This is a genomic window from Mesorhizobium sp. CO1-1-11 (assembly GCF_020164995.1).
Classification (GTDB): domain Bacteria; phylum Pseudomonadota; class Alphaproteobacteria; order Rhizobiales; family Rhizobiaceae; genus Mesorhizobium; species Mesorhizobium australicum.
In genome coordinates this window covers 1-56,583 of sequence record NZ_JAIUHE010000010.1, presented here as the reverse complement: position 1 = coordinate 56,583, position 56,583 = coordinate 1, and the positions used below count along the sequence as shown (strand labels likewise).

Genomic DNA, 56,583 nt, shown 5'->3' with positions numbered 1-56,583 from the left:
CCTCTATCCGGTTTTCTCCGACGGCACGCATGACGAGGTCACGGTCGGCAATCGAACCGACGATCCGCGTTTCGGCCGATGGAACGGGATCGAGGCCGGTCACGTCATGTCCAAGCTCACGCAGGAGTGGCGCCAGCGCGCTGCCCAGCCAACCCGACGATCCCGTAAGCAAGATTCGCATGCGTCACACCATGAGTTTTGACCGAGACGCTGTTAAGCACGGATGACAGGCGCCAGCGACCCGGTAAGTTATGCGCCAGGCGGCGGCAGCGCCGTTCCAGACAAAACAGGGAATTCTTTGATGATCCTTCGCTCATTGATCGCCGCCCTTGGTCTCCTCTGCTGTACTTTGCCCGCCCTTGCCGACGGACTAGTGCAAAAACTGATCACGCCTGCCGATAAGGCGCGGCTCGACAAATATGGCGACACCCGCAAGGCGGCGCTCGCCGAAGCAAAGGCGGCCAACCCCGCCGAGCTCAAGCAGCTCGACACGCTGTTGGCCAAGCCGCTGGTCGCCTTCTCCGACAAGGATCTCACCGGCAACTGGCGGTGCCGCACGATCAAGGTCGGCGGACTGAGCCCGCTCGTTGTCTATGGCTGGTTCAAATGCAGGGTCACCGATGATGGCTCCGGCTGGCGGCTGGAAAAGATCAGCGGTTCTCAGCGCACCCAGGGCCGCTTCTTCGACGACGGCGACAAGCGCTCGATCTATCTTGGCTCCGGCTCCGTCAACGACGATCGGGCAAAGCCCTATGGCAGCGGCCCGCAGACCGACCAGGTTGGTTACGCCTTCCGAAACAGCGCCAAGGAATGGCGCATCGAGTTCCCCGCGCCCTACTATGAATCGAAGCTCGACATCATGGAGTTCAAGCGCTGACCAAGTCTTCATGCGCTGACCGGGGTCTTCATGGGTTGGTAAGGCTTCCGGCATACCAAGGATTAACCCGCCCGCCCTAAGGTCCGGCCACATCAGCCGGTCCTTGGAGCACGGAAAGATCAATGGCAGCGTCGCAACCAAATCCGCGACCTATTGTGGTCGTCACCGGTGGCGGCGCGCATGTCTGGGCCATGATCAACGACCTCGCCGACCGCGTCGGCCCTGTCAGCGTCGTCCTCGAAATCCCTGAATCTAAAAAGCAATTGCTGCGCGGCCGCGCCCGACGCCAGGGCTGGATCTCTGCCATCGGCCAGCTCGGCACGATGGTGCTGAGCAGGCTCGGCAAACGGCTTAATGTCAAACACGCCGCCCGGTTGATTGCCGAGGAGAAGCTTGAAACGGAACCGCGGCAAGGCCAGGTCATCATCCATGTGGCATCCGCCAACGGGCCGGAATGTCTGCAGGCAATCGAGACGATCAAGCCCGGCGTCGTGCTGCTGAACGGCTGCCGGCTGATTTCCAGGGAGATGCTGGCCAAAATGCCGTGTCCGGTGCTCAACTATCATGCCGGCATCACCCCGAAATATCGCGGCATGAATGGCGGCTATTGGGCGTTGACCTCAGGCGATCCGCAGAATTTCGGCACCACCGTCCATCTGGTCGATGCGGGCGTCGACACTGGTGGCGTGCTGAAGCAGGTGCGCGGCAAGCCGAAACAAGGTGACACCATCTCAAGCTATGCGCTGCGCCAGGCGGCGTTTTCGCGCGACATCTGCGTCGAGGCGGTCAGCGACGCGCTGGCCGGAAAACTTGCAACGTTCGATCCAGGGCTGCCATCGAAGCAGTGGTACCACCCGACGATCTGGTTCTACGTCTGGACAGGGCTGAGAACCGGCATTTGGTAACGCATCCAGTGTCCGGAACAGCGCAAATTCCGCCGCCATTACCGCTGCAGTGACCCCGTCGCGGAATGGGTCGCAAACGAATAAACGCACCTTTCATTTTACGACATCCAAATGCGTCGCTTTTGAATGCGCGCGCGTCGTCCCATAACAAGCGGGCCCACTGCGCTTGCGGCAATGCTCGGGGATCGAGGAGCGAGAATTCATGGCCGATCTTATCGTCGTCTACTGGCGCGACATTCCTGCCCAGGTCATCGTCAAGAAGGGCCGGCAGAACGCCAAGCGCGAACTGCCGTTGCGCTTCACCGAGGCGATCGACATGTGCGCCATGCGCACCGGCGCCGGCGGCACGGACGACTATCTGGCCGAATGGCGCAAGGCTGATCCAGTTCCGGTCGGTGACGATCTCGAAGCCGAGGTCGAAAAGGCCTTCAACGAGATCGACGCGAAATATGACCGCGAGCGGCTGGTCGCTCTGGTCAAGGCCGGCGGCAAAGAAAATGTCTGAAACCACTCCCGTCAGCAAGGAAGGCGTGGCCATTACGCAGGCCACTCAGGTCAAGAAGGCGGCGCCGAAGTCCGACTACAAGCCGGCCGATGTCTCGCCGCAGCGGCGCGTACAGCGCTCCTTCGCGATACGGCTGTGGTCGATCAGGCATTCGCGCTTGCTCGAATGGTTCTACGCCCGCTTCGCCGACACTTTCTTGCTGCTGCACCCCTTGTGGAAGGGTATCGGCTATGGCCGTGTCGAGGCTCCAATCAAGTTCGTCGAAAAGCGCGTAAAAGGCTTCATGTTCGACTGCCGCATGTGCGGTCAGTGCATCCTGTCCTCGACCGGCATGTCTTGCCCGATGAACTGCCCCAAGCAGTTGCGCAACGGCCCTTGCGGCGGCGTGCGCGCCAACGGCAATTGCGAGGTCGAACCCGATATGCCCTGCGTCTGGGTCAAGGCCTGGGAAGGTTCGCAGAACATGGTCAACTCCGACAGGATCCTCACCGTGCAGAAGCCGGTCGACCAGTCGTTGCGCGAAACCTCTGCCTGGCTGCGGGTGACCGCGCAGGCTGCGGCAGCCCGTGAAGCCGCCGCTGCCGCGAAGACCGGAGCCTCCGCGTGACCGGCCGCCAGCTCGACGAAAATCCGGCCGGCATCCATTTGCCGCTCGATCCCCTGCCCGGCCACACCTCGCGCGGCCGGCTGGAGCGCGTGCTCAGGCGCGGCGAGTTTGCGGTGACGACCGAACTGAACCCGCCCGACAGCGCCGATCCGGAGGATGTCTACAACCGTGCGAAGATCTTCGACGGCTGGGTCGACGCCATCAACGCCGTCGATGCGTCCGGCGCCAATTGCCATATGTCGTCGGTCGGCATCTGTGCGCTTCTGACCCGCATGGGCTACGCCCCGATCATGCAGATCGCCTGCCGCGACAAGAACCGCATCGCCATCCAGGGCGACGTGCTGGGCGGCGCCGCGATGGGCGTCGCCAACATGCTGTGCCTGACCGGCGACGGCGTGCAGGCCGGCGACCAGCCGGGCGCCAAGCCGGTGTTCGACCTCGATTCCATGTCTCTGTTGGAGACCTGCCGCATCATGCGAGACAACGGCAAGTTTCTGTCCGGCCGCAAGCTGACGACGCCGCCGCAGCTGTTCCTGGGCGCTGCCGTCAATCCGTTCGCGCCGCCTTTCGACTTTCGCCCGATCCATCTCGGCAAGAAGATCGCCGCCGGCGCGCAGTTCGTGCAGACGCAGTATTGCTTCGACGTGCCGATGTTCAAGACCTTCATGCAGAAGGCACGTGATCTCGGCCACACCGAGAAAGTGTTCATCCTGTGTGGCGTCGGCCCTCTCGCTTCCGCCAAGACGGCAAAATGGATCCGCTCCAACGTGCCGGGCATCCATATCCCTGACGCTATCATCAAGCGGCTGGAAGGCGCCCAGGACCAGAAGAAGGAAGGCAAGCAGCTCTGCACCGACATCATCAACGAGGTGAAGGAAATTCCCGGTGTCTCCGGCATCCATGTGATGGCCTATCGCCAGGAGGAATATGTCGCCGAGATCGTCGATGAATCGGGCGTGCTGAAGGGCCGCCAGCCGTGGAAACGCGAGATCCGCCGCGACGACCAGATGGTTGCCGACCGGCTGGACCGCATCCTGCACGACGACATTACCGAAACCCAGGTGGACATGGTGAAGACCGCGCATTGACTTCCGCGGAGAGCGACCATTCGCTTGATCGACAAGAGATAACGATATAAAGAACTCTTTATATCACGACGGAGAGATTTCATGACCCGGACCATCGTCGCCTCGGCGACACGAGAAATCATCATCGGCTTCGACCAGCCTTTCTGCGTGATTGGCGAACGCATCAACCCGACCGGCCGCAAGAAGCTCGCCGCCGAGATGGTGGTTGGCAATTTCGAGACCGTCATCAAGGACGCGCTGGAGCAGGCCGCCTGCGGCGCCACCATGCTCGACGTCAATGCCGGCGTCACCTCGGTCAACCCGAACGAAACCGAACCTGGCCTTCTGGTGCAGACGCTGGAGATCGTCCAGGGCCTGGTCGATCTGCCGCTGTCGATCGACAGTTCCGTCACCGCCGCGATCGAAGCCGCGCTGAAAGTCGCCAAGGGCCGCCCGTTGGTCAATTCCGTCACCGGCGAGGAGGAAAAGCTCGAGGCCATCCTGCCGCTGATCAAGAAATACAATGTGCCGGTCGTCGCCATCTCCAACGACGAGACCGGCATTTCGATGGATCCGGACGTGCGCTTTGCCGTCGCCAAGAAGATCGTGCAGCGCTGCGCCGATTTCGGCATCCCGGCGCATGACGTCGTAGTCGATCCGCTGGTGATGCCGATCGGCGCGCTGGGCGATGCCGGCCGCCAGGTGTTCGCCCTGCTGCGTCGGCTCCGCGAAGAGCTCAAGGTCAACACCACCTGCGGCCTCTCCAACATCTCCTTCGGCCTGCCGCACCGCCATGGCATCAACGCCGCCTTCATCCCGATGGTGATCGGCGCCGGCATGACCTCGGCGATCATGAACCCGGTGCGCCCGCAGGAAATGGAAGCGGTGCGCGGCGCCAACGTGCTGAACGGCACCGACGAGAACTGTACCAAATGGATCAAGACCTACAAGGATTATAAGCCGGCCGAAGGCGGCCAGGCGGTGGCGGCGCCGACAGCGGTCAACGCGCCGGGCGAAGGCGGCGGCAATGGCGGCCGCCGACGCGGTGGCCGTGAAGCCCGCATGGGCCGGGGATAAGCGCGCAATCGTGAACTCGCCTGCAAACATAACCGATCCGCTCGTGCTGTTCATGCCGTCAGGCAAGCGCGGGCGGTTCCCTGTCGGCACGCCCGTGCTCGACGCCGCGCGCCAGCTCGGCGTCTATGTCGAGAGCGTGTGCGGCGGACGCGCCACTTGCGGACGCTGCCAGATCGAGGTGCAGGAAGGCAATTTCGCCAAGCACAAGATCACCTCCTCAAACGACCACATATCACCCAAAGGCCCTAAGGAAGAGCGCTATGAACGTGTGCGCGGCCTGCCCGAACGGCGCCGCCTCTCCTGCTCCGCCCAGATTCTCGGCGATCTCGTCATTGACGTGCCGCAGGACACGGTCATCAACGCCCAGACCATCCGCAAGGATGCCGACACCAGGGTCATCGCCCGCGATTCCGCGATCCGCATGTGCTACGTCGAGATCGAAGAACCAGACATGCACAAGCCGCTTGGCGATCTCGACCGCCTGAAGATCGCCCTGATGAAGGACTGGAACCTCAAAAGCCTGGACTTCGATTTTTATCTGCTGCCGCAGGTGCAAGGTATTTTGCGCAAGGGCAACTGGACGGCGACCGCCGCCATCTACAAGGATACGGACACCGAGACAGCGCGCGTCATCGCGCTGTGGCCGGGCCTCAAGAACGAGGCCTATGGCCTGGCCTGCGACATCGGCTCGACCACCATCGCCATGCATCTGGTGTCGCTGCTGTCGGGCCGCGTCGCCGCCTCGTCCGGAACGTCGAACCCGCAGATCCGCTTCGGCGAGGATCTGATGAGCCGCGTCTCCTATGTGATGATGAACCCGGATGGCCGCGAAGGCATGACGGTTGCTGTCCGCGAGGCAATCTCCGGCCTCGTCGATAAGGTTTGCGCGGAAGGCAATGTCCAGCGCAACGACATCCTGGATTCCGTCTTCGTCGGCAATCCGATCATGCATCACCTGTTCCTCGGCATCGATCCGACCGAACTCGGTGGCGCGCCCTTCGCGCTTGCCGTCTCGGGCGCCGTTCGCATCAAGGCCTCCGACATCGGGCTGAAGCTCAACCAGGGCGCACGGCTCTATATGTTGCCTTGCATCGCCGGTCATGTCGGCGCCGACGCGGCGGCCGTGACCCTGTCCGAAGGCCCGCACCGCCAGGACGAGATGATGCTGATCGTGGACGTCGGCACCAATGCCGAGATCGTACTCGGAAACCGTACACGGGTAGTCGCTGCTTCCTCGCCTACCGGTCCGGCTTTCGAAGGCGCCGAAATCTCCGGTGGCCAGCGGGCTGCGCCCGGCGCCATCGAGCGCGTGCGCATCGATCCAGACACGCTGGAGCCGAAATACCGCGTCATCGGCTCGGAACTGTGGTCCGACGAGCCCGGCTTCCTCGACAGCGTGCAGGCGACCGGCGTCACCGGCATTTGCGGCTCTGGCATCATCGAGATCGTCGCCGAAATGTATCTCGCCGGCATCATCTCCGAGGATGGTGTCGTCGACGGATCGCTTGCCGCGCGCTCGCCGCGCGTCGTCGCCAACGGCCGCACCTTCTCCTACGTGCTGAAGGAAGGCGAACCCAAGATCACCATCACCCAGACAGACGTGCGTGCCATTCAGTTGGCCAAGGCGGCGCTCTATGCCGGCACCAAGCTGCTGATGGAAAAACAGAACACCGAGCATGTCGACCGCATCCACTTCGCCGGTGCCTTCGGCTCCTTCATCGATCCGAAATACGCCATGGTGCTAGGTCTCATCCCCGATTGCGACCTCGACAAGGTCTCGGCCGTGGGCAACGCCGCCGGCGCGGGTGCTCGCATGGCGCTGCTCAATCGCGGCTATCGCCGCGAGATCGAGGAGACGGTGAGCCAGATCGAAAAGATCGAGACGGCGCTCGAGCCGAAATTCCAGGAGCACTTCGTCTACGCCATGGCGCTGCCCAACAAGGTCGACCCATTCCCGAAACTGGCGGCGGCGGTGAAGCTGCCGCCGCGCAAGACGGTGAGCGAGGATGGCATCGCCGGAGATGCAGCACCGCGCCGGCGCTCCCGCGAAGGCCATGCTGCTCGGCGCAGCCGCGAATAGACGCGCCGGCCACTCCCTCGATTTATTTGTATGCAAACGTTTCCGGATCGTCCGATCCGGAAACCGAAACACTGTTTTCGCGAAATCCAGCAGATACATGCACAGCGCATTTACCCGCACATCGAACGGCGGCTGAGGACAGTCCTTGGCCATCGCCGTTCTTCAAGGGAGATGACAATGACGATGTTCGAAAATTTCGGCCGCTTGGGTGTGGCCATCAGGCAAGCCCACGCCAGGAACAAATCGATCCGCGCGCTGAACAGCTTGCCGGCGCATGTCCAGAAGGACATCGGCTGGCCGGCATCGCCGCCGAACGATCCGCAGGCCACACTCGCCTCGCTGCTGCTAGGCTCCACGCGGTGACGACGTTCGCCGACAAATACAAATTGCTCGGCGTCCACCGGGGATCCCACACATCCCCGATGGCCACTAGCAACCGATTGCGCACGGCACTTTTGCCGCGGCGCCGACGACGCGCGGATCACACCAGCGTGTGGGCACGCCGTAAATCTTGACATTCTCGGCCAAGGCACGATCTTCGTTACAAGGGGGAGTTCTCTTAGTCGGCTGCAGCCGAAGTTCGTGTATTCGCATGCCAAGTTTGAAAAGCCACGTTGTGTCCTTCGTGCTCAGGCACAGCCGCAAGCAAGCCTTTTCCAGCCCGGAAAACCTGCAGCGCTGGATCGCCGCCGCGCGCAAGACGGAGGATCATCATCCGCCGGCCGCGCTGCATCAGCGTTTCGAAATCCAGACGCGCAGCGTGGACGGTTTTCCGGTCTACGAAATCGCCCCCAAGGCCGGAGAGCACAAGCGGATACTCTACCTGCATGGCGGCGCTTATGTCTTTGAGATCACGCCCTATCACTGGTATCTGATCGCCGACATGGCCGACCGGCTGGGCTACGGCATCACCGTGCCGATCTACCCTATCGCCCCGGAACACGATTTCCACGCCATGTTCGGCATGGTCGGCGCTGTCTACCGCCAGATGCTCGATGAGACAGAGGCGGAAGATATCGTCTTCATGGGCGATTCCGCCGGCGGCAACATGGCCGTGGTGCTGACCATGATGGCGGCGGACGAGGGTTTGCCGGTGCCGTCGCGCCATGTGCTGATTTCACCCGGCCTCGACGTCTCGCTCGCGAACCCCGAAGTGTTTGAGGCGGAGCGGAATGATCCATGGTTGGGCATCGCCGGCGGGCGTGAGGCAATCCGGCTCTATAGTGCCGGATTGGATCCGACAGACTGGCGTATCAGCCCGGTCTATGGCGATCTGTCGGTATTGCCGAAGACACTGCTCCTGACGGGCTCCCGCGATCTTCTCACGCCCGACAATCTCATCTTTGCACAAAAAGCCAGCGCCGCCGGTGTCGAGGTGGATCTGATCTACGAGGAAGGCATGTTCCACGTCTGGCCGCTGATTGACATGCCGGAAGCGCGGCGCGCGCGTCAGCACATCGTCGCGTTTCTCACGGACGACACCTACACTCGGGCTGAAAGGGAAACGGTCAAGTCGTCGACCAAAGCTTCATCCCAGCACACCAACCATTTCGGCCAGACGATCAATCGGCTCGGCGAACGTGACGAGATCGCCGAGCATTGAAACTCGGCCCCACGACATCGATCAGAACTTGCCGGTTTCCCTGAACACTTCGAAGGTCGCGCGGATGTGGTCGGCGACGGCCTTGACCGGCGCGCTGGCGTCCGGCGCCACCACCATGGCAAGATTGTAAGTGCCGATATCGGGCATTCCGTCCTTAGGGCAGAGTTCGACCATGTCGTTGCCCAGGAACGATCTCGGCAGCGGCGCGACCGCGAGGTCGGCCATGATCGCGGCGCGCTGGCCTGCGGTATGGGCACTCATATAAGCGACGCGATAGTTGCGGCCCTCGCGGCCCAATGCCTCGAGCGCGCCGGCCCGCCAGGCACAGCCCTCTTCCCAAAGCGAAACCGGCAGCGGTTCGCGCAGATGCGCGCAGCCGCCCTTGGCGCCGGCCCACACGATCGGCTCGGTCAACAGCACCTCGGCACCGAGCGCGCTGGTCTTGTACGAATTGGTCAACAGCGTGATGTCGAGCGCCCGGTCATCCATGCGCCGGCGCAGATTGCTGCTCTGGTCGATGGTGACGTCGACGGCGATCGAGGGATGCGACTGCGCGAAACGCTTCAACACATGCGGCAGCACGCGCTCGCCATAGTCGTCAGGTGAGCCGAGCCGCACCACCCCGACAATATCGGGGATGATGAACTTCGACACCACCTCGCGGTTGATCGACAAAAGCCGCCGGGCATAGCCGAGCAGCATTTCGCCGTCCGTGGTCAGCGTCACCGAACGCGCGTCGCGCGCGAACACCGAGCGGCCGAGAATATCCTCCAGCTTCTTGATCTGCATGGAGACGGCCGACGGCGTCCGAAACACCGCATTGGCCGCGGTGGTGAAGCTGCCGGTCTCGGCAATCGCCACGAAGGTGCGCAAAACGTCGAGGTCGAGCAGCGGCAGCGGGTGATTGAGTGGGGCGTTCATGACGATCGACCTTCAATTTTTCTGATACAAAACATCATTCCATTTCGTTTGATTGAACATCAGACCGGGAGCATAGTCAACTCCATCGAAGCAGCATGCTGCCAAAAGCGGCCACGAAACGACCACGGCGCAGACCTGCATTCGACGTGAAATGAAGCTGAAACAGACCTGACGTAACGCATTGCCGGCGCCTGCCGTGCCGTAGCAAAGGAGATCGAAATGTCTATCCTATCGTCCCTCGGCCGCATCGCGACCGAATTCAACGCGGCCCGCGCCCGCTACCAGACCGAACGCGCCATCCGTTCACTGCCGATCGAGCTGCAGAAGGATATCGGCTGGCCGGAAGCTTCCGACGCCAAGACCGGCATTCGCAGCGGCGTCGGATCCTGGGCTGGAGCAAAGTAAATCGTGTGTACCCCGTGCTGAAGGCCTGCCGCGCAGCCCGCCCGGCAGGCCTTCTCTATTTTATTTGTATTCAAACGAATTCATGAGCCATGCCGCCGCTGCATGGCGCATATGAGCAAGCCGCATAGCAGCTCGATTTTTTGATTAACTCTTTGTAAATATTCATAAATCCTAGGCATATTGCTCGTAGCTTGCCAAAATATGTCGCATCCGGTGTCGCTTTTCATATCAAGCGCTTCGCTTTTGCGATTTAGTTCCTGCTCACACAAGCCTATATCACCGTCAGCAAACGAGCTGCCCCACTCCATCAAGCGAAGGCGACCCGTTTAGAGCGACGTGCGTCCTATTGGACGCACAAAGTACGCTCTAACACTTTGAGTCTGCGCATCGTGCTTTCCGAAAATCAATTCGATTTTCGGGCCAATGCGCGAGCAACCGATTGGAGATGATCATGAAGCTTTTTGCCCGCCTCTTCGCCCGCCGCGAAATGAACCTGACCACCGCTCTCGAGCGTCAGCGTCTTGCCAACACCATGCCCGGCCAGACCGGCGCCATGGCCGCGGCACGTCTCGGCTTCGTCGCCTGAACGAGCGCGGTTCCAGGAAAACCGTATTTTCCCGGCCGGAACTGCATAGAAATCGAAAAATACAAGACACCTCCAGGGCCGCGCCCCTGCCGCGGCTTCAGGGTTGACTGCCGCCGCCTCGGTCCGCCGAGGCGGCGTTTATTTTGTTGCGCTTCCATCGCCTTTCACAACCTGACGGTGGCCTGGTTCGAGCAGCACCGCGCGGCGATTGCCCATTTGCGACCCATGTCGCAAATTTAATCTTGCCAAAGCCATCTAGACGATTGACAGGAATGGTTTTTCCTGATGACGCTATGCTATTCGCGACATCCTGTTCGCGTCATGGCTGCGTGAGGTTCCCGTGAACGCCGTAAAGCATCCGGTCAAGCGATCGTTTGTATTCTTCCTTGTTCCCGATTTCACCATGATCGCTTTTGCGACAGCACTCGACCCGCTACGCTCCGCCAATCGGATGCTCGGCTACGAGGCCTATCGCTGGCGCCTCGCCAGCATCGACGGCAAGCCGGTGCGCGCCTCGAACGGCGTCGAGTGTGCGGTCAACACCTCGCTCGAGGAGGAACGCAAGAAGATGGCGGGGCCGGATCGCCCCAACATGGCCATCGTCTGCAGTGGCACCAATGTCGAGCGCTACCAGAACAAGTCGGCCTTTGCCTGGTTGCGCGAGGAATACAATCGCGGCGTTGCCGTCGGCGGCTTGTGCACCGGTGCACATATCCTCGCCGCCGCCGGGCTCCTGTCCAACAAGCGCTGTGCCATCCATTGGGAAAACCTGCCCGGTTTTTCCGAAGCGTTCCCGAAGGCCAATGTCTTTGCCGACCTGTTCGAGATCGACCAGAACATCTACACCTGCGCCGGCGGCACCGCCGCGCTCGACATGATGCTGAAGCTGATCGGCGACGATTTCGACGAGAACCTCGTCAACCGCGTGTGCGAGCAGGTGCTGACCGATCGTGTGCGCAGTCCGACCGACCGCCAGCGCCTGCCGCTGCGCGCCCGCCTCGGCGTGCAGAACTCGAAAGTACTGACCATCATCGAGCTGATGGAGGCCAATCTGTCCGAGCCGCTGTCGCTGATCGAGATCGCCGACCATGTCGACCTGTCGCGCCGCCAGATCGAGCGCCTGTTCCGCACCGAGATGGGACGGTCGCCTGCCCGTTACTACCTCGAAATCCGCCTCGACCGCGCCCGGCATCTCTTGATCCAATCGTCGCTGCCGGTGGTCGAGGTGGCGGTCGCCTGCGGCTTCGTCTCGGCCTCGCATTTCTCGAAATGCTACCGCGAGCTCTACGCCCGCTCGCCGCAGCAGGAACGCGTCGACCGCAAGCAATTGCTGGCAGCCTGATCCCGATCAGGTCTCGGCCGACCGCACTTGCACCGTCCGCATCGCCTCGACGCGGATGTCCTCGGTCAGCCGCGCCTTCAACGCCGAGAATTCGGGACTGGTCTTCAGCGTGTAGTGCCTGGGATGCGGCAGGTCGATGGCGACATCCGACTTGATGCGGCCGGGCCGCGCCGTCATCACGATCACGCGCGAGGCCATGAAGATCGCCTCCTCAATGTCGTGGGTGACGAACAGCACCGTTTTCTTGCGCCGTTCCCATATGCCGAGCAGCAATTCCTGCATCAGCCCGCGTGTCTGGTTGTCCAGCGCCCCGAACGGCTCGTCCAGCAACAGGATTTCGGGATCGTTGGCCAGCGCCCGGGCAATCGCCGTGCGCTGCTGCATGCCCCCTGAAAGCTGTTTCGGCCAATGGTTCTCGAACCCCTTCAGCCCGACGAGGTCGACATAGGAAGCGACGATGTCGTCCAGCTCCTTTTCGGCCATCCCCCGTTCGCGCAGGCCGAAGCCGATGTTTTCGGTGACCGTCAGCCATGGAAACAGCGTGTAGGACTGGAAGACCATGCCGCGGTCCGGCCCGGGCCGCGTCACCGTCTTGCCGTCTAGCAGAACTCGGCCTTCGCTTGGCGCCTCCAAGCCGGCGACGATCCTCAACAGTGTCGACTTTCCGCAACCTGACGGTCCCAAAACGGTGATGAAGTCGTTGGCCGCCACCGCCAGGTCGATTGGCATCAGCGCCTTGACGGGTTCTCCACCCCGCACGCCGGCAAAGGTTCGCGAGACACCCTCGATAAGAAGCTTGCTCACGCCAGGCTCCATGGAAAGAGCCAGCGGTTGAACGCCTTGAACGCAAAATCGGACAACAGCCCGATCAGGCCGATGACGATGATGCCGAAGATGATCTGCCCGGTCGCCAGCCGCGACTGGCTGTTGATGATCATGTAACCGATGCCCGACGATGAGCCGATCAATTCGGCCACGATGACATAGGTCCATGCCCAGCCGAGCACCAGCCGTAGCGTCTCGGCGATCTCGGGCGCATTGGCCGGCATGATGACCCGCCTGACGATGCCATTGTTGGTCGAGCCCAGCGTATAAGCGGCCTCGACCAGATCGCGCCGCGTGGCCCCAACCTTGACGGCAATGATCAGGATGATCTGGAACACCGAGCCGACGAAGATGACGAGCAGTTTTTCCAGCTCGCCAATGCCGGCCCAAAGGATGAGCAGCGGAATGAAGGCCGACGCCGGCAGATAGCGGGCGAAGGAGACGAAGGGCTCCAGAAACGCTTCCACCGGCTTCCAGGCGCCCATGGCGATGCCGAGCGGCACCGCGACGACCGAGGCCAGTACAAAGCCGCCGAAGACCCGCCAGATGGTGATCAGTATGTCGAGCCAGAAACGATCCTCGACCAGCAGCCGCCAGCCATCCCGCAGCATCGACAGCGGATCGGCGAGGAAGATGCGGTTGACGTGGCCGCCAAGCGTGATCCAAGCCCAGAAGGCCACGAACAGCACGAAGAAGGAGATACCGAGCACTGTTCGCAGGCTCGGAGAGACAGGATGCAAGGGGCGCATCTTCGTCCTTTGTCAGCGGCAAGGCGGCGGCGCTCTGCGCCACCGCACGGTGCCCAGGGGTTGAACCGTCAATTCGCCACGGCGCTGGTGTCGGCCAGAGTGGCGACGTCGGGTGCCTCCTTGATCAGCCCCATCTGCAGCAGCAGATCGCCGGCGGTCTTGGAAAAGTCCTGGAATTCCTTGGTGAAGAACTGTTTGTTCTCGGCCTTGTCGGCCCATTTCAGGTACTTTGCCGAATCCTCGAATTCCTTAGCCGACTGTTTCACGTCGGCGCCCATGATCTCGTAGGATTTCTGCGGCTCCTTCTTGATCATGTCGAGGGCGTCGAAATAGCTGTCGGCAAGCGCCTTGGCGGCGTCGGGATTGGCCTTGAGGAATTCGGGCGTGCAGCCGACCGTGTCGAGGACCATCGGATAGTCGAGCGTGGTCGCCAGGATATGCCCCTGGTCGGCCTTGTCGCGCACGGCCGAGATGAAGGGCTCGTAGGTGACGGCCGCGTCGTTCTGGCCGGCGAGGAAGGCTTGCGCCGCCGCGTCGGGTTCGAGATTGACGACCGTGACATCCTTGGTCGACATGCCGTTCTTGTTCAGCACCCAGGCCAGCAGGAAGTAGGGCGACGTTCCAGGCGCCGAGGAAGCGACGGTCTTGCCCTTGAGATCGGCGACCGTCTTGATGTCGTTGCGCACCACAATGCCGTCGGCGCCATAGGATTTGTCGAGCTGAAAAATCTGCTTGGTGGTCACCCCGCTGGCGTTCCAGACCAGCCAGGTCTCGACCGTGGTGGCGGCGCATTGCAGGTCGCCGCTGGCGATGGCGAGCGGACGGCTGGCCTGCGGCACCTTCTTCAAGGTCACGTCGAGCCCATGCTTCTCGAACAGCCCTGCCTGCTTGGCAAGTGTCAGCGGCGCGAATCCGGTCCATCCGCTGATGCCGATGGTGAGCGATGTGGCGGCCATCGCCGGCGCGGACAAGCCCGCGGCAAGTGTCAATGTCGCGGCAAGGACGATTATTCTGTTCATATCGGTTCCCCTTTTGTTTTTCTGCGGGAAATTGTTCACAGAGGCCGATGGGCTTGTCAATCAACAGGACTGTGTTTGCGCGCAAAGCAGCCGGCAATCCGGTTTTGGAATTGCGCTATCTGGCGTCGGGCATCCAGTTGCGGTTGCGCCACATTTTCTCGCCGACCTGGCAGTCGGCGATGGGCTTGTCCTGCGCCAGCACCACTGGCGGATGATCCGCCTCCGCCGCCGCCCATTGCCGTGACGCCGGGCCGGCAAGCTCCAGCACCAGCTTGCGGCGGATGGCTTCGGGAAATTGCGTCCAGTCGTTGACCGGGATCATGAAGGCGCCGGGACCGCCGATGACGCAGTCGCTGTAGTAGCGATCGAGATCGTTGACGTCATAGACGCCGGAAAAGCCGCCTCGGGTCATCAGCGGCAGGCCGTTGATGACTATGCCTTGCCTGACCACCCCGTCGCGGGCGAGATTGACCGGCGCGCCCTGGTTGTTTGGCCCGTCGCCCGAAATGTCAATGACGCGCTTGGTTCCCTGGTAGCCGCTTTCGGCGAAAAGGTCGCTGCCGAACTCCAGCGCGCCGGAGATCGAGGTGCGCCGCGCGCTGTTGGGCGGCTGAGCCGACAATTGCGCCACCACCCGCTCCGCATCGGCCCGGGTCGCGATCGCTGTCCACGGCACGATGACGCGTTGCCAGTTGGTGCCGGCCCATTCGACATAGGTGACGGCGATCTTGCCATAGGCGCCATCGGTAATCGCCTGCAGCACATTGTCGTGCGTCAGCGCCGCCGCGTAGCCATGACGCTGGATCTCGAGCTCGTCGGCCGACATCGACAGCGACACGTCCACCGCCAGCACCAGTTCGACATCGACCGGCTCGTCTGCGCGAGACATTGTCGTCGGCCAGAGCGTCAGCGCCAGCGCGACGACGCTCGAAAGCAGATGTCTTGCAGTGCCAAAACCAGACATGCCGCGAGGGTAAGCCAGAATCGACAGCTGAAAAAGAGAAAAGCCCGACCTGGGCCGGGCTCATCCGAACACGCGCGAAATTCTTGGCGAAGGCTCAGCTCCGCGGCTTGAGATTCTCAGGGTCGTAAAGCGGCTTGTAGCCGACACTGGCGACCTCGACCGGATAGGTCTCGCCGAAATACTCGACCTTGAGCCTGCGGCCCTCCTGGGCATAGGCCCAGGGCAGATAGGCGAGCGCGATGTTCTTGCCGATGGTCGGACCATAGGCCACCGAGGTGGTGAACGACCGGCGGCCGAGTTCGTCGACCAGCGTCTCGCCGGTTGCCGGGTCCATAACCGGCATGGTGCCGACCGGATAGCGGGCGACACCTCTGGAATCCTTGTTCTCGGTCATCACCAGCGTGCATAGCATCGCCGGCTGGTGCGCGCGCTCACGATACTCCAAGTGCTTGGCCTTGCCGCAGAAATCGTTCTCCTTGACCTTCGGGCGGGCGAGATCGGCTTCCAGCAGATTATACTCGGTCAAGAGGTCGGCGTTCTGCAGCCGCAGGCTCTTCTCCATGCGGCGCGTATTGGCGTAGGTCTCGACGCCGAATGGCATGACACCGGTCGAGCGCAGCGCGTCCCAGACGGCGAGACCATCCTCGTAGCGCATATGCAGTTCCCAGCCCTGCTCGCCGACATAGGAAATACGGAACGCCGTAACGTCCTTGCCGCCGATCCGGACCGGCTTGATCGCCGCGAACGGAAAATTCTCCGGCGAAAGCCCATCCGGGTTCTCGACCACCTTTTGCAACGTCGTGCGGGCATTCGGCCCCCAGATGCCGATGGTGACGTACTTCTCGGTCACGTCGGTGATGGTGACGTCGAACCCTTTGTCCTGGGCCGTGCGGCGCATGTACTGGTAGTCGCGCGGCCCGGCGTCGGCGCCGTCGATCAGCCGACAGCGGTCGGCCATGCGGATCACCGTGAAGTCGGCGCGCACCATGCCTTGCTCATCGAGGAAGTGGGTGTAGATGCCCTTGCCGATGTTGTTGTCACCGCCGATCTTGGCCGCGCACAGCCATTCCAGCAGCGCGACATGGTCGGGTCCTTCGATGTCATACATCGAGAAATGCGAGAGGTTGACGATACCGCAATCCTCGCTCATCGCCAGATGCTCGGCGTTGGAGACGCGCCAGAAATGGCGGTTGTCCCATTCGTTCTCGCGCACCGGCACGCGGTTTCCATACTTCTCAAGCAGATGCTCGTTGGCGGCATAGCCGTGCGCACGCTCCCAGCCGCCCAGCTCCATGAAATAACCGCCGAGTTCCTTTTCACGCTCCCAGAACGGCGAGCGCCTGATGTTGCGGGCCTTGGAGAAGGGTTCGCGCGGATGCACCGCCGGGTTGTAGACCTTCATCGCCGTCTCGGTGCAGCGATCCCAGATGAATTGTTCCTTGGTCTGGTGCGGATAGAAGCGCGCATAGTCGATGGCGTGGTGGTCGATCGCGGTGCGGCCATCCGTCATCCAGTCGGCGATCAGCTTGCCCATGCCAGGGCCGTCCTTGACCCAGATGGCGACGGCGTACCACAGGCCCCTCACCTTCTGGCTCTCGCCCATGGACGGGCCGCCATCGGCCGTCACCTGCAGCAGGCCGTTGAAGGAATGGCTTTCGTTATAGCCGAGTTCGCCCAGGATCGGCGTCAGTTCCATGGCGCGTTCGAGCGGCGCCAGGATCTGCTCCATGTCGAGATCGCGCTGCGACGGCGACAGTCGTGCCTGGTCCTTCTCCAGCAGGTCGCGCGGATGGCAGAGGCGCGGATTGGTCTCTTCGTAGTAACCCCATTCGATCTGGCCGCCCTCGGCGGTCTTGGGGTCGCCGGTGTCGCGCATATAGGCCGAGTTGCCCTGATCGCGCAGCAGAGGCCAACCGATCTCCTTGCCGGTGCCGGCGAACTCGGTATAGGGGCCGAAGAAGGTCAGCGGATGGTCGATCGGCATGACCGGCAGGTCTTCGCCGACCATCTCGGCGATCAGCCGGCCCCAGATGCCGGCGCAGACGATGACATAGTCGGCCTCGATCGTGCCGCGGTCGGTCACCACGGCACTGATGCGGCCGTCCTTGACCACGAGCGACTTCGCCGGCGTGTTGGCGAAGGATTTGAGCTTGCCGGACGCTTCCGCCTGGTCGACCAGCTTGCCGGCAACGGTCTGCGAGCGCGGAATAACGAGGCCGGCATCCGGATCCCACAGGCCGCCCTGCACCAGATCCTGTTCGATCAACGGGAATTTTTTCTTGATCTCGACGGGGTCGATCAGGCGAGCGCGTGTGCCGAACGCCTTGGCCGAGGCGATCTTTCGCTTGATCTCATCCATGCGGCCGTCGTCGCCGACACGGGCGACCTCGAGGCCGCCGACGCGCGCGTAGTGACCCATCTTCTCGTAGAAATCGATGGAATAGAGCGTCGTCCAGCACGACAGGAAATCGTGGCTGGTGGTGTAGCAAAAGTCGGAAGCGTGCGCGGTCGAGCCGATATCGGTCGGGATGCCTGATTTGTCGATGCCGACAATGTCGTTCCAGCCGCGCTCGATCAGATGATGGGCGATCGATGCGCCGACAATGCCGCCGAGGCCAATGATGACGACCTTCGCCTTTTTCGGAAACTCTGCCATTGCCCGCGACTCCAGAATGCTGTTGCGGGCGGCGTCGGCGCCCGTCTGATCGGCGCACAATATGCAGGCGACGGGGACGGCGCTACCGCCTGTTTGCGACACGCCTCGGATGCCGCGCGACCCCTCCCCAAATCAGGAAAAACATCTAGCCGTCAGGCGAAAGCCCAGACGTCCTCGGCCTGGAAGCCGACCTGATAGCCCGCCGTCTTCAGCTTGACCACGACCTGTCCGATCTCCGGCGCGGGCAGCGCACCAACCTCGACCTTGATCATGCCGGGACGATAGCGCTTGAGGTCGAGCTGCTCGAACACGATCCAGTCGGCGCCTTCACAATCGACGAGGAAGGCGTCGATATGGGTAATGCCGTTGCGGTCGAGCAATGTCTGCAAGGTCTCCGACGGCACCTCGATGTCTTTCAGATGCGGCGCGAACTTGTTGAAATTGGCGTCGGCCTCGCCCCAGGCATTCTTGCCCGACATCAGGTTGGTGTCGGTCACCGACGAGCAGCCGATGAACTCGATCGGCAGCGTGCCGGCTTCGAGTGCGGCAGCGTCAAAGGTGTGGACGGTGATCGTGCCTTTTGTTCTCGTCACCGCGACGGGTTCGATGACGAAGCGGTCCGTGTCGGGGTAATTGGCGCGCAGCCGTTTCTGGTTGTACGGGATCGGCTCGACCAGCATGGCGCGGGCCTTTGGAATGCGGTGCAGCCAAGGCGTCACGTCATCGAACAGCGCGCCATCGCAGGCGCCGACATTGACCATCTGGAATGGCCGGCCGCTATCACTGAAGCGTGCCTTCAGCGCCGCCTTGGCGAGGAACTTGGTGCCGCGCAGCGACGGCCCGCGATCGAGCAGGCCGGCGGGAAGCCCGAGCGACAGGGCAATGCGCGCCAGGTTGGAAACTGAACTCATGATTTGTCTCCTGGTATGACGTGCAGGGCGGCGCGGTGCTGGCCGGTGACCGCCGCCCACAACGCCATGAAGGGCGGTGCCAGCAGCAGGAATGGCGGGATCAGATGCGGGAAATAAATGCGCGTGTCGTGGATCGGGAAGACGCTGAATTTGGCGAGCGCACCGAGCACCAGCGCAGCAAACAGAATGCCCGCGCGGCGGCCGAGCCTGAAGCCGGCGCGGTTGGCCGCAAACCACCCGGCCAGCGCCAGAACCGAGACCCCGACCCAGCTGTTCAGATTGACGGCGCGCAGCAGCGAGGCGGCAAACGCCCGGAGATAGGCGATGACGGAAAAAGCCGGCTCAAACCCGTCCATATTGTAGTGCTGCCCGATGCTGGAAAACCACAGATGCGGCCACCAGCCGGGATGATGGGCCCAGTGCGAAATGGCAAAATACGCGGCGAGCGAAGCGGCAAACCCGACCAGCACGCCCCAGGCCTTCTGCCGGAACAGGACCAGCAGCACAGCGAAAACGGCGAGGAAAACTATGTTGTCCGGCCGCACCATGAAGGCGAGGAAGAGGAGGATCGCCGTCGCCACCTCGCGGCCTCGGACATAAGCGAAGAGACCGCCTAGCAGCAGTGCCGAGGTAAGCAGGTCCGGTGTCGAAGCGCGCGCAGCGTCGCCGAAATCGGCCATGATCAGCACCGCGCCGACCACCGGTGCCAACGCCAGTGCCTTTTCCCCGCGCAGCCAGAGCAGCGTGATCGCGCCGAACAGCAGGACCGAAAACACCTGCACCAGCCGCATCGCCTCGACCGGCGACATGACGGAACTCAGCGTCGACAGGATTTCGGCATAGAGGAACTTGATCCGGTACATGCCGAGCAACGAATGGAAGTCGGCGGCGTTCTGCGTCATGTGGCTGCGGAAGCCACCGCCATCGTCGGTCAGCGCCTTGTAGTCGCCCGCCGAGACACCCGATTTGACGGTGCTGTAGGCATAATCATGCAGTGCCTGCGCATCGGGGTAGGTGCCCTCCTCCGACATGGCGAGATAGGGCAGCATGTCCCAGTTGGCGTCGGGCATCACCCAGGCCGTGAACGCCGTCAAAAGCATATAGAGGGCGAAGGCAGCCGCACCGATCGGAGCCGCCAGCCGCGCATAGGTCCCCTCGCCCCACGCCAGACCGGCCTCGGCGAGCCGGTCGAGTGGACTTTGCGGAGCGGGCGACTTGGTCAGCATGTCTTCTCGGCGAACGTTCGTTTCAACGGACTTGGCTTTTGACGAAATCCTTCACGATCGCCACGATGCCGCGCGACAAGAGACTGTCGAAGGCATCGACGAAGCGATCGACATGCTCGCGCTGGCAGATCAGCGGCGGCTCGAGCCGGATGACGTTGCGGTTGTATTCGGTGAAGGCGACGAGCACGTCGTAGTCGCGCAGCAGCAGCGCGCCGACGAAACCGGACAGCGAACCCTTCAGCTTGTCGTCGAGCACGCTGACGATGGGGCGCAGCACCATCGGCAAGGTCCGCGAGAAGTCGTGAAACTCCAGCCCGACCATAAAACCCTTGCCGCGCACGTCCTTGATGATCTTCGGGTATTTTTCCCTGAGTGCCTGCAGCCGCTGCAGCAGGTACTCGCCGGTGACGGCGGCGTTGTCGATCAGCCCCTCGTCGTAAAGCACGTTAATGCCCTCGATCGCCGTGGCACACGCCTCGCCCATGCCGCCGAAAGTGGCCATTGCATGGATCATCGCCGTCTTCGGCGTGCCGTAGGCCTTCATGTAGATTTCGCGGCGCGCAATCATCGCGCCGACAGCGGCCTTGCCGGCACCCAGCGATTTGGCCAGTGCCGTCACATCGGGCACGACGCCATGATGCTCGAAGGCATAGAAGCGCCCCGAGCGGCCATAGCCGCACTGCACCTCGTCGGCGACCCAAAGCACACCATACTGGTCGCACAGCGCCCGCAGCTTCTGCCAGTATTCAGTCGGCGCCTGGATGATGCCACCGCCGCCCTGGATGGTTTCCAGCACGATGACGCCGATCTCCGGATCGGAGCGGAACAGGCGCTCGACGGCCTCGATATCGGCAAAGGGAATGCGGACGGTATTGTCGGCCATCCTGAAGTCGGCGCGGTAGAGCTGGCCGTCGGTGATGCCCAGCACACCCTTGGTCTTGCCGTGGAATGAATTCTCGGCATAGACGATTTTCGACCGCTTCGGGCCGGCGGCACGCTCGGCAAGCTTCACCGCCGCCTCCATCGCTTCCGAGCCCGACGAGCCCAAAAACACCATGTCGAGATCGCCAGGCGAACATTTGGCGATGTTGTGCGCCAACGCGGCTGCATATTGCGACATGAACGCGATGGCGATTTCCTGCCGCTTTTCCTCCTGGAATTTCTTGCGCACTTCCAGAATGCGCGGATGATTGTGGCCGAAGGCCAGCGACCCGAAGCCGCCGAAGAAATCGAGGATCTTGCGGCCGTTCTGGTCGATGTAGAACATGCCCTCTGCACGTTCGATCTTGATCTTGTGGAAGCCGAGCAGCTTCATGAAATGCAGCTGGCCGGGATTGAGATGCGCCTTGAACAGGTCGGTCATCCCTGCGACGTCCATCGCCTTGGCCTGCTCGACACTGATCAGGTCGGGCTTGGCGGTGGTGGCGGGCGACAGTGTCGGCGCGCTGACCAGGGTGCGCGTATTCGTCTGTTCCGGCTTGGCCATGACGGTCATTTCAATCTCCTGTTCGCGCCCGCGGCTGGCGTCGAGCGCAATAAACTGTTCGGCGCGCCCCTATTCGGCGGGCACATGCTTGGTGGCGATGGCTTGCCCGGCCTTCTTGGCGCGGTATTCGCTGTAGGCGGCGATCAGCATGTCCTCGTCGCGGTATTGCGGCACCCAGCCGAGCTGCCGCCCGGCCTTGGACACGTCGAGCACACAGTCCTCGTCGGCGATCAGATATTGCTCCGGATCCATGATCGGCATGTTGAAGAGGTCGAGCAGGTCGAGCGTGCGCTTGACCGCCCAGCCAGGGGTAGGCAGCAGGATCGACTTCGAGCCGGCATGCCGGATCAGGTCGCCAAGCAATTTCTTCACCGGCGGCGGATTGAGCGACCCGAGATTATAGGCCTCGTTGGGCACACCGGCCTTCCACGCGGCGCGCGCCGCCTCCGCGCAGTCGAACACCGAGATGAACTGATAAGGGTTGCGGCCCGAACCGATCATCGGCACGGGAAAGTTCCAGTCGATCAGCTTGAACAGCTTTTCGAGGATGCCGAGCCGGCCGGGGCCGATGATCAGGCGGGGGCGAAACAGCGAGATCGACATGCCGCGCTTGCGCCATTCGCCGGCCAGTTCCTCGGTCTTCTGCTTCGACCAGCCATATTCGCCGAGCGGCGCGACCGGGTGCTCCTCGGTCATCGGCTGGGTGACGGTGTGACCATAGATCATGTCGGTCGTATAGTGGACGAGCCTGGGGGCACCAGCCTTGTCCATGGCCTCCAGGATGTGCTCGGTGCCGTGGAAATTGACCGGAAAGAAGAAGTCGTGCCGCTTCGCCCGCACCTGGATCGGCGACAGCATCTTGGCCGACAAATTGTAGACCATGTCGTCGGCCTTCAGCCCGACCGCGGCAACCGAGCCTTGGTCGGTGACGTCGCACTTGATGAAGCGGACAGTGCGGTAATGCGCAAGGTCGCTCCTGACGATGTCGGCGACGACAACCTCTTCACCGTCGGCCACAAGCTTCGGCGCCAGGTGACGGCCAACAAAGCCGTCACCCCCGAAAATCACATGTCTCATCGAACGATCTCGTTTGCTTGTATCTTGTCGGGCGTGATGGAAGCGCTCTGATCTTCATGCCCTCGCCCACTTTGCGCGATCAGCACCGTGCCGACGCAGATGCAGGCAATGCCGGCGATGCGCCAGCCATTCAGGTCTTCTCGGAAGACGAAATAGGCAAAGATCGCGACCGCGACGTAAGCCAGGCTCAGAAACGGATAGGCGAAGGAAAGCTCGACCTTGGAAAGCACGTAGAGGTGCGAGGCCATCGAAATGACGAAGGTGCACAGGCCAAGGAAGACCCAGGGGCTGAAGACGATCTGCAACAGCTTGATCAGCGGATTGGTGCCCTCGAATGAAATCGGTCCGAGCGACATCATGCCTTGCTTCAGCATCAGCTGCGCAGCAGCATTTGTCATGACCGTAAACAAAATGAAGAAGATATATTTCATGCAGACCGCCACCCTCTGATATCAGCTAATACAAATCTGAAAAGATTTCGTGAACCCACAAGACATTTCTAGGTAAATCTGGAAATTAAACATTCGTAAACCACGATTCATTCTAAGTTTACCTATTCGGCTGCCTCTGCATCGCGCCGCCGTAGGTCGACAATCCCGGCCGTGCGCGCCCAGAAGTCGGACATGAAGGCGGGATCGCGCAACGCTTCCAGCCTTGGCCACTCCGGGAACGAAGCAACGAAGGTTGCAGCACTCATGCGCGCATCCTTGTAAGGGTTGACCGCCCCACCAGCCGCGATCGTCATGCGGTCGAGTTCGTCGAGCAGGGCAAGTGTCGCCGCTCCCCTGTTGGGGAAGTCCAGCGTCAGCGTGTAACCCGGACGAGGGAACGACAGCAGCGCCGGCGAGCGGACCCCACCGAAGCGCTTCAAGACGGTGAGGAACGACCCCTGCCCGGCCTGCCTGGCCGCCGCGAGCAGTGCCGGCACGATTGCGCGCGCGGCCTCTTCCGGGACCACGCTCTGATGCTGGAACAGCCCCTTCGGTCCATAGAGCCTGTTCCAGTCGCGCGCACCGTCGAGAGGGAAGAAGAAGCCCTGGTATTCGACCTGGCGCGGCACCTTGGCCTGCCCCTTTTTCCACCTGTAGGCGGCGTTGAAAGCGGTCAGGAACGGCCGGCTGAGCACGTTGAAAGGCGGCTGGAGCGGAACGGAGAATTTCGCGCTCGCACGCGCGGCCGCGTGCGAGCCGTGCTCGGCGTGGTTGCCCGTAAACAGCAGCCCCCGTCCGCTGTTGCGGCCACCGGCGAGCTGGTCGATCCAGGCGACGGCATATTCATTGGCCTGGTCCGCCGCTTCGGCAAGGTCGAAATATTCGCGGAGGTCGCGAAACCGCGTCGTCTTTTCCACGATATCGAGCGACGGAACCCGCATCAGCCGGATCGAAGCCGAGAGGATCAGGCCGGTGAGCCCCATGCCGCCGATGGTCGCCCGAAACAGGCGCGGATTGTCGGTCGCAGAGCAGCGATAGCTGTGTCCATCCGACCGAAGCAGCGTGAAACTTTCCACATGGCAACCGAACGTACCGCGCCGGTGATGGTTCTTGCCATGGACATCGTTGGCAATGGCGCCGCCGAGCGTGACGAATTGTGTGCCGGGCACCACCGCCGGGAAGAAGCCGTGAGGCGCGGCATATGCAATGACATCCGCGAGCAGCACCCCGGCATCCGCTTCGAGCAGACCGCTCTCGGCGTTGAAGCCGCGAATGCGGTTCAGGGGCCGCATGTCGATGACGGTGCCGAGTTGGTTCTGGCAGGAATCGCCGTAGGATCGGCCGTTGCCATAGGCAAGCAGCGACGCTTGCCTGGCCTGGCCGCCCTTCAGCAGCGCAATGGCGTCATCGGCGTGGATCGCCCTCGCCGCTGGCGGCGTGGCAAGGCCAAAGCTCTGGAAGCGTTCCGCCATGCCTACCAGCCTCCGATGACCAGCAGCACCGCGCCGATCGCCACCACAATCTGGCTGCGCCAGTCGCGAATGATGAAGACGACCGGGTCGTCGTGCATTTCGTCGCGGCGCGCCAGGATCCAGACACGCATGGTGAGATAAAGCACGATCGGCGCCAGCGGCCAGATCAGCCAGGGATGCGGATAGAGTTCGCGCACCGCGACGCTGTCCATGTAGAGCGCCAGCACCAGCGCCGAGGAGAACGCCGAAGCCATGCCGGCCTGGGCGACAATCTCCTGGTCTTCGGTGCGATAGCCGCGGCCGGCAATGCGTTCGCCGGGCGGAATGGCTGTGGTGCGCAATTCGACAAAGCGCTTCACCAGTGCCAGCGACAGGAAGAAGAAGATCGAGAAGGCGAGCAGCCAGAACGAGACGTCGACGCCCGTGGCGGCCGCGCCGGCCAGCACACGAATGGTGTAGAGGCCGGCAAGCGTCAGCACGTCGACCAGAAGCATGCGCTTGAACGACAGCGAATAGGCCGTGGTAACGACCATGTAGCCGCCGAGCACAGCCAGGAATTCAAGCGACAGGAACAGCCCGGTGCCGACGCCGATCGCCAGCAGCACCGCGATTGCGCCAAGGCCGAACGGAATAGACAGCGCACCGCTGGCGAACGGCCGGTTGCGCTTGGTCAGATGCTTGCGGTCGAGCGCAAGGTCGAAGAAATCATTGAGGATATAGATCGCCGACGCCACCGCACTGAACGAGATGAACGCCAGCAGGCATTCCCAGATCATGTTGGAATTGAAATATTCGTGCGACAGCATCATCGGCACGGCGATCAGCGAATTCTTCAGCCACTGGTGCACGCGCAGCATCTTGACGACGGTCCGCAACGTCGGCTTGGGCGCCGGCATCGTTTCGGCGCCATGCGCCGCCTGCCAGCGCGCGGCATGACGGTCCGGCGCCACCACGATCGCGCTGCGTGCCGCGTCGAAGACCTGGAGGTCGTGGCGGCTGTTGCCGGCATAGTCGAAACCGGCATCGCCATAGGCCGCAAGGAGCGAGGCTCGCTTCTTTCCCGAAGTGAGATTGTCGAGACCCTCGGTGGCCAGTACCCGGTCGAAAATGCCGAGATGGACAGCAATGGCGTCGGCGAACTTGCGCGGCGTGCCGGTGGCCAGCACGAGTTTGCGGCCCTCGGCGTGCTCGGTGCGGAGCCGGTCGAGCAGGGGCGCCCGATAGGGCAGTGTGGCGGGGTCGATGTCGATGCGTTGGGCGATCGCCTGCTTCAGCCGCGCCGGTCCGCCGGCCGCCCAGAAAGGCACCAGGAAGAAATAGAGCGGATTCTTCTTGAGGAGGATGAACAATCCTTCCCACAAAAGGTCCGTCGCGATCAGCGTGCCGTCGAGATCGACCGCAAGCGGTATTGCGTTCCTGTCCGACCGCGCGTCCATGCCCGTCCTGCCTGCCAGCATCTGATCCGGAAACCCGAACCCGTTGAGCGCCGTATTTCGGCGTCTTGATGCTGGTATAGCGGGGATCGCCTAGCGAACATTAAAACGTACGGTTGCAAAGGGCTGCCGCCGCGGTATTTCCATCGTCATTGTTAAACAACAGCTACCGGAAACAATAAAAGGCCGAGCAAACGCCCGGCCTTTCCAATCATCACACCGAGATTACTTGATGCGCGCGACGCCGCCTGAAATCTCGACGGTTTCCGAACCGGTCAGGGCTTCAAGGTCGCCATTGGGCAAGGTGACAAAACAGCCGCTCTGGCAGAACTCGACGGTTTCACCGCCAGCCAGCGCAAGCTCGGTCTTGCTGCCGCCCTCGGTCACGACCAGCGTGCGCGTCTCGGCGTCCTTGTTGACCGCGCTAGCGGCATGGGCCGAGCCGCTCACGGCGAGCAAGGCCACGGCAGCGACGAGAGACTTCCACATTTGCAATATCGGTGTTCCCACCGCCTCTGTTGCATTTCCACAAGGCATTCTCGCCTTTGCATGGGAGCTTATATGAGATGGAAGCTGAACCGCAACTGAATGCCGCATTCATGCCGCAATTGGCATGCCGACATGCAATCTCCAATCTAATCCGGATCTGGCTTGCGTGTCTTGCGGCTTGATTTGGCCTGACGCTTTGCGTCCGCCTCGGCTTGTGCCTTGGCCTCTTCCCGTTCGGCGAAATCGGCCTCGATCTTGTCGTCGTCGGTCGGCCATGCCACGTGCCTCTTGGCTTCGACGACCGCGCGCGGCGTGGACGGGATTTCGATATGCTGGTCGTCGAATCTTTCCAGCACGGTGAAGCGGACGTCGTTCTGCACGATGTTGCCGTTCATCACATCGGCCAGGAACACGCGGATCTCGAATTCGAGCGCGGCGGGTCCAAAATTGGAAAACAAGACGAAAGGCTCGGGGTTCTTCAGCACCAGCGGATGGCTGCGCGCGATATCCAGCAGCACCGCGTGGACCTGCTTGACGTCGCTGCCATAGGCGACGCCCACCTTGATGTCGATGCGGCCGAGCTTGTTGCGGTGCGTCCAGTTGCCGACGGCGTTGTTGATCAGGTTCGAATTGGGCAGGATCACCGACTGCCGCTGAAAAGTCTCGATCTCCGTGGCACGCACGCTGATCTTCTTGACCGTGCCGCTGACGTCGCCGGCCACAATCCAGTCGCCGACCTTGAACGGCCGCTCGGCCAGAAGGATCAGGCCGGAGACGAAATTCGACACCACATTCTGCAGGCCAAAGCCGATACCGAGGGAAAGCGCACCCGCGACCAGCGCCAGGCTGGAGAGGTCGATGCCGGCCGCAGAGATGCCGACCAGCGCGGCGAGCGCAACGCCGGCATAGCCGACCGCCAGCCGGATCGAGTTGCGCACTCCGGTGTCGACCTTGCCGCGCGCCATGACCGAGCCGTCGAGCCAGCCCTGGAACCAGCGCGTCAGGAAATAGCCGATAACGAAGACGACGATGCCCGACAGGATGCCAGTGACCGAAATGGTCACCGAACCGATATTGATTCCGGTTGCGAGCTTGTACGCCCACGCCTCGATATCGCCGAGCTGGAAGCCCCACATCAAAAGGATCAACGGCAGAAACACCAGCACGATCATCACGTTGATGGCGATGCTGACGACAAGACCGAGCTGGTCGAGTGCGGTATCTTCATAGCTGGAATTGGCCGACAGCCAACGCCCGACCGAGGTGTTGGCGAAAGCGCCCTCCTCGCCGATCGCCTGCGCCGACAGGAAGCCGATATAGGCCGTTATCAGCGCGGTGCCGGTGACCACGACCTGCAGCGAGACGAACAGGGCAAGGCCGATATAACCGAGCAGCGCCGCTATGATGGTGAAAAGCCCCAGCCCGAGCGAGGTGTAGCGCAGCCAGGCCGGCCACGGGCGCCAGCTTCCGTCACGCGCCCTGAACGGCCTCAGCATCGCCATGAGGATCAGGATGACGCCGACGATGATGGTGGCCACGAAACTGCGCGCGATGGTCAGCGACAGCGGCGACCCCATCTTGTCGTTGACGACCGACAGGAAGGTGTTGAAGCTGATGACCACGGCCATGGCGGTGGTCAGGCGGACCAGCCAGCGCGCCGGCCCGGTTTCGACGGGGATGAGCCGCCAGTTGGGCAAACGCGGCTCGAGTGCAGCGTTGGTCAGCCGATTGACACAGAACACCACGCCGATGACCGTGGCCAACGCATTGAGGAAGAGGCCAATATCGCCGCGCAGCACGTTGTAATAATTGAAAAAGAAGATCGTCGAGCCGAGAAAGGCGGCGACAGCCAGCGTCGGCAGCAAGGTCGACCAGAAGGCCACGGACAGGCGGCTGAGATAGGATGGGTCCTCATTGGCCGGATCGGCCTCGAACACCCGCCCGAACAGGCGCCTCCCGCCGACCAGCAGCACCAGCGCCAGGCCGAGCGCCACGAAGGTGGCGGCCAGGATAGCCTGAAACTTGAACTTGATGGCGAAGCTCAGCCAGGACGACACCGCCTTGTAGAAATTGCCGAACTCGTCGCGCGCGTCGGAAAACACCTGCGGGCTCAGCGCGTCCGAGAGCACGTAGCGCTTGGTCAAAAGATTGCGGAACAGCGCGCTGCGCATGTTGCCGATCTTGTCGATCAGCCCGCTGATGCGGATCGACAAGGATTGAGCTTGCGCAATGACCGCGTTGATCTCGGCCTTTTCGGACGTCAGCCCCTCGCGTTCGGCGCTGACGATGTCGGGCTCAGCCGGTTGGCCGGCGGCGGGTGGCGGCCCGAGTTGTTCGAGCCTGCTGTTGATTTCGCCCAGGCGTGTGCGGAACGCCAGCGCGCTGGCCAGCGATTGCCGTGACAATTCCTCAAGTTGCAGGCGGATGTCCACAAGGTTGCTGTCGTCCTCGCCATCCTGCTGTATCTGCTTCTCGAAATTGTCGGCCTTGGTCGTCAGGCCTTGAATGATCTTTTGCTGATCGGCGACCAATCCGGCGGGCGCCTGGCCAACGCCTTGCGCCGCCGCCTCGAACGACAGCGGCGCCGAAACGACAAGCGCCAGGACAAGGATAAGGCGAAGCAATCGAAAAAACATGATGGATTGGCGACTCGCGGACGGCAAAGGCATTCAAAAAGCCTGTCCTTGATAAAGACGGCCATATCATGGGGCAAGTCACCGCGACGATCGCGCTCATCGAGCGTCGGCCAGTCGAAAGGCGATGGCGCAATATTGGCTTTGCATCAGCCCCCTGCTCTATAGTCTGTCGCATCGCCCGCAACGGACATCATACACATGGCAGAGTACTCGGCCCTTTCGCTGCTCGCGAACGCGCTCAAGGGAAACAAGGACTGGAAGCCGGCCTGGCGCAAGCCGGATCCGAAGGCATCCTATGACGTCATCATCATCGGCGGCGGCGGGCATGGGCTGGCGACCGCCTACTATCTAGCCAAGGAACACGGCATCACCAATGTCGCGGTGCTGGAGAAAGGCTGGCTGGGCTCCGGCAATGTCGGCCGCAACACCACGGCCGTTCGCTCAAATTACCTGCTGCCCGCCAACACCCGCTTCTACGAACATTCGATGAAGCTGTGGGAAAACCTGTCGCACGAGCTCAATTACAACGTCATGTTCTCGCAGCGCGGCTGCCTGAACCTGGCGCATACGCCGGCTCAGTTCGACGACTACGCAAGACGCGGCAATGCGATGCGCCATCTCGGCGTCGATGCGGAATTGATGACACCAGCCGAGATCAAGCGCCTGATCCCGGCGCTCGACGTCTCCGACGGTGCACGCTTTCCCGTGGTCGGCGGCCTGATGCAGCGGCGGGCCGGCACCGCCCGGCACGACGCCGTCGCCTGGGGCTATGCGCGCGGCGCCGACCGGCGCGGCGTCGACATCATTGAGAATTGCGAGGTCACCGGCTTCCTGCGCGACGGCGACCGGGTTACCGGCGTTGCCACCTCGCGCGGCGATATCAGGGCCAAGAAGGTCGCGGTCGCGGTGGCTGGCAGCACCGGACGGGTCATGCAACTGGCCGGCGTCGAGACGATGCCGATCGAAAGCCATGTGCTGCAGGCCTTCGTCACCGAATCGCTGAAACCCTTCATCGACACGGTCGTGACCTTCGGCATGGGCCATTTCTATATGTCGCAGTCCGACAAGGGCGGCCTTGTCTATGGCGGCGACATCGACGGTTACAACAGCTACGCCCAGCGCGGAAACCTGCCCATCGTCGACGAGGTGATGAGCGAGATGCTGGCCCTTTTCCCGGGCCTTGCACGTGTGCGCATGCTGCGCTCCTGGGGCGGCGTCTGCGACATGTCGATGGACGGCTCGCCGATCATCACCATGGGCCCCCTGCCCGGCATGTATCTCAATTGCGGCTGGTGCTATGGCGGCTTCAAGGCAACGCCCGCTTCCGGCTGGTGCTTTGCCTGGACCATCGCCAAGGATCAGCCTCACGATTTCAATGCCCCGTTCACGCTGGACCGCTTTCATCGCGGGCTGGTGATCGACGACAAGGGCCAGGGTGCAAACCCGAGGCTCCACTAGACAAGGCTTCATTAGGATCATTCCGTGCTGATCACTTGCCCCTATTGCGGCCCGCGCGATGTCATTGAGTTCACCTATCAGGGTGACGGCAACCGCGAACGTCCCGACCCCGCCTCGCAGAATTTCGAGGCCTGGAATGCCTATGTCTACGACCGGCTGAACCCGGCCGGCGACCACAACGAGATCTGGCAGCATTCCGGCGGCTGCCGCGCGCATCTCAGGGTCGTGCGCAACACGCTGACGCACGAGATTTCCAGCGTCGCCTTCGCGCGCGGCGACCACGGCTCGGCCGCGCGCCGCAAGGCGGAGGACAAGCCATGAGCCCGCGCCGCACCGATACCGGCGGCCGCATAGACCGGCTGAAGACGATCCGCTTCACCTTCGACGGCGTTGCCTATACCGGGCATGGCGGCGACACGCTGGCGTCCGCGCTGCTGGCCAATGGCGTCACCCTGTTCGGGCGTTCTTTCAAATACCATCGGCCGCGCGGCCTGCTGAGCGCGGGCGTCGAGGAGCCCAACGCGCTGGTCACGGTGCTGAAGGGCGAAGTGCGCGAACCCAACATCCCGGCGACCATGGTCGAGATCCATGACGGGCTGGTCGCCGTCAGCCAGAACCGTTTCCCCTCGCTTGCCTTCGACATCCATGCCGTCAACCAGCTCGGCGGAAAACTGCTGTCGGCCGGGTTTTACTACAAGACCTTCATGGGACCGGTTGTCGGCCCGCTGAAAGGCACGCGCTTCTGGATGTTCTGCGAGCATTTCATCCGCCGCGCCGCCGGCCTCGGCAGCGCCGGATCGGCGAAGGACCCGGCCCGCTACGAGCGCATGAACGCCTTTTGCGACGTGCTTGTGGTCGGCTCCGGACCGGCCGGCCTGATGGCCGCCAAGGCAGCCGCCGATCAGGGCGCCCGCGTCATCCTGGCCGATCTCGAGCCGCGCTTCGGCGGTTCGGCCAACTGGTCCGGCGAAACCATCGATGGCGCGCCCGCCGCTGATTGGGTGCGACGCACCGTGGCCCAGCTTGAGGCGCGAGACAATGTCCGGCTTCTGACGCGCGCCACCGTCTGGGGCTACTACGACAACAATACGCTTGCCGCGCTCGAGCGGGTCAGCGACCACAAGGCGCAGCCCGCCAAGGGGGAGCCGCGCCATCGCTACTGGGCGATCCGCACCGGATCCGTCGTGCTGGCCACCGGCGCCTTCGAAAGGCCGCTGGTGTTTCCCGGCAATGACCGGCCCGGCGTGATGCTGGCGCATGCGGCGGAGCGCTACGCCAACGAATTCGGCGTGCTGCCGGGGCAGCGGATCGTGCTGTTCACCAACAATGACAGCGCCTACCGCTCGGCGCTGGCGCTGAAGCAGGCCGGTGCGGCGGTCGTTGCCATCGTCGACGTGCGCCCGCAACCATCCGCCGAGATGGGCGCCCTGGCCGGCGAAGCCGAGGCGGAACTGCTTTCCGGCCATGCGGTGGTCGCCACGGAAGGCGGCAAAGCCTTGTCCGGCCTCAAGGTTCAGCGCTTCGACATGGTCGCGGGTACGCTGAGCGGTGATGCGCGCAGCATCCATGCCGATTGCCTGCTGATGTCCGGCGGCTGGTCGCCGACCATCCATCTGGCCAGCCAGGCCGGCGCCAAGGCTGAATGGAACGCGGCCCGGCAGGCCTTCCTGCCGCCCAAGCCGACGCAAAGCTGGATCGGCGCCGGCGCGTTCACCGGCAGCTTTTCGACGGGAGAGGCAATCGCTGAAGGGCGCGCCGCAGGCCTTGCCGCGAGTGGCGGCACCGCCACGCCGACGGCGCTGCCCACTGTCGAGGCAGCTCCCGGAGATCCAGATCCCGCGCCTGTGTTCGAAATCAAGGGCAGCGGCAAGAGCTTCGTCGACTTCCAGCACGACGTCACGGCGGAGGATGTCCGCCTGGCGCATCGCGAAGGCTTCGTCTCGGTCGAGCACCTGAAGCGCTACACCACACTCGGCATGGCCACCGACCAGGGCAAGAGCTCCAACGTTCCCGGCCTCGCCATCATGGCGGAAGCGCTGGGCAAGCCGATCCCGGAGGTCGGCACGACCCGCTTCCGGCCACCTTTCGCGCCGGTGTCGATCGGCTCGCTGGCAGCGGAGCGCTTCGGCGATCTCAAGCCCGAGCGGCTGACCCCGATGCATGACTGGCATGTCGACAATGGCGCGACCATGTACTCCGCCGGCCTCTGGTACCGGCCGATGATCTACGGGCTTTCGGGCGAAACCGTCGAACAGGCCTATGTGCGCGAAGCCAAGGCGACGCGCGAAAGCGCGGGCATCGTCGATGTCTCGACGCTGGGCAAGATCGCCGTGCAGGGTCCCGACGCCGCCGCATTCCTCGACCGTGTCTACACCAACATGTTCTCGACGCTCGCCGTCGGCAAGGCGCGCTACGGGCTGATGCTGCGCGAGGACGGCTTTGCCTTCGACGACGGCACCACATGGCGCCTGGGCGAACAGGATTTCCTGATGACCACCACCACGGCCAATGCCGGCAAGGTGATGCAGCATCTGGAATATTTTCTCGACGTGATCTGGCCGGAACTCAAGGTCCACGTCACCTCGGTGACCGACGAATGGGCGGGAGCCGCCATCGGCGGGCCGAAAGCGCGGCAGATTTTGGCAGCCTGCGTCACCGGCACTGCCGTGGACAACGCCACCTTGCCCTTCATGGGCATCGTGCACGGCGAGATCGCAGGCGTTCCGGTGATGATTTGCCGGCTTTCCTTCTCCGGCGAAATGGCCTTCGAAGTCTATTCCGGCGCCGGCCATGGCACCCATGTCTGGGAAGCACTGGTCGAGGCCGGTAAGCCGTTCGGGCTGGTTACCTACGGCCTCGAGGCGCTGGGCACGATGCGCATCGAGAAAGGCCATGTCACCGGCGCCGAGATTGATGGCCGCACCACGGCGCGCGACCTGCATCTCGACTGGATGCTGTCGAAGAAGAAGCCGTTCATCGGCTCCGCGATGATGGATCGGGAAGGTCTCGCCGCGTCCGAGCGGCTGGAACTGGTCGGCCTGATCGCGCTCGACAACCGGCCGCTCAATGGCGGCGCGCACATTGTCGAGGACGTCGATGAAGCCAATCCGCACGGCTCGATCGGGCACATCACCGCCTGCTGCTATTCGCCGGCGCTCGGCAAGCATATCGCGCTGGCGCTGGTCAAGGGCGGCAAGGCCAGGCACGGCACGCGTGCGCATGTCTCCGATCCCTTGCGCAACCGCTTCGGGCCCGTGGAGATCGTCTCCAACCACTTCTACGATCCGGAAGGGACCCGCATGCATGGCTGAGCGTCAATCGCCCCTCGAGCCGGAGTTCCATGTCGGCTCGCACGGCAATTTCGAACATGGCGTCGAGATCCTGCTCACCGAAACCAGGCTGGGCTCGATCGTGCAACTCGCGGCATGGCCAGGCGAGGAGAAGAAACTGATGGAGGCCATCCGCACCGTCACCGGGCTTGCTCTGCCCGATGACGCAGGCGGCGGCTCGAGCGACGGCGTGAAAGCGATATTCGGTTTCGCGCCGGGAAAACTCACGGTGACCGATGAAGCCGAAGGACTGGCCCTGGCGTTGACCAAGGCGGTGACGCCGGCCATCGGCACGGTGACGGACCTGTCGCATGGCCGCACCGCGATCCGCATTGCCGGGCCGAAAGCCGAATGGGTGCTGTCGAAATTCTTCGCCATCGACTTCGCCTTGCCTGCCTTTCCGGTCGGCGCCGGTCGCTCGACAACCCATCACGATGTCTTCGCCCAGATTCAGCGCACCGGCACCGACCAGTTCGACATCTATGTCTTTCGCTCCTTCGCGCGCTCGTTCTGGAAGGCGCTCTGCCACGCCAGCGAGGAAGTCGGCTACGAGGTGCAGTAGGCATGCGAGCTTAGAGCCGCGGCCTCTGGCCTCAATGCCGGCTGGTTCTGCCGCTAGAGAATCCTGCCGAAGGCGCCCAAGGTGGAAAACGTGGTCGTCCAACCGGCCCGAGGGGTGAAAATCCCGGTTTAGAGTCGGCATATTTGGTTCGAACATCCCCATGACCGCTGAACTATCCACCGGCGCTACCGATCGCGCCGATGTGCCGGCCAGAGCCCTGCTCCTGCTGCCGCTGACAGTCGCCTGCGGCGTGTTCATGACCAGCCTCGACCAGAATGTCGTGGTGACGGCGCTGCCGGGCATCAGCGAAAGCCTTGGCCGTCCGCCCAGCCAGCTCGGCCTGCTGATCACCGTCTACGTCGCCAGCCTGATCATCTCGATGCCGCTCGGCGGCTGGGCGGCCGACCGTTTCGGCCTGCGCAACGTCTATTGCTTTGCCTTGCTGGTGTTTGCCGCTTCTTCGGCCATGTGCGGGCTCTCGAACGACCTCTGGATGCTGGTTAGCGCCCGCGCGCTGCAGGGCTTCGGCGGCGCGCTGATGGGAACGCTCGGCCAGGTCGTCATCCTGTCGACCTTCCCGCGCAGCCGGACCTTGAAGATCAACATGTACATCTCGCTGGCCGGCCAGTCCGGACCGCTGGTCGGTCCGCTCGTCGGCGGCGCGCTGACCACCTACATCTCCTGGCGCTGGATCTTCTTCATCAACGTGCCGTTCGCGCTCGCGGCCGCAATCCTTGCCGCCTCTCTGTTCCCGACAATGACCAAGCCGGTGCGCACGCGGTTCGATTTTCCAGGCTTTTTGCTGGTCGGCAGCGGCATGGTCCTGCTGGTCTTCGGCATGGACTCGCTGGCGGCGAAGGACGCCGCCGGCGGCATGATCGCGGCCGAGCTTGCGCTGGCGCTCATCATCCTGACGGCCGCCTCCTTCTACTGCCTGCGCGTGCGCAATCCGCTGCTCGATCTCAAGCTCCTGCGCATCCGCACCTTCCGCATCTCGTTTCTTACCGGCGGCGGCCTGGACACGATCGGCCTCAGCTCCGTCGTCTTCCTGCTGCCGCTGATGTTCCAGCTCGGCTTCGGCATGAGCGCGGTGCAGGCAGGATCGCTGACCTTCGTGGCGGCGGTCGGTTCGGTGGGTATGCGTATCTTCATGCCACGCCTCCTCAACCGTTTCGGTTTTCGCCGCGTGCTGGTCTTCAACACGCCCGTCGTTGCCGCCATGGTCGCGGGCTTCGCCTTGGTGCAGGCAACGACCCCGGTCTGGATCACGCTCACCTATATCTTCGTCTTCGGCGTCTTCCGCTCGGTGCAATGGGCCTCAACCGGCAACCTCGCCTATTCCGACATCGCGCCCGAACAGCTAGCCCGCTTCAGCGCGCTCTATTATATCCTGTGGCAACTGGCGGTCGCCATCAGCGTCGGGCTGGCGGCTGCGATGCTGTCGTTTCTCGCCGGCGGCGGGCCGGCCGTTGCCAGCGACTTCCGGATCCTGTTCGTGATCGAAGGCGTCATCACGCTCTGCGCGCTATCCGCCTATCTCAAGCTGACGCCGCAGGACGGCGCCCACGTCAGTGGCCACGGCGCCCACATGAACACGGAATAGCGGCTTGCGCCGGACGGGAGCCTATTCGCTGAACCTCACCCATTCCTCAAGCGGCTCACGTTCTGTGCGGAAGGCGTTCTCGGGCTTGGAAGTGTCTTCATAGCCGAGCGCCATGCCGCAGACGACGATCTCCTCGTCGGGAATGCCGAGCACCGGCCGGATCTGCCGGTGATAGGGCGCGAAGGCCGCTTGCGGACAGGTATGCAGACCCCTGCCCCGCGCCGCGACCATGATGTTTTGCAGGAACATGCCGTAGTCGATCCACGAACCCTGGTTGAGCCGGCGGTCAATGGTGAAGATCATGCCGACCGGCGCGTCGAAGAAAACGAAGTTGCGGTCGTGCTGGGCGCGCATCTTGTCGACTTCCCTACGGCCTATGCCGAGCGCGCCGTACAGGCCGAACCCGTTGGCACGGCGGCGGGTGAGATAAGGCTCGAAGAACTGGGTGGGATAATAGCGATATTCGTCCCAGTCGGCTTTTTCCGCGCGGATTCCGGAATTCATGATGGCATCCGTGATCCGCTGCTTGCTCCCGCCCTTGGTAACGTAGACGCGCCACGGCTGCATGTTGGTGCCGGAAGGAGCGCGCGCCGCAACAGTCAGTATGTCACGGATCGTCTCGTCGTCGATCATGTCGGGCAGAAATGCGCGCACCGAACGGCGCGACATGATCGCATCGTCGACGATTTCGGCGTCAACCGCGATTCGAGCCTTCTTTTCCAGCATGGGCCGTCCCTTAGCCGTGTTCTCGATCGGACGTCCCCACTCGCCGCTCGCGGCGGAGGCTTTGCATGAACCGTCAAAATCCTGCAAGCAAATCTTGAGCATTGGTGAAAATCTACTTGATTTTTTCATGAGCTTCATTTCTCATGAAATTCGCCTGAAAATTTTCATGAAGTGAGCGATTTGGCCTCCCCTACCGCACGAACATTGCAGGGACCTGGCGAACGAGTGCTGGCCGGCGACATCAGGGCGCTGCGCCGGGTGCGCGGGCTTACGCTGGCCGAGATCGCGCTGAAACTCGGCCGTTCGGTCGGCTGGGTAAGCCAGGTCGAGCGCGGCCTGTCGACGCCGTCGCTCAGCGATCTCAGGGCCTTCGCCGAGTTGTTCGGCGTGCCGATCAGCCTCTTCTTCAGCCATGACGTGCCCGTGGAAAGCGAGCGCGGCGTCGTGGTACGCGCCGGCAAGCGCCGCACGCTTGGCACCAGCGAATCCGGCCTCGTGGAGGAGCTTCTGTCACCGGACCTCGGTGGTACCTTCGAAATGGTGCGGTCTGTCTTCGCGCCGGGCGCGGAGTTGAAGAACGAGGCCCGCCGGCCGACCGAGGAGGCCGGATACATCGCGTCCGGGCAGTTCGACATCGAGATTGCGGGCGTCTGGCACCGGCTTGGCGAAGGCGACTCCTTCCGCTTCGAAGGCAAGCCTTACCGCTGGCGCAATCCAGGCAGCGAACCGGCGGTTGTCATCTGGGTGGTATCGCCACCGGTCTATTGATGCATGTCGCCGACGACATGCATCCATAAAGCAAAAGAAGCGCGGCGCGCTTGAAGATTGGGAGAAGAACATGGCGGGTTTGCCGAGCACGGCGCGCGTGGTGATCATCGGAGGTGGCGTTGTCGGCACCTCGTCGCTCTATCACCTGGCCAAGGCCGGCTGGACCGACTGCGTGCTCCTGGAAAAGAACGAGCTGACCTCCGGCTCGACCTGGCATGCGGCCGGCAATGTGCCGACCTTCTCCTCCTCCTGGTCGCTGATGAACATGCAGCGCTATTCGACCGAGCTCTATCGCGGCCTGGCCGACGCCGTCGACTATCCCATGAATTACCATGTCACCGGCTCGCTCAGGCTCGCCCACACAAAGGAACGCATCCAGGAATTCCAGCGCGCCAAGGGCATGGGCCGTTACCAAGGCATGGACATAGACGTGATCGGGCTCGACGAGATCAAGCGCCGCTACCCCTTCCTCGAAACGCATGAGTTGAAGGGCGCGCTGTACGATCCGAGCGACGGCGACATCGACCCGGCACAGCTGACGCAGGCGCTGGCCAAGGGCGCGCGCGACATGGGTGCGAAAATCATCCGGTTCTGCCCCGTGACAGGCGTGCGCCGCGAAAAGGACGAGTGGGTGGTCGAGACACCGCAAGGCGAGATCCGCTGCGAGATCGTCGTCAATGCAGCCGGCTACCGTGCCGCCGAAGTCGGCAGGATGTTCGGCCGCGAAGTGCCGATGATGGTGATGAGCCACCAGTACATTTTGTTCGAGGAAATCCCCGAACTCGCCGCCTGGTCGAAGGAACAGGGCAAGAAGCTGCCGCTGCTGCGCGACGTCGATACCTCCTATTATCTGCGCCAGGAAAAGGCGGGCATGAATCTCGGCCCCTATGAGCGCAATTGCCGCGCGCACTGGGCCACCCACAACGATCCCATGCCGGACGATTTTTCCTTCCAGCTCTTCCCCGACGACCTCGACCGGCTGGAACATTACCTGGCCGACGCCGTCGCCCGTGTGCCGATCCTCGGCACCGCCGGCCTCTCCAAGGTCATCAACGGCCCCATCCCTTATGCGCCGGACGGCAATCCGCTGATCGGGCCGATGCCCGGCGTTCCCAACGCCTTCGAGGCTTGCGTCTTCACTTTCGGCATCGCCCAGGGCGGCGGTGCCGGCAAGGTGCTGGCCGAATGGGTTACGCAAGGCCAGACCGAATGGGACATGTGGTCGTGCGATCCGCGCCGCTTCACCTCCTTTGCCTCCGCGCCGGACTATTGCGTGGCCAAGGGCATGGAGATCTACGGCAACGAATACGCCATCCAGTTCCCGCGCCATGCCTGGCCGGAAGGACGTGACAGGAAACTGTCGCCGATCCACGATCGAATCAAGGCGCTGGGTGCCCGTTTCGACGCCTATAATGGCTGGGAACGCGCCACCTGGTACGCGCAGGACGGCGACGACGTCTCCGAGGAGGCCACGCTGACCTTCCGTCGCGACGGGCCTTGGCAGCAGCGCGTGCGCGAAGAGTGCCTGGCTGTCCGCGACGCTGCCGGCATCCTCGACCTGCCCGGCTTCTCGCGCTTCAATCTCGAAGGCCCTGGTGCCGCCGAATGGCTGAGCCGACAGGTGACCGGCCTGGTGCCGAAGCCCGGCCGCATCGGCCTGGTCTATTTCTCCGATGACAAGGGCCGCATCGTCACCGAAATGTCGGTGGTGCGCCATGGCGAGGAGTCCATGACGCTGATCACCGCGGCGGTGGCACAGTGGCATGACTTCGAATGGCTGAAATCGCACATGCCCGGGGATGCGGCGTTCAAGCTGATCGACCGGACGGAAGAATTCTCCACGCAGATCCTGGCCGGTCCCAACTCGCGAAAAATCCTTGCCGACGTCTGTGACGCCGACCTGACCTTGCCTTGGCTGACGCATCAGGAAACCAGGATTGCCGGGCGCTGGGCCAGGCTGGTCCGCGTCTCCTTCGCCGGCGAGCTCGGCTGGGAGATCCACACCAGGGTCGACGACACTGCCGCGATCTTCGATACGATCTGCGCTGCCGGGCAGAATCATGGGCTGAAGCCGTTTGGCATGTACGCACTGGATTCGCTGCGGCTCGAAAAAGGCTACCGCACCTGGAAGGGCGATCTGTCGACCGACTATTCGATCCTGCAGGGCGGTCTGGAGCGCTTCGTCAAATGGGAAAAGCCCGATTTCCGCGGCAAGGCGGCCCTCCAGAACGAAAGACAGCAAGGCGTGAAGAAACGCTTCGTCACGCTGGTGGTCGAAGATCCCGGCGATTGCGACGCGCCTTACATGTCGACCCTTTGGCATGACGGCCAGATCGTCGGCGAGACGACGTCGGGGGGCTGGGGCCATCGCGTCGACAAGTCGATCGCGCTCGGCATGCTGCGCGCCGACCTGACCGAACCCGGCACATCGGTTGAGGTCGAGATCTTCGGCGACCGCTTCAAGGCGATCGTGCAACAGGACGAGCCCTTGTGGGATCCCAGGAACGAAAGACTGCGCGCATGAAGAACGTTATCCTCACCGATGGCGGCATGGGCCAGGAGCTGGTGCGGCGCAGCCAGTCCGAGCCGACGCCGCTGTGGTCGGCCAGGGTGCTGATCGACGAACCGGACCTTGTGCGCGGCCTGCATGCCGAATTCATCAACGCCGGCGCCCGCGTCATCACCATTAACACCTATTCGGCGACGCCCGAACGCCTGGCGCGCGAAGGTGCGGAAGACCTGTTCAAGCCATTGCAGAAGCGTGGCATCGAGCTCGCCAGGCAAGCGCGCGACGAGGCCGGCGATGCGGCGATCGCCGGCTGCCTGTCGCCGCTCTTCGGCAGCTACGCGCCGGCGCTGACGATCTCCTACCAGGAGACGCTCGACATCTACCGCCGCATCGCCGCCGAGCAGGTGGACGGTGTCGACCTGTTCCTTTGCGAGACCATGGCGTCGTCGGAGGAAGCGCGCGCGGCGGTCACCGCCGCATCGGAAAGCGGCAAGCCTGTCTGGGTGTCATGGACGCTGGCCGATCACGGCACGCCGCGCTTGCGCAGCGGCGAGACTATTGCGTCGGCGGCCGATGCGCTCGGAAATCTGCCGGTGGCGGCGCGGCTGCTCAACTGCTGCCGCCCCGAGGCGATTGCGGCGGCCTTGCCTGAACTGATCGAGCTTGGCGGCCTGGTCGGTGCCTATGCCAATGGCTTCACTTCCACCGAAGCGCTCAAGCATGGCGGCACGGTGGATGTACTGCATGCCCGCCACGACCTCGGTCCGGATGCCTACGCCGACCAGGCTGTCGGCTGGGTGGAAGCGGGTGCGGACATCGTCGGCGGTTGCTGCGAGGTCGGTCCTGCCCATATCGCCGCCTTGCGCGACCGGCTGCAACAGGACGGCTACGCGATCACGGGAGTCTCACATGCCTAAACCATCATCGCGCATCACCGGCATTGTTCCATCGGGCAAGGACGGCTGGGAAGTTCATTTCGCCGCCTGGGCCCGCAAGGAAGCCGGCGAGGACATTATCATGCTGTCGGTCGGCGACCACGATTTCGACACGCCGTCGGAGACGATCGAAGCCTGCGTTGCGGCGGTTCGCGGCAGCAACCATCACTACACGCCGCTGCCCGGCCTGCCGCGCCTGCGCAAGGCGATGGCGGCGGCCTCCAGCGCCTGCACCGGTGTCGAGACGACGCCGGAAGAGGTCATCGCCACGCCGGGCGGCCAAGCAGCACTTTACGCGGCCGTGCAGGCCGTTCTCGACCCGGGCGACCACGCCATCGTGGTTGCCCCCTACTATGCCACCTATCCCAACACCTTCAGTGCCGCCGGTGCCAGCTTCACCGTCGTCGAGACACCGGCCGAGGATGGGTTCCAACCGCGCGCGGACATGATCCGTGCGGCACTCAAGCCCAACACGCGCGCCATACTGATCAACACGCCGAACAACCCGACCGGTGCCGTCTATTCGCGTGAGCGGCTGGAACAGCTGGCCGAAATCTGCCGCGAGCACGATCTCTGGCTGCTATCCGACGAGGTCTACTGGACGCTGGGCGGCGGCGAGCATGTCTCGCCGCGCTCGCTGCCCGGCATGGCCGAGCGCACGCTGGTGATCAATTCGATGTCCAAGAGCCACGGCATGACTGGTTGGCGCATGGGCTGGCTGACCGGTCCGGAAAAAATGATCACACTGCTGATCAATCTCAACCTGGTGACGACCTACGGCCTGCCGGCCTTCATCTCCATCGCTTGCACCGAGGCGCTGGAGCAGCACCATGGCGTCAAGGACATCGCCGAACGCTACGCGGCGCGCCGCACCGTTCTGCTCGATGCCGTGCGCGGCATGAACGATGTCACCGTGCGCGGTTCCGAAGGCGGCATGTATGTCATGCTCGACATATCCGATGTCGAACCCGACGACGAGAAATTCGCCTTCGCCTTCCTCGACAAGGAGAAGGTCGGCGTCATGCCGGGCTCGAGTTTCGGCGAAGCCGCGGCCGGCCATATCAGAATCAGCCTGTGCCAGCCCGAACCCGTGCTCAGGGAAGCAGCCGCCCGGCTGCGCCGTTTCGTTTCCAGCTACCGTTGTGAGGCCGCATGACTACCAGGAGCCTTCCCACGAAAGCCATTCCCACCAAGGCAAGGGCCGTCATCATCGGCGGCGGCGTCTCCGGCTGCTCGGTCGCCTACCACCTGGCCAAGCTTGGCTGGACCGACATCGTGCTTCTGGAGCGCAAGCAACTGACCTCGGGCACGACATGGCACGCCGCCGGACTGATCGGACAGTTGCGCGGCTCGCAGAACATGACCCGGCTGGCGAAATATTCGGCCGATCTCTACGTCAAGCTGGAAGCAGAGACCGAGGTCGGCACCGGCATGCGCCAGGTCGGCTCGATCACCGTGGCGCTGACCGAAGAGCGCAAGCACGAGATCTACCGGCAGGCGTCGCTCGCCCGCGCCTTCGACGTCGACGTGCGCGAGATTTCTCCCAATGAGGTCAAGGAGATGTACCCGCATCTCAATGTCTCGAACGTGGTCGGCGCCGTGCATCTGCCGCTCGACGGCCAGTGCGACCCGGCCAACATCGCCATGGCGCTGGCCAAGGGTGCGCGCCAACGCGGCGCCACCATCGCGGAGAATGTGAAGGTCACCAAGGTCCATACGAAAAATGGCCGCGTCTCCGGCGTGTCCTGGGCGCAAGGCGAAGGCCAGGGCACGATCGAGACCGATATCGTCATCAACTGCGCCGGCATGTGGGCGCGCGACCTCGGCGCCCAGAACGGCGTGAACATCCCGCTGCACGCCTGCGAGCACTTTTATCTGGTCACCGAGCCGATCCCCGGCCTTGGCCGCCTGCCGGTGCTGCGCGTGCCGGACGAGTGCGCCTACTACAAGGAAGACGCCGGCAAGATGATGCTCGGCGCCTTCGAGCCGGTGGCCAAGCCATGGGGCATGGAGGGCATCCGCGAGGATTTCTGCTTCGACCAGTTGCCGGAGGACATGGACCATTTCGAACCGATCCTCGAAATGGGCGTTAGCCGCATGCCGATGCTGGCGACCGCCGGCATCCACACTTTCTTCAACGGCCCTGAAAGTTTCACCCCTGATGACCGCTATTATCTCGGCGAGGCGCCGGAGTTGCGCGGCTACTGGATGGCGACCGGCTACAATTCGATCGGCATCGTCTCGTCGGGCGGCGCCGGCATGGCGCTGGCGCAGTGGATCAACGATGGCGAAGCCCCGTTCGACCTGTGGGAAGTCGACATCCGCCGCACTCAACCCTTCCAGAAGAACCGCCGCTATCTCAAGGAACGCGTCTCCGAAACGCTCGGCCTGCTTTATGCCGACCATTTCCCCTATCGCCAGATGGCAACCTCGCGTGGTGTGCGCCGCTCTCCCCTGCACGAGCACCTGAAGGCGCGCGGCGCCGTGTTCGGCGAAGTCGCCGGCTGGGAGCGCGCCAACTGGTTCGCGCGTGAGGGCCAAGAGCGCGAATATCGCTATTCCTGGAAGCGGCAGAACTGGTTCGACAACCAGCGCGAGGAGCATCTGGCGGTCCGCAACAAGGTCAGTCTGTTCGACATGACGTCGTTCGGCAAGATCCGCGTCGAGGGCCGCGACGCCTGCGCCTTCCTGCAAAGACTCTGCGCCAACGACATGGATGTGGCGCCGGGCAAGATCGTCTACACGCAAATGCTCAACCAGCGCGGCGGCATAGAGAGCGACCTCACCGTGTCGCGGCTTTCGGATACGGCCTATTTCCTCGTCGTGCCGGGCGCCACGCTGCAGCGCGACCTCGCCTGGCTGCACCGGCATGTCGGCGACCAGTTCGTCATCATCACGGACGTAACCGCCGCTGAAAGCGTGCTCTGCGTGATGGGCCCGGATGCGCGAAAACTGATCCAGAAGGTCAGCCCCAACGACTTCTCCAACGAGAACAATCCGTTCGGCACGTTCCAGGAGATCGAAATCGGCATGGGCCTCGCCCGGGCGCACCGCGTCACCTATGTCGGAGAGCTCGGCTGGGAGCTTTACATCTCGACCGAACAGGCCGCCCATGTCTTCGAGGCCATCGATGAGGCCGGCGCCGATGTCGGGCTAAAGCTCTGTGGACTGCACACGCTGGATTCCTGCCGCATAGAAAAGGCTTTCCGCCATTTCGGACACGACATCACCGATGAGGACAATGTGTTGGAGGCGGGCCTCGGCTTCGCGGTGAAGACGGCCAAGGGCGATTTCATCGGCCGCGATGCCGTGCTGAAGAAGAAGGAGGCCGGATTGGACCGCCGCCTGGTCCAGTTCCGCCTCAAGGACCCGCAGCCCCTGCTCTTCCACAACGAAGCGATCCTGCGCGACGGCAAGATCATCGGTCCGATCACTTCGGGCAATTACGGCCACCATCTCGGCGGAGCGATCGGGCTGGGCTATGTGCCGTGCCAAGGGCAGAGCGAGGCGGATGTGCTCGCCTCGACTTATGAAATCGAGATCGCCGGCGAACGGTTTGCGGCTGAGGCATCGCTGAAACCGATATACGATCCGAGGTCGGAACGGACGAAGATGTAGCGGCGCTTTTTCCTTCTCCCCCGTTCACGGGGAGAAGGTGCTAATCTTTCAAAACCGCTCCAACTTCGCCCGCACCTTGACCAGAAACGCCGCTCGCGTCTTCGGCGTCGAGGCGTCCATCAAATAATGCGCCAGGAAGAACGTCTTGCAGCGCCTGGCGCACAGCGCCCGCATGCCGCGCAGCAAGGTCTTGCGCCCGGGCTGGCCGACGACGACGCTCCACCAGGTCGGCGCGCCGCAAGTGGTGATGACGCCGACCCTGGTGACATGCGTCATCAGCGACTTGATCCCTCCCCTGCCCGCCGGCAGCTTGAAGGCGACATCGGTCGCCCACACCCGGTCGAGCCAGCCCTTCAGCATCGCCGGCAGCCCGTACCACCAGGTCGGGTAGACGAACAGGATCGCCTCGGCCCAGTTGAGCAGTTCGAAATGCGGTTTCAGCGCCGGATCCTGCGGCGCCTGACTATTGTAGGTACGCCGCTCCTGGCAGCTCATCACCGGATCGAACTTTTCGGCGTAGAGGTCGAGCAGCCGCACGTCCCAGCCTCGACGCGTCAGCACATCCACGGCGATGTCGCGAATGGCGGCGCAGAAGCTCTCCGGCACCGGATGGCAATAGACGACAAGCGCACGCATCAGAATGCATCCATGCTGGCCGCGACCTTCGCCGTGAAGGACTTCCGGGTTTCATCGGTCGACAGGTTCATCGAATAATGCGCGAGGTAGGTCACCGGAGCACCCGGCTTTACCGTGGCGCGCAGCATGCGCTTGATCAGTTTTCGCGGCGGGTCGCCCATCAGAAAGGCGCGGAACCGGCTGCCGCCATAGGAGGTGACCGCCGCGACCTTTCTTATGTTGTGCAGCGACGGCTCCACCTTGCCGTCGACCAGCTTGAACGACACGCCCGGCAGGAAGACGCGATCGAAAAACCCTTTCAGGATCGCCGGGAAACCGTAATTCCAGACCGGATAGGAAAGCACCAGCGCATCGGCCCGCAACAGGCGCTCGACGTATGGCGCCGCAGGATCCCCGGGACCGCGGAAATTGTGATAATCCAGCCTCTCCCTGCGCGTCAGACGCGGATCGAAATCCTCGCCGTAGAGATCGCAGTCATCGATCGAATGGCCAGCCATCGTGAGCCGCTCGACGATCATCCGGTGCAGGCCGGCATTGAAGCTGGTCTCGACCGGATGGGCATAGAGGACGAGGATGTTCATTACCCAGCCTTTTGCAACCCCTTGAACAGGAACGTCCGGCCCGAACGGTAGTCATAGTCCGGGTTTTCCCAGGCGATCATCTTGCCGGGATTGAGCAGGCCTTGCGGGTCGGTCTCGCGCTTGAAGGCGAGTTGCACCGCGTCGGTCTGCTTCATGCCGCCCTCTTCCAGCGTGTAGCGGTGCGGGTTGAAGATCGGGCAGCCATTTTCCTCATGCAGGCGGATGATCTCGTTAAGCCGCGCCTCGGTGGTGAACTTGACCAGCGGCAGGCCGAAGCAGGTGATGTTGCCATCCAGCCGCACGAATTCGAGATGCGAGAACACTTCGCCGGGAAACATCGCATCCATTTTCTCTACCAGCGCCAGCTGGTTGGGAAAGGGATAGAGCGACTGCAGGTAGGTGACGGCGGGGTCGACGCGCAGCGCCCGGAGCGTCGTGTGGTTCCAGGCCAGCTCATAGGCCGGCGGCAGGCCCTTTTTCTCCTCCGGGGTCGCAGTGGTGGCGTTGTAGATCACCTCACCCCCGGCGCGGCGCGTAAAGGCCAGAAAAGCATCCAGCCCATGTTGCGCCACCATGACGACGCAGATGCTTTGACCTTCCCTGAAGAATTTCTGGTGCCGCTTGAAATAAAGCTGCGGCACGGGTGCCGCGATCGGCGTGATCAGCTTGGTCAGGATGCCGTCCTGGCAAGCCAGCGCATTGCCATAGCGCGCCGCATCCATGAATTGGTCGAAGCCGACGATGACGTCGATCCAGTCATAGGCCGCCGTCAGCGGCATCTCGACTTCCGAGATGATGCCATTGGTGCCATAGGCGTGGGTCACCTTGTGCAGGTCTTCGCCGGTGAGTTCGAGCACCCTCGGCTCAGCCTCCATCGTCACCACGCGCAGGCGCAGCACATTGCCGAAATCACGCAATCCGCCGAAATTGATCGAGCCGACGCCGCCGGAGCCGCCGGCGATGAAACCGCCGATCGAGGCGGTGTTGTAGGTGGAGGGCGACAGTCGCAGCTCCTGCCCGGAATGCGCGCGCGTCGCCTTGTCGATGTCGGCCAGGACCGCGCCCGGCCCGGTCACCACGCGCCCCGGCGCGATCGACTTGATCTCGTTCATCTCGGCGAGATTGAGCACCACGCCGCCCGAAAGCGGCATTGCCTGGCCATAATTGCCGGTGCCGCTGCCGCGCGGCGTCACCGCCACGCCATGGCGATGACAGGCGGCAAGCACGCGGATCAGTTCGGCCTCGTTCCTGGGCGTCACGATGAGGTCGCCGGTGACATGGTCGAGCTGTTGTTTCAGGACCGGACTGTACCAGTAGAAGTCGCGGCTCTTCTGCTGGACGATGGCCGGATTGTCGTCGAGCTTTATCCCATCGAGATCGCGTTTGAGCGCCGAAACATCCATCATTCCACCATCAGTCCGTCGAGTTCGGCATAGTCGGGCAACTGCCGGTCTATCGCTCGCCCCGCACGCACGACGATGCGATCCGATTCGGGGCGCGACAGCAATTCCGTCCAGCTTCGACCTTTGAACAGCACGAAGTCGGCATCGCCTCCGGCGGCGAGCGTGCCGAAGCCATCGAGCCGCATCACATGGGCCGGCGTCGCGGTGACCGCCTGCGGCCAGTCGCCGACCGGGTGATCGAAATGCAGGACGCGCGTCGCCAGGCGGTAGACCTCCAGCATGTCGAGATCGCCATAGGCATGGAAGGGATCGCGCGTGTTGTCCGAAGCGACGGCCACGGGAATGCCCCTCGCCTTCATCTCGTGCAGCAGCGTCACGCCACGCCAGCGCGGTGTGGTCTGGTCAGTGCGACGGTCCTGCAAATAGAGATTGCACATCGGCAGCGACACGATTGCCAGCCCAGCCTTCGCCACCTTGTCCAGCGTGTCCAGCACCTCGAGATCGGGCTGGCGCGCCAGCGAGCAGCAATGGCCGACGAGGATGTTGCCCTCGAAGCCGTTCCACAGCGCCGCCTCGGCGATCTTCTTCAGCGAGATCGCGGCGATGTCGTCGGTCTCGTCGGCATGGAAATCAAGGTCGAGGCCGTGCTTGATTGCCTGCGCGAAAACGTGGTCGAGCAGCTCTTCCAGGTCCGGCACCATATAGGTGACGACGCCCAGCACGCCCTTGGCGGCGGCCACGCGTTTGGCCAGCCTGTCGAACCATTTCTTGTCGCGCACGCCCTCGATGCCGAGCAGGCAGGCACCTTGCAATTCGATGCGGCCACGCCATGCCTCGCGCATCGTCTCGAACACGGGCCAGGAGATTTCCTCCTGCGGCGCGACGCTGTCGATATGAGTTCTGAGCGCCCCGGTGCCATGCGCGTAGGCCGAGCGCAGCGAGAAATCCATGCGGCGCGCCACATCCTCGGCGGTCCAGCGCGCCACACGGTCGGCGCCCGTGGCGTTCAGAGCGCCCATGAAGCTGCCGTCTGGATTGGGCTTTCGTGGCCAGATATGGCCCTTGTCGATATGCGTGTGGCAGTCGACGAAACACGGCAGCACGATACGGCCGGCAAGGTCGATGGCGCCCGCCGGTAGCTTCGATGCGGCCTGCACGGCGATGCTGGAAATCTTGCCGTCCGCGACGGTAATGTCGGCAAGGGCGAAACCGTCGCTGTCGAAGGTCGCAGCGAGGCCAAGCGTGACAGATTGATGAACACGCGCGTTGGCAAGGCGGTAGGAGCCAGAGGCTGGTATCAAGATCTACCGCTCCTGCTTCAGCGCGCTTTCGTGCCAGCGCCGCAAAATGAGATGCGAAATCAGCGACAGCACGAGAAAGATCAGGATGCCTGTCAGCGATATCAGAAACAGCGCCGCGAACAGCCTTGGCGCGTTGAGCCGGTAACCCGCTTCGATGATGCGCGAGGCAAGCCCGGACGACTGGCCGGTGGCGCCGGCGACGAACTCGGCCACCACGGCGCCGATCAGCGACAGGCCGCCGGCAATCTTCAGCCCGCCGAGAAAATACGGCATGGCCGCCGGCAGCCTGAGATAGCGCAGTTGCTGCCAGCGCGTCGCGCCGTTGAGCTTGAACAGGTCGCGCAGGTTGCGGTCGACCGAGTTGAGGCCGAGCGTGGTGTTGGACAGGATCGGGAAGAAGGCGACGATCCAGGCGCAGAGCAGGAGCTTGGTCGTCTGGTTGTCGACATAGATGTTGATCAGTGGAAAGATCGCTACGATCGGTGTCACCTGCAGCACGATGGCGAAGGGGAAGAACGACATCTCCACCCATTTCGACTGCGCGAACAAGACCGCCAGGCCGACGCCACCGACCACCGCCAGCAGCAGGCTGAGGAAGGTGATGCGCAAGGTGACCAGCAGTGCGGAAAACAGCAGGCCGGCATCGTTGTAGAGCGTTGTCAGCACAACGCCGGGGCGCGGCAGGATGTATTGCGGGATCTCGTTCCACACGCAGATGCGGTCCCACAGCCAGATCGCCAGGATCATGATCGCCAGCGGCAGAACCCAGCGGCCGATCCGCTCAAACCGCTCCTGGCGCACGCGGCGCGCTTCCTCGGGGTCGAGTTTCAACGTGCCGTCAATGGCTGTCATGATGCGAGCCCACTGTTGAATTGATGGCATTGACCAGCACATCCGAGGCTTGCCGGCAAAGGGCCGCATAGTCAGGCGAGGTGCGAAACGCCTCATCGCGCGGATAGGAGGCCTCGATCGCGAGTTCGTCGAACACCCGCCCCGGCCGAGCCGCCATGACGACGACGCGGTTGGAGAGAAACACGCTTTCGAACACACTGTGGGTGACGAAGACGACGGTGAAGCGCTCGTCTTGCCACAGTTCCAGCAGGTCGTTGTTGAGCTTGAAGCGGGTGATCTCGTCGAGTGCCGCGAACGGCTCGTCCATCAACAGCACGCGTGGCTTGGTCACCATGGCGCGCGCGATCGAGACGCGCATCTTCATGCCGCCGGAGAGTTCGCGCGGCACGGCGTCCTCGAAGCCGGTGAGGTGCACCCGCGCCAGCATCTCCGTTATCGCCGGGGCGGCCTTGGCGCGGGAAATGCCTTTCAGCCTGAGCGGCAGCCAGACATTGTCGAAGACGCTGGCCCAGGGCAGCAGCGTCGGCTCCTGGAAGACGAAGCCGATATTGGCACGGTCGAGCGAGCCGCCGCCGCGCCAGTCGAGCACGCCGGATGTCGGCGTGGACAGGCCGGCAATCAGCCGCAGCGCCGTCGACTTGCCGCAGCCCGACGGTCCGAGCAGGCTGAGGAAATCGCCTTCCCGGATCGTCAGGTCGACATCGCTGAGCGCCGTCACGCCGTTGGAAAAGACCTTGCCGACGCCACGCAGCGCCAGCAAGGTCGGAGCCATGTCCGAGGCGGGCGTTTGCGCCACCTGTTCCCGCATCATGCCGGGCCGGCCTATTTCTTCAGCTCGAGCCCGACCCCCTTGTTAATGAAGGCCAGCGTGTAGGCTTTCGTGATGTCGATGCCTTCAGGCGTGACCTTGGCCTTGACCATCTTGTCGTAGAAGCTCTTGATCCGTTCTTCCTTCATGGCGCCGATGCCGAGCTTCTCGGTGTCGCCGGAATCGGCCAGGCCGAACTTCTTCATCTGCTCGATCGAGAAGGCGATCTGCTCGTCGCTCATGTCAGGATTGTCTTTCTTGATCATGTCGTTGGCGGCCTTGTTGTCGCCGTAGAGGTACTTGTACCAGCCCTTGGCCGAGCCATCGACGAAGCACTGGACCACCTCAGGCTTCTTGTCGATCGTCTCCTGCATCACCTCGATCGTAGTCGAATAGGTGTCCCAGCCGTAGTCGGCGAGCAGGAACTGGTTCGGCACGAAGCCGCCTTCCTTCTTGACCGCGAACGGCTCCGAGGTGACGTAGCCCTGCTGGATCGACTTCTTGTTGGCGAGGAAAGGGGCGGTGTTGTAGGTGTAGGGGACGCGCTTTGAAGCGTCGAAACCGAGCTCGATGACCATCCACTGGAAGAAGGTCTGCACGCCTTCGTCACCCAGAATGTACTGCTCGGCGTTCTTCAGGTCTTCCCATTTGTCGAGCCCCTCGCCGGGGTGGGACATGATGACCTGCGGGTCCTTCTGGAAGTCGGCTGCCACCACACGCATCGGAATGCCTTGCTGGACGGCGTCGAAGGCCGACAGCAGATTGCCGCCCATGTAAAAATCGATCTTGCCGGCGAGCAACATCGGCCGGCCGCTGACCTGCGGGCCGCCCTGCATGATGGTGACGTCGAGACCGCAGGCGGCGTAGGTGCCATCGGCCACGGCCTGGTAATAGCCGCCATGTTCCGGCTCGGCGAGCCAGTTGGTGCCGAAAGTGACTTTTTCATTCGCCGCCGCGCCCAGCGTGCTGGCCGCAAGCAGGGCCACCACCGCGGCCGAAATCTTCTGTTTCACGTACATTGACACCGCCCTTTATTTGCACCGGCGCGTTGCGCGCCGTGCTTGACACCAAAGATTCAAGAAGCAAGACACATGCCACCGGCGTCGCGCGCCGGGACCCGCCCGCCTGCACCACAGCCATCTGCGAAAGCCGGAAAGGTCGTGCTGCACCGAAGGGCATCGTGCCTATTTTTTGAACGCCTGTCCACAATCGCACCGGCGACATGCACCACCATCTTGATGGTGCAATGCATCCGGCCTTAGGCTGGCGATATCCAGGAGATTGCCATGTTCAAATTCCTTACCCCTAAGTCGATCAAGCCACCCTTTGCCCGCTACAGCCACGGCGTCGAGGTGCCGGCCGGCAAGCGTCTGGTGCTGTGCTCGGGTCAGGTCGCCATCACGGCGGACGACCAGATACCGGAAGATGCCGGCGCGCAGGCCGAACTCTGCTTCAGGAACATCGCGGCGGTTCTGGGCGAAGCCGGGCTGGGACTTGGCGACATCGTTCGCATCAACGCCTATGTCACCGACCGCGCGCATCTGCGGCCCTATATGGAGGTTCGCGACCGGCTGTTTTCGAGCCCGGCGCCAGCCTCGACGCTGATGATCGTTTCCGGCTTTGCCCGGCCCGAATTCAAGGTCGAGGTCGAGGCCATCGCGGCCGGGTGATCGACAGGCCGGCCGCACCGCGCTAGGTCTGACCTGATCATTTGAAGAGGCGTGACATGACTGCTGGCAAGAAACGCGTATGGTGGGGCGACTACCGGACCACCGAATACGCCTCGATCGATCCCGAGGCGACAATCGCGGTGCTGCCGCTGGCGGCTATCGAGCAGCATGGACCGCATCTGCCTGTGTCGACCGACACTTCGATCATGAACGGCATGCTCGACACGGTGATTTCACGCTTGCCCGACGATCTCGACATCCGCATCCTGCCGGTCCAGGCGGTGGGCAAGTCGAACGAGCATCTGCACGCGCCGGGCACTCTCACCTTGCCGGCAACGACGCTGGTCGACGCCTGGACCGAGCTCGGCCTGTCGATCGCGCGCGCCGGCGTGCGCAAGCTTATCGTCGTCAATTCGCATGGCGGCAATGAGGAGATCATGGGCATCGTCACGCGCGAATTGCGCGTGCGCGAAAAGATGCTGGCGGTGAAGACCAGTTGGCAGCGCTTTGGCCGCCCGGCCGGCATGTACACCGAACTCGAGGATCGTCACGGCATTCATGGCGGCGATGTCGAGACGTCGCTGATGCTGCATTTCCGGCCCGATCTCGTCGACATGGGCAAGGCCGACAATTTCGTTTCCAACGTCGCCAAGGCCGAGCAGGAATTCTCGCTGTTGCGCCACACAGGCACCCACGCCTTCGCCTGGATCGCCGGGGATCTCAACCCGAACGGCGTGGTCGGCGACGCCAGCATCGCGACAGCCGAGAAAGGCCGGCTGACGGCGGAATATCAGGCTGACGGGTTCATCAACCTGGTGCGCGACGTGCGCAAGGCCAAGCTCGCGGAGTGGCTGAAATAGCTAACCGTCGATCCTGAGGGCGAACGGCGTGCCTTCAAAGGCGTCGGCGCCGCGCCCGATCGACTCGATCGCCTCGATCATGCGGCCGTTGCGCTCGAGCAGCGCGTCGGCCACCGCGATCAGCCGCGGATTGGGCGTCGCCGAAGGCGATAGCGCTCGCAGCGTCCGCGCCAGTTCCACCTCGTTGCGTTTCGGCGCCAAAGCCGCGGCGATGATATAGGCCGAGGCGGTCGAACGGCTGATGCCGGCATAGCAGTGCACCAGCATTGGTTTCGCCCGGTCCCAGCGGCGTGCGAAATCGAGCAGGTTACGGACATGCTCCTCGCCCGGCATGGTCATGCCGTCCTGCGCCACGGCGATGTCGTGCATGACCAGGTGCAGATGGTTTTTCCTTGGGATCGAGGCCGGTCGGACTACGTCCGTTCCGGCGGCGAGCAGCGACAGCATGCGGTCGGCGCCGGTCCTGGCCACCACTTCCTCGATTTTCGCCAATGAGCAGACATGGATCATTGTTTGAAACCTTTCGAACGATCCTCGCGCCGCGACGCCCAATCGGCAAGGGCGGATTCGATCCTGCGCCACTCCTCCTCGCTCCCCGGCAGTCCGGCGCGCAAGGCATGCGGCCGTTCGGAGAAATGCCGCAGCAGGATACCGCTCTGGCCAAGCCCGGAAAACAGGCCGCCGGCATCGGGCAGGCTGAGATAGCGGAACAGCGTGGTGCCACCCGCGACGGGAACGCCGAAACGGCTAAACAGCGCGTCGAGCCGCACCGTCGCTTCCGCCAGCGAGGCCCGCATCGCATCCTGCCAGTCGAGATCGGCGAGCGCGCGGATGCCGTATTCCAGGGCCGGTCCTGCGACAGCCCACGGCCCGAACTGCATGTCCAGCCGTTCAGCCGTCGGCGCGTCGGCAAGCGCGAACCCGAGCCGCAGGCCGGCCAAACCAAAGAACTTGCCGAACGAACGCAGCACGACGATGCCGCCCTGGCCGACATCGCCGGCGAGGCTGTGCTCGCGTGGACCCACATCCATGAACGCCTCGTCGACGACCAGCAGCCCGCCCTTGGCGCGAAGTCCAGCGGCCAGCACCAGCAACCGGTCGCGCTCGATGATGCGCCCATCCGGATTGTTCGGATTGACGATGATGGCGAGGTCGGCTTCCGCCAGCGCCGCGAAATCGCTGACCTCGACCACATCGTGCCCGGCAATCGCCGCCGCCCGGGCGTGTTCGGCATAGGTCGGCCCCAGCACCATTGCCTTGCCGGGCCTCACCAGCGAGGCGACCCGCGGCAACAGGATCTGTGTACCAGGGACCGCCACCACGCTTGCTGGGGAAGGCGCGCCATAGGTGTTGGCCGCGATCTCTACCAGTTCGCGCCCACGCGCGGCCTCTGGCAATCGCCACAGCGAGGTGGCGGGCAGGTCGAAAAGCGGGTAGGAGTGCGGATTGATACCGGTCGAGAGGTCGACGAAAGGCAGCACGGCATTGGGGAAAAGCGCCCTTGCCCGGCCAAGACTTCCACCATGGTCCACCGCTCCTTCAAGAAGCTTCATGTCAGTCCTGATCGCTTTCCTGTCATTAATTGTCGAATTCGCCCTTGGTTATCCCGACTGGCTGTTTCGCGCCATCGGCCATCCGGTGACATGGTTCGGCAGGCTGATATCCTTTCTCGACTTGCGGCTCAACCGCGCCACTGATCCCGACGCGCTGCGTCGCCAACGTGGTGTCCAGGCGCTTCTGGTCATCGTGCTGGTGCCGGCGATAGCAGGCCTTTGCGTGCAGCTTGTTCTGCTCTGGTTCGTCCCCCTGGGATGGATCATTGCCGTCTTTCTGGCGACATCGTTTCTGTCGCAGAAAAGCCTTTACGAACATGTCGAAGCCGTCGCCGACGCGCTCGACAGCGGAGGCCTCGACATGGGCCGAGCCGCCGTTTCGCGGATCGTCGGCCGTGATCCCGAGACGCTCGACCGCGCCGGCGTCTGCCGCGCGGCGATCGAGAGCCTGGCAGAAAATTTTTCCGACGGCATCGTCGCCCCCGTCTTCTGGACCGGGGTCGGAGGGCTCGCCGGCGGCGCCGCCTACAAGGCGGCCAACACCGCCGATTCGATGATCGGCCACCGGACTCCGCGCCATGAGGCCTTCGGCTGGGCGGCGGCGCGCTTCGACGACTGGATCAACCTGCCGGCATCACGGCTGACGGCGCTGCTGATCGTGCTCGCTTCCCTCCTGGTCGAGGGCGCCGACCCCCGCGGCGCCTGGCAGGCGGTACGGCGCGACGCGAAAAAACACCGCTCGCCCAATGCCGGCTGGCCGGAAGCGGCCATGGCCGGCGCACTCGGGCTGGCGCTCGCCGGACCACGCAGCTATGGCGGTGTCATGGTCGACGACATCTTCATGGGCGAAGGCGGGCGCCGAGATGTCGACAGCGGCGATATCAGGCGGGCGCTCAAGCTTTACCGGGTCGCGGACTACCTGCTGATCGGCTTGTTCGGCCTGGTCGCGCTGATCGCCGTTCTGGTTTTCTAGAACTCGATGCCTTGCTGCGCTTTCACGCCCGTCGAGAAATGGTGCTTTGTCACCCCCATCTCGGTGACCAGGTCCGCCGCCTCGACCAGCCCCGGCTTGGCGTTGCGGCCGGTGACGACGACATGCAGGCCTTCGCGGCGGGCCTTAAGCGCCGCAACCACCTTGTCGAGAGCGAGATAGTCGTAGCGCAAGGCAATGTTGAGCTCGTCGAGCACGACAAGGCTGATCGAAGGATCGCCGATCAATTCCAGAGCCTTGGCCCAGGCGGCCTCGGCGGCAGCGATGTCGCGCTTCAGGTCCTGCGTCTCCCAGGTGAAACCCTCGCCCATTGCGTGCCAGACGACACGGTCGCCAAAGACGGCAAAGGCGTCCTTCTCGCCGGTGTGCCACTTGCCCTTGATGAACTGGACGACGCCGACGCGCTTGCCGTAGCCGAGCACGCGCAGCGCGAGACCGAAGGCGGCCGTGGTCTTGCCCTTGCCGGGACCGGTGTTAACGATCAGCAACCCTTTCTCGATCGTCTTGCCCGCAACCTCGGCGTCCTGCACTGCCTTGCGCTTGGCCATCTTGGCGCGATGGCGTTCTTCATCCTTGTCGTCGATATCGGTCATTTCACTTCACCTTGAGCGGTAGCCCCGCCACCATGAGCAACACCGTGTCGGCTACTGCCGCGACCCGCTGGTTGAGCCGGCCGGCATCGTCACGAAACCGACGCGCCAGCGCGTTGTCGGGCACGATGCCTTGCCCGACCTCGTTCGTCACCACGAACCACGGTCCGCGCGGCCGAGACAGCACGTCCGCCAGCCGCCGGCACGCGGCCTCGACGTCGTGATCGGCCAGCATGTGATTGGTCAGCCACAGCGTCAGGCAGTCGACAAGCACCGGCTGCCCGTCTGGCAACGCCTCCAGCGCTTCGGCGAGGTCGAGTGGCGCATCGGTGGTCGACCAGCCCTCACCGCGCCGCGAGCGGTGCAGCGCGATGCGCTCGCGCATCTCGTCGTCATGGGCTTGCGCCGTGGCGATATAGGCCCATGGCGAGGGCAATGCCGTCATCAGGGTTTCGGCGTGGGGGGGGGGGGGGGGGGGGGG

General features: G+C 63.3%; 53 protein-coding genes (1 of these 53 only partly in view). 25 read left to right on the top strand and 28 right to left on the bottom strand.

Going from position 1 to position 56,583, the window contains the following annotated elements:
* Positions 1-181, bottom strand: partial view of an NAD-dependent epimerase/dehydratase family protein gene (locus tag LB554_RS29590; RefSeq protein WP_411962626.1) — the start only. It extends 215 nt beyond the left edge of the window; only the first 181 of its 396 coding nucleotides appear in the window; its start codon is at positions 179-181; the stop codon falls past the left edge of the window.
* Positions 182-301: 120 nt separating this feature from the next.
* Here LB554_RS29590 and LB554_RS13425 point away from each other — a divergent pair, with 120 nt between their 5' ends.
* The 9 genes from LB554_RS13425 (at position 302) to LB554_RS13385 (ending at position 8,721) form a co-directional block, all read left to right on the top strand.
* Positions 302-877, top strand: coding sequence for a DUF4893 domain-containing protein (locus LB554_RS13425; protein ID WP_224584999.1), 576 nt, complete (start codon positions 302-304; stop codon positions 875-877).
* A 122-nt stretch (positions 878-999) separates the two neighbouring features.
* Positions 1,000-1,782, top strand: coding sequence for a formyl transferase (locus LB554_RS13420; RefSeq protein WP_140873533.1), 783 nt, complete (start codon positions 1,000-1,002; stop codon positions 1,780-1,782).
* A gap of 202 nt (positions 1,783-1,984) precedes the next feature.
* The gene (locus LB554_RS13415) at positions 1,985-2,287 is read left to right on the top strand and encodes a virulence factor (RefSeq protein ID WP_015317423.1); all 303 of its coding nucleotides are present in this window, start codon (positions 1,985-1,987) and stop codon (positions 2,285-2,287) included.
* Positions 2,280-2,894, top strand: a complete 615-nt coding sequence (locus LB554_RS13410; RefSeq protein WP_015317422.1) for a methylenetetrahydrofolate reductase C-terminal domain-containing protein — start codon at positions 2,280-2,282, stop codon at positions 2,892-2,894. The genes LB554_RS13415 and LB554_RS13410 overlap by 8 nt, the downstream gene beginning before the upstream one ends.
* Positions 2,891-3,982, top strand: coding sequence for a methylenetetrahydrofolate reductase (locus LB554_RS13405; RefSeq protein ID WP_015317421.1), 1,092 nt, complete (start codon positions 2,891-2,893; stop codon positions 3,980-3,982). The genes LB554_RS13410 and LB554_RS13405 overlap by 4 nt, the downstream gene beginning before the upstream one ends.
* An 81-nt stretch (positions 3,983-4,063) precedes the next feature.
* On the top strand, positions 4,064-5,038 hold the full coding sequence (locus LB554_RS13400) for a methyltetrahydrofolate cobalamin methyltransferase (protein ID WP_140723911.1): 975 nt from the start codon (positions 4,064-4,066) through the stop codon (positions 5,036-5,038).
* Positions 4,989-7,118 carry an ASKHA domain-containing protein gene (locus tag LB554_RS13395; RefSeq protein ID WP_140661049.1) on the top strand — a complete coding sequence of 710 codons (2,130 nt, stop codon included), beginning with the start codon at positions 4,989-4,991 and terminating at the stop codon, positions 7,116-7,118. Before LB554_RS13400 ends, LB554_RS13395 begins: the two co-directional genes overlap by 50 nt.
* Positions 7,119-7,295: 177 nt before the next feature.
* The gene (locus LB554_RS13390; RefSeq protein WP_015317418.1) at positions 7,296-7,481 is read left to right on the top strand and encodes a hypothetical protein; all 186 of its coding nucleotides are present in this window, start codon (positions 7,296-7,298) and stop codon (positions 7,479-7,481) included.
* A 229-nt stretch (positions 7,482-7,710) separates the two neighbouring features.
* A complete protein-coding gene (locus LB554_RS13385; protein WP_224585159.1) occupies positions 7,711-8,721 on the top strand; it encodes an alpha/beta hydrolase in 1,011 nt (336 codons plus the stop codon).
* 21 nt (positions 8,722-8,742) lie between these two features.
* Here LB554_RS13385 and LB554_RS13380 read toward each other — a convergent pair whose 3' ends face one another.
* The gene (locus LB554_RS13380; RefSeq protein WP_015317416.1) at positions 8,743-9,642 is read right to left on the bottom strand and encodes a LysR substrate-binding domain-containing protein; all 900 of its coding nucleotides are present in this window, start codon (positions 9,640-9,642) and stop codon (positions 8,743-8,745) included.
* 219 nt (positions 9,643-9,861) lie between these two features.
* On the opposite strand from LB554_RS13380, the gene LB554_RS13375 reads away from it, so the two are divergent.
* From LB554_RS13375 to LB554_RS13370, 3 genes are all read left to right on the top strand, one after another.
* Entirely contained in the window at positions 9,862-10,047 is a 186-nt protein-coding gene (locus LB554_RS13375) for a hypothetical protein (RefSeq protein ID WP_023769849.1), read from the top strand.
* Between the two features lie 451 nt (positions 10,048-10,498).
* Positions 10,499-10,633, top strand: coding sequence for a hypothetical protein (locus tag LB554_RS29435; protein ID WP_013894968.1), 135 nt, complete (start codon positions 10,499-10,501; stop codon positions 10,631-10,633).
* A gap of 403 nt (positions 10,634-11,036) precedes the next feature.
* Positions 11,037-11,975: a GlxA family transcriptional regulator gene (locus tag LB554_RS13370; RefSeq protein WP_263485819.1), complete on the top strand. Its 939-nt coding sequence runs from the start codon at positions 11,037-11,039 to the stop codon at positions 11,973-11,975.
* A 6-nt stretch (positions 11,976-11,981) separates the two neighbouring features.
* Here LB554_RS13370 and LB554_RS13365 read toward each other — a convergent pair whose 3' ends face one another.
* From LB554_RS13365 to LB554_RS13300, 14 genes are all read right to left on the bottom strand, one after another.
* A complete protein-coding gene (locus LB554_RS13365; RefSeq protein WP_140822054.1) occupies positions 11,982-12,779 on the bottom strand; it encodes an ABC transporter ATP-binding protein in 798 nt (265 codons plus the stop codon).
* The gene (locus LB554_RS13360) at positions 12,776-13,549 is read right to left on the bottom strand and encodes an ABC transporter permease (protein WP_015317412.1); all 774 of its coding nucleotides are present in this window, start codon (positions 13,547-13,549) and stop codon (positions 12,776-12,778) included. The genes LB554_RS13365 and LB554_RS13360 overlap by 4 nt, the downstream gene beginning before the upstream one ends.
* 68 nt (positions 13,550-13,617) lie before the next feature.
* Positions 13,618-14,568, bottom strand: coding sequence for an ABC transporter substrate-binding protein (locus tag LB554_RS13355; protein WP_140661046.1), 951 nt, complete (start codon positions 14,566-14,568; stop codon positions 13,618-13,620).
* Positions 14,569-14,683: 115 nt separating this feature from the next.
* Positions 14,684-15,532 (bottom strand): DUF1194 domain-containing protein, encoded by an 849-nt coding sequence (locus LB554_RS13350; protein WP_224584996.1) that lies wholly within the window; start codon positions 15,530-15,532, stop codon positions 14,684-14,686.
* A 94-nt stretch (positions 15,533-15,626) separates the two neighbouring features.
* Entirely contained in the window at positions 15,627-18,188 is a 2,562-nt protein-coding gene (locus LB554_RS13345) for an FAD-dependent oxidoreductase (RefSeq protein WP_224584994.1), read from the bottom strand.
* A 152-nt stretch (positions 18,189-18,340) separates the two neighbouring features.
* Positions 18,341-19,099, bottom strand: coding sequence for an FkbM family methyltransferase (locus tag LB554_RS13340; protein ID WP_015317408.1), 759 nt, complete (start codon positions 19,097-19,099; stop codon positions 18,341-18,343).
* The gene (locus tag LB554_RS13335) at positions 19,096-20,325 is read right to left on the bottom strand and encodes a hypothetical protein (protein WP_224584993.1); all 1,230 of its coding nucleotides are present in this window, start codon (positions 20,323-20,325) and stop codon (positions 19,096-19,098) included. Before LB554_RS13335 ends, LB554_RS13340 begins: the two co-directional genes overlap by 4 nt.
* 22 nt (positions 20,326-20,347) lie before the next feature.
* The gene (locus tag LB554_RS13330) at positions 20,348-21,820 is read right to left on the bottom strand and encodes an aspartate aminotransferase family protein (protein ID WP_224584991.1); all 1,473 of its coding nucleotides are present in this window, start codon (positions 21,818-21,820) and stop codon (positions 20,348-20,350) included.
* A 60-nt stretch (positions 21,821-21,880) separates the two neighbouring features.
* On the bottom strand, positions 21,881-22,888 hold the full coding sequence (locus LB554_RS13325; RefSeq protein WP_140793625.1) for an NAD-dependent epimerase/dehydratase family protein: 1,008 nt from the start codon (positions 22,886-22,888) through the stop codon (positions 21,881-21,883).
* Positions 22,885-23,319 (bottom strand): EamA family transporter, encoded by a 435-nt coding sequence (locus LB554_RS13320; protein WP_224584990.1) that lies wholly within the window; start codon positions 23,317-23,319, stop codon positions 22,885-22,887. The genes LB554_RS13325 and LB554_RS13320 overlap by 4 nt, the downstream gene beginning before the upstream one ends.
* 122 nt (positions 23,320-23,441) lie before the next feature.
* Positions 23,442-24,791 carry an FAD-dependent oxidoreductase gene (locus LB554_RS13315; protein ID WP_224584987.1) on the bottom strand — a complete coding sequence of 450 codons (1,350 nt, stop codon included), beginning with the start codon at positions 24,789-24,791 and terminating at the stop codon, positions 23,442-23,444.
* A gap of 2 nt (positions 24,792-24,793) precedes the next feature.
* A complete protein-coding gene (locus LB554_RS13310) occupies positions 24,794-26,227 on the bottom strand; it encodes a UbiA family prenyltransferase (protein ID WP_224584985.1) in 1,434 nt (477 codons plus the stop codon).
* A 222-nt stretch (positions 26,228-26,449) separates the two neighbouring features.
* Positions 26,450-26,713 (bottom strand): hypothetical protein, encoded by a 264-nt coding sequence (locus tag LB554_RS13305; RefSeq protein ID WP_015317401.1) that lies wholly within the window; start codon positions 26,711-26,713, stop codon positions 26,450-26,452.
* Between the two features lie 146 nt (positions 26,714-26,859).
* Positions 26,860-29,349 carry a mechanosensitive ion channel family protein gene (locus tag LB554_RS13300; RefSeq protein WP_224584983.1) on the bottom strand — a complete coding sequence of 830 codons (2,490 nt, stop codon included), beginning with the start codon at positions 29,347-29,349 and terminating at the stop codon, positions 26,860-26,862.
* A 198-nt stretch (positions 29,350-29,547) separates the two neighbouring features.
* On the opposite strand from LB554_RS13300, the gene LB554_RS13295 reads away from it, so the two are divergent.
* The 5 genes from LB554_RS13295 to LB554_RS13275 all read left to right on the top strand — a co-directional run bounded on the left by LB554_RS13295 (position 29,548) and on the right by LB554_RS13275 (position 36,301).
* Positions 29,548-30,807 (top strand): sarcosine oxidase subunit beta, encoded by a 1,260-nt coding sequence (locus LB554_RS13295; protein ID WP_224584982.1) that lies wholly within the window; start codon positions 29,548-29,550, stop codon positions 30,805-30,807.
* Positions 30,808-30,831: 24 nt separating this feature from the next.
* Positions 30,832-31,128 (top strand): sarcosine oxidase subunit delta, encoded by a 297-nt coding sequence (locus LB554_RS13290; protein ID WP_224584981.1) that lies wholly within the window; start codon positions 30,832-30,834, stop codon positions 31,126-31,128.
* Complete coding sequence (locus LB554_RS13285; protein WP_224584980.1) at positions 31,125-34,118, top strand: sarcosine oxidase subunit alpha; 2,994 nt, start codon at positions 31,125-31,127, stop codon at positions 34,116-34,118. Before LB554_RS13290 ends, LB554_RS13285 begins: the two co-directional genes overlap by 4 nt.
* Positions 34,111-34,698: a sarcosine oxidase subunit gamma family protein gene (soxG, locus tag LB554_RS13280; protein WP_224584979.1), complete on the top strand. Its 588-nt coding sequence runs from the start codon at positions 34,111-34,113 to the stop codon at positions 34,696-34,698. Before LB554_RS13285 ends, soxG begins: the two co-directional genes overlap by 8 nt.
* A 160-nt stretch (positions 34,699-34,858) precedes the next feature.
* Positions 34,859-36,301 carry an MFS transporter gene (locus tag LB554_RS13275; protein ID WP_224584978.1) on the top strand — a complete coding sequence of 481 codons (1,443 nt, stop codon included), beginning with the start codon at positions 34,859-34,861 and terminating at the stop codon, positions 36,299-36,301.
* 21 nt (positions 36,302-36,322) lie between these two features.
* On the opposite strand, the gene LB554_RS13270 is transcribed toward LB554_RS13275, so the two are convergent.
* Positions 36,323-37,027 carry a nitroreductase gene (locus tag LB554_RS13270; protein WP_224584977.1) on the bottom strand — a complete coding sequence of 235 codons (705 nt, stop codon included), beginning with the start codon at positions 37,025-37,027 and terminating at the stop codon, positions 36,323-36,325.
* Between the two features lie 225 nt (positions 37,028-37,252).
* Here LB554_RS13270 and LB554_RS13265 point away from each other — a divergent pair, with 225 nt between their 5' ends.
* The 5 genes from LB554_RS13265 to LB554_RS13245 all read left to right on the top strand — a co-directional run bounded on the left by LB554_RS13265 (position 37,253) and on the right by LB554_RS13245 (position 44,857).
* Complete coding sequence (locus LB554_RS13265) at positions 37,253-37,795, top strand: helix-turn-helix domain-containing protein (RefSeq protein WP_023769828.1); 543 nt, start codon at positions 37,253-37,255, stop codon at positions 37,793-37,795.
* Positions 37,796-37,865: 70 nt separating this feature from the next.
* A complete protein-coding gene (locus LB554_RS13260; protein ID WP_224584976.1) occupies positions 37,866-40,319 on the top strand; it encodes an FAD-dependent oxidoreductase in 2,454 nt (817 codons plus the stop codon).
* Positions 40,316-41,221: a homocysteine S-methyltransferase family protein gene (locus LB554_RS13255; protein ID WP_224584974.1), complete on the top strand. Its 906-nt coding sequence runs from the start codon at positions 40,316-40,318 to the stop codon at positions 41,219-41,221. Before LB554_RS13260 ends, LB554_RS13255 begins: the two co-directional genes overlap by 4 nt.
* Positions 41,214-42,395 (top strand): pyridoxal phosphate-dependent aminotransferase, encoded by a 1,182-nt coding sequence (locus LB554_RS13250; protein ID WP_224584972.1) that lies wholly within the window; start codon positions 41,214-41,216, stop codon positions 42,393-42,395. The genes LB554_RS13255 and LB554_RS13250 overlap by 8 nt, the downstream gene beginning before the upstream one ends.
* A complete protein-coding gene (locus tag LB554_RS13245) occupies positions 42,392-44,857 on the top strand; it encodes an FAD-dependent oxidoreductase (RefSeq protein WP_224584970.1) in 2,466 nt (821 codons plus the stop codon). Before LB554_RS13250 ends, LB554_RS13245 begins: the two co-directional genes overlap by 4 nt.
* 48 nt (positions 44,858-44,905) lie before the next feature.
* Here LB554_RS13245 and LB554_RS13240 read toward each other — a convergent pair whose 3' ends face one another.
* The 7 genes from LB554_RS13240 to LB554_RS13210 are packed head-to-tail and all read right to left on the bottom strand — an operon-like array spanning position 44,906 to position 51,457.
* Positions 44,906-45,493 (bottom strand): NAD(P)H-dependent oxidoreductase, encoded by a 588-nt coding sequence (locus tag LB554_RS13240; protein ID WP_224584968.1) that lies wholly within the window; start codon positions 45,491-45,493, stop codon positions 44,906-44,908.
* On the bottom strand, positions 45,493-46,074 hold the full coding sequence (locus LB554_RS13235) for an NAD(P)H-dependent oxidoreductase (RefSeq protein ID WP_140822076.1): 582 nt from the start codon (positions 46,072-46,074) through the stop codon (positions 45,493-45,495). Before LB554_RS13235 ends, LB554_RS13240 begins: the two co-directional genes overlap by 1 nt.
* Entirely contained in the window at positions 46,074-47,477 is a 1,404-nt protein-coding gene (locus tag LB554_RS13230) for an FAD-binding oxidoreductase (protein WP_224585156.1), read from the bottom strand. Before LB554_RS13230 ends, LB554_RS13235 begins: the two co-directional genes overlap by 1 nt.
* A complete protein-coding gene (locus LB554_RS13225; protein ID WP_224584966.1) occupies positions 47,477-48,778 on the bottom strand; it encodes a cytosine deaminase in 1,302 nt (433 codons plus the stop codon). Before LB554_RS13225 ends, LB554_RS13230 begins: the two co-directional genes overlap by 1 nt.
* A 3-nt stretch (positions 48,779-48,781) precedes the next feature.
* On the bottom strand, positions 48,782-49,630 hold the full coding sequence (locus LB554_RS13220) for an ABC transporter permease (RefSeq protein WP_015317384.1): 849 nt from the start codon (positions 49,628-49,630) through the stop codon (positions 48,782-48,784).
* Positions 49,617-50,441 carry an ABC transporter ATP-binding protein gene (locus LB554_RS13215; RefSeq protein WP_224584964.1) on the bottom strand — a complete coding sequence of 275 codons (825 nt, stop codon included), beginning with the start codon at positions 50,439-50,441 and terminating at the stop codon, positions 49,617-49,619. The genes LB554_RS13220 and LB554_RS13215 overlap by 14 nt, the downstream gene beginning before the upstream one ends.
* An 11-nt stretch (positions 50,442-50,452) precedes the next feature.
* Positions 50,453-51,457 carry an ABC transporter substrate-binding protein gene (locus LB554_RS13210; RefSeq protein WP_015317382.1) on the bottom strand — a complete coding sequence of 335 codons (1,005 nt, stop codon included), beginning with the start codon at positions 51,455-51,457 and terminating at the stop codon, positions 50,453-50,455.
* A gap of 267 nt (positions 51,458-51,724) precedes the next feature.
* Here LB554_RS13210 and LB554_RS13205 point away from each other — a divergent pair, with 267 nt between their 5' ends.
* Together LB554_RS13205 and LB554_RS13200 are read left to right on the top strand one after the other, a co-directional pair.
* Entirely contained in the window at positions 51,725-52,108 is a 384-nt protein-coding gene (locus LB554_RS13205) for a RidA family protein (protein WP_140615865.1), read from the top strand.
* Positions 52,109-52,164: 56 nt separating this feature from the next.
* Positions 52,165-52,968: a creatininase family protein gene (locus tag LB554_RS13200; protein WP_140615863.1), complete on the top strand. Its 804-nt coding sequence runs from the start codon at positions 52,165-52,167 to the stop codon at positions 52,966-52,968.
* Here LB554_RS13200 and LB554_RS13195 read toward each other — a convergent pair whose 3' ends face one another.
* Positions 52,969-53,478, bottom strand: a complete 510-nt coding sequence (locus tag LB554_RS13195; RefSeq protein ID WP_224584962.1) for a tyrosine phosphatase family protein — start codon at positions 53,476-53,478, stop codon at positions 52,969-52,971.
* Positions 53,475-54,521 carry a threonine-phosphate decarboxylase CobD gene (gene cobD, locus LB554_RS13190; RefSeq protein WP_224584961.1) on the bottom strand — a complete coding sequence of 349 codons (1,047 nt, stop codon included), beginning with the start codon at positions 54,519-54,521 and terminating at the stop codon, positions 53,475-53,477. Before cobD ends, LB554_RS13195 begins: the two co-directional genes overlap by 4 nt.
* Here cobD and cbiB point away from each other — a divergent pair.
* The gene (gene cbiB / locus LB554_RS13185) at positions 54,520-55,494 is read left to right on the top strand and encodes an adenosylcobinamide-phosphate synthase CbiB (RefSeq protein ID WP_224584959.1); all 975 of its coding nucleotides are present in this window, start codon (positions 54,520-54,522) and stop codon (positions 55,492-55,494) included. The two genes, cobD and cbiB, sit on opposite strands and share 2 nt — an antisense overlap.
* Here cbiB and cobO read toward each other — a convergent pair.
* Together cobO and cobU are read right to left on the bottom strand one after the other, a co-directional pair.
* Positions 55,491-56,105 carry a cob(I)yrinic acid a,c-diamide adenosyltransferase gene (gene cobO, locus LB554_RS13180; protein WP_140822088.1) on the bottom strand — a complete coding sequence of 205 codons (615 nt, stop codon included), beginning with the start codon at positions 56,103-56,105 and terminating at the stop codon, positions 55,491-55,493. The genes cbiB and cobO overlap by 4 nt on opposite strands.
* A 1-nt stretch (position 56,106) precedes the next feature.
* Positions 56,107-56,550, bottom strand: a complete 444-nt coding sequence (cobU, locus tag LB554_RS13175) for a bifunctional adenosylcobinamide kinase/adenosylcobinamide-phosphate guanylyltransferase (RefSeq protein WP_263485817.1) — start codon at positions 56,548-56,550, stop codon at positions 56,107-56,109.
* Between the last annotated feature and the right edge of the window lie 33 nt (positions 56,551-56,583).

What these genes read in the sequence shown, in the direction of transcription:
- LB554_RS13375 (WP_023769849.1), top strand. Translation starts at nt 9,862, where the DNA reads ATGTCTATCCTATCGTCCCTCGGCCGCATCGCGACCGAATTCAACGCG.
- LB554_RS13285 (WP_224584980.1), top strand. Translation starts at nt 31,125, where the DNA reads ATGAGCCCGCGCCGCACCGATACCGGCGGCCGCATAGACCGGCTGAAG.
- LB554_RS13415 (WP_015317423.1), top strand. Translation starts at nt 1,985, where the DNA reads ATGGCCGATCTTATCGTCGTCTACTGGCGCGACATTCCTGCCCAGGTC.
- LB554_RS13205 (WP_140615865.1), top strand. Translation starts at nt 51,725, where the DNA reads ATGTTCAAATTCCTTACCCCTAAGTCGATCAAGCCACCCTTTGCCCGC.
- LB554_RS13195 (WP_224584962.1), bottom strand. Translation starts at nt 53,478, where the DNA reads ATGATCCATGTCTGCTCATTGGCGAAAATCGAGGAAGTGGTGGCCAGG.
- LB554_RS13385 (WP_224585159.1), top strand. Translation starts at nt 7,711, where the DNA reads ATGCCAAGTTTGAAAAGCCACGTTGTGTCCTTCGTGCTCAGGCACAGC.
- LB554_RS13230 (WP_224585156.1), bottom strand. Translation starts at nt 47,477, where the DNA reads ATGGATGTTTCGGCGCTCAAACGCGATCTCGATGGGATAAAGCTCGAC.
- LB554_RS13355 (WP_140661046.1), bottom strand. Translation starts at nt 14,568, where the DNA reads ATGAACAGAATAATCGTCCTTGCCGCGACATTGACACTTGCCGCGGGC.
- LB554_RS13390 (WP_015317418.1), top strand. Translation starts at nt 7,296, where the DNA reads ATGACGATGTTCGAAAATTTCGGCCGCTTGGGTGTGGCCATCAGGCAA.
- LB554_RS13255 (WP_224584974.1), top strand. Translation starts at nt 40,316, where the DNA reads ATGAAGAACGTTATCCTCACCGATGGCGGCATGGGCCAGGAGCTGGTG.
- LB554_RS13395 (WP_140661049.1), top strand. Translation starts at nt 4,989, where the DNA reads ATGGCGGCCGCCGACGCGGTGGCCGTGAAGCCCGCATGGGCCGGGGAT.
- LB554_RS13410 (WP_015317422.1), top strand. Translation starts at nt 2,280, where the DNA reads ATGTCTGAAACCACTCCCGTCAGCAAGGAAGGCGTGGCCATTACGCAG.
- LB554_RS13220 (WP_015317384.1), bottom strand. Translation starts at nt 49,630, where the DNA reads ATGACAGCCATTGACGGCACGTTGAAACTCGACCCCGAGGAAGCGCGC.
- LB554_RS13315 (WP_224584987.1), bottom strand. Translation starts at nt 24,791, where the DNA reads ATGGCGGAACGCTTCCAGAGCTTTGGCCTTGCCACGCCGCCAGCGGCG.
- LB554_RS13330 (WP_224584991.1), bottom strand. Translation starts at nt 21,820, where the DNA reads ATGACCGTCATGGCCAAGCCGGAACAGACGAATACGCGCACCCTGGTC.
- LB554_RS13260 (WP_224584976.1), top strand. Translation starts at nt 37,866, where the DNA reads ATGGCGGGTTTGCCGAGCACGGCGCGCGTGGTGATCATCGGAGGTGGC.
- LB554_RS13340 (WP_015317408.1), bottom strand. Translation starts at nt 19,099, where the DNA reads ATGAGTTCAGTTTCCAACCTGGCGCGCATTGCCCTGTCGCTCGGGCTT.
- LB554_RS13300 (WP_224584983.1), bottom strand. Translation starts at nt 29,349, where the DNA reads ATGTTTTTTCGATTGCTTCGCCTTATCCTTGTCCTGGCGCTTGTCGTT.
- cobD (WP_224584961.1), bottom strand. Translation starts at nt 54,521, where the DNA reads ATGAAGCTTCTTGAAGGAGCGGTGGACCATGGTGGAAGTCTTGGCCGG.
- LB554_RS13325 (WP_140793625.1), bottom strand. Translation starts at nt 22,888, where the DNA reads ATGAGACATGTGATTTTCGGGGGTGACGGCTTTGTTGGCCGTCACCTG.
- cobO (WP_140822088.1), bottom strand. Translation starts at nt 56,105, where the DNA reads ATGACCGATATCGACGACAAGGATGAAGAACGCCATCGCGCCAAGATG.
- LB554_RS13425 (WP_224584999.1), top strand. Translation starts at nt 302, where the DNA reads ATGATCCTTCGCTCATTGATCGCCGCCCTTGGTCTCCTCTGCTGTACT.
- LB554_RS13360 (WP_015317412.1), bottom strand. Translation starts at nt 13,549, where the DNA reads ATGCGCCCCTTGCATCCTGTCTCTCCGAGCCTGCGAACAGTGCTCGGT.
- LB554_RS13275 (WP_224584978.1), top strand. Translation starts at nt 34,859, where the DNA reads ATGACCGCTGAACTATCCACCGGCGCTACCGATCGCGCCGATGTGCCG.
- LB554_RS13270 (WP_224584977.1), bottom strand. Translation starts at nt 37,027, where the DNA reads ATGCTGGAAAAGAAGGCTCGAATCGCGGTTGACGCCGAAATCGTCGAC.
- soxG (WP_224584979.1), top strand. Translation starts at nt 34,111, where the DNA reads ATGGCTGAGCGTCAATCGCCCCTCGAGCCGGAGTTCCATGTCGGCTCG.
- LB554_RS13200 (WP_140615863.1), top strand. Translation starts at nt 52,165, where the DNA reads ATGACTGCTGGCAAGAAACGCGTATGGTGGGGCGACTACCGGACCACC.
- LB554_RS13250 (WP_224584972.1), top strand. Translation starts at nt 41,214, where the DNA reads ATGCCTAAACCATCATCGCGCATCACCGGCATTGTTCCATCGGGCAAG.
- LB554_RS13240 (WP_224584968.1), bottom strand. Translation starts at nt 45,493, where the DNA reads ATGCGTGCGCTTGTCGTCTATTGCCATCCGGTGCCGGAGAGCTTCTGC.
- LB554_RS13335 (WP_224584993.1), bottom strand. Translation starts at nt 20,325, where the DNA reads ATGCTGACCAAGTCGCCCGCTCCGCAAAGTCCACTCGACCGGCTCGCC.
- LB554_RS13380 (WP_015317416.1), bottom strand. Translation starts at nt 9,642, where the DNA reads ATGAACGCCCCACTCAATCACCCGCTGCCGCTGCTCGACCTCGACGTT.
- LB554_RS13305 (WP_015317401.1), bottom strand. Translation starts at nt 26,713, where the DNA reads ATGTGGAAGTCTCTCGTCGCTGCCGTGGCCTTGCTCGCCGTGAGCGGC.
- LB554_RS29435 (WP_013894968.1), top strand. Translation starts at nt 10,499, where the DNA reads ATGAAGCTTTTTGCCCGCCTCTTCGCCCGCCGCGAAATGAACCTGACC.
- LB554_RS13295 (WP_224584982.1), top strand. Translation starts at nt 29,548, where the DNA reads ATGGCAGAGTACTCGGCCCTTTCGCTGCTCGCGAACGCGCTCAAGGGA.
- LB554_RS13310 (WP_224584985.1), bottom strand. Translation starts at nt 26,227, where the DNA reads ATGGACGCGCGGTCGGACAGGAACGCAATACCGCTTGCGGTCGATCTC.
- LB554_RS13345 (WP_224584994.1), bottom strand. Translation starts at nt 18,188, where the DNA reads ATGGCAGAGTTTCCGAAAAAGGCGAAGGTCGTCATCATTGGCCTCGGC.
- cbiB (WP_224584959.1), top strand. Translation starts at nt 54,520, where the DNA reads ATGTCAGTCCTGATCGCTTTCCTGTCATTAATTGTCGAATTCGCCCTT.
- LB554_RS13370 (WP_263485819.1), top strand. Translation starts at nt 11,037, where the DNA reads ATGATCGCTTTTGCGACAGCACTCGACCCGCTACGCTCCGCCAATCGG.
- LB554_RS13210 (WP_015317382.1), bottom strand. Translation starts at nt 51,457, where the DNA reads ATGTACGTGAAACAGAAGATTTCGGCCGCGGTGGTGGCCCTGCTTGCG.
- LB554_RS13420 (WP_140873533.1), top strand. Translation starts at nt 1,000, where the DNA reads ATGGCAGCGTCGCAACCAAATCCGCGACCTATTGTGGTCGTCACCGGT.
- LB554_RS13350 (WP_224584996.1), bottom strand. Translation starts at nt 15,532, where the DNA reads ATGTCTGGTTTTGGCACTGCAAGACATCTGCTTTCGAGCGTCGTCGCG.
- LB554_RS13320 (WP_224584990.1), bottom strand. Translation starts at nt 23,319, where the DNA reads ATGAAATATATCTTCTTCATTTTGTTTACGGTCATGACAAATGCTGCT.
- LB554_RS13400 (WP_140723911.1), top strand. Translation starts at nt 4,064, where the DNA reads ATGACCCGGACCATCGTCGCCTCGGCGACACGAGAAATCATCATCGGC.
- LB554_RS13235 (WP_140822076.1), bottom strand. Translation starts at nt 46,074, where the DNA reads ATGAACATCCTCGTCCTCTATGCCCATCCGGTCGAGACCAGCTTCAAT.
- LB554_RS13215 (WP_224584964.1), bottom strand. Translation starts at nt 50,441, where the DNA reads ATGATGCGGGAACAGGTGGCGCAAACGCCCGCCTCGGACATGGCTCCG.
- LB554_RS13245 (WP_224584970.1), top strand. Translation starts at nt 42,392, where the DNA reads ATGACTACCAGGAGCCTTCCCACGAAAGCCATTCCCACCAAGGCAAGG.